59 protein-coding genes, 1 pseudogene and 2 other annotated features (2 of these 62 cut by a window edge) are annotated in these 57671 nt (G+C 37.4%); of the genes and pseudogenes, 28 read left to right on the forward strand and 32 right to left on the reverse strand.

Annotation, left to right across the window (positions count from 1 at the left end):
• Window positions 1-3292, forward strand: partial view of a 5'-nucleotidase C-terminal domain-containing protein gene (locus CIL05_RS05190; protein WP_095654464.1) — the 3' portion only. The gene continues 407 nt to the left of window position 1, outside the view; the window shows 3292 of its 3699 coding nt (coding positions 408-3699); its start codon lies off the left edge, out of view; the stop codon is at window positions 3290-3292.
• A 44-nt stretch (window positions 3293-3336) separates the two neighbouring features.
• Here CIL05_RS05190 and CIL05_RS05195 read toward each other — a convergent pair whose 3' ends face one another.
• Window positions 3337-4422 (reverse strand): TDT family transporter, encoded by a 1086-nt coding sequence (locus CIL05_RS05195; protein ID WP_095654465.1) that lies wholly within the window; start codon window positions 4420-4422, stop codon window positions 3337-3339.
• Window positions 4423-4993: 571 nt separating this feature from the next.
• Here CIL05_RS05195 and CIL05_RS05200 point away from each other — a divergent pair.
• Together CIL05_RS05200 and panF are read left to right on the forward strand one after the other, a co-directional pair.
• Window positions 4994-5263, forward strand: coding sequence for a YhdT family protein (locus CIL05_RS05200; RefSeq protein ID WP_095654466.1), 270 nt, complete (start codon window positions 4994-4996; stop codon window positions 5261-5263).
• On the forward strand, window positions 5260-6687 hold the full coding sequence (panF, locus tag CIL05_RS05205) for a sodium/pantothenate symporter (protein ID WP_095654467.1): 1428 nt from the start codon (window positions 5260-5262) through the stop codon (window positions 6685-6687). The genes CIL05_RS05200 and panF overlap by 4 nt, the downstream gene beginning before the upstream one ends.
• A 39-nt stretch (window positions 6688-6726) precedes the next feature.
• On the opposite strand, the gene CIL05_RS05210 is transcribed toward panF, so the two are convergent.
• Window positions 6727-8718, reverse strand: coding sequence for an acetoacetate--CoA ligase (locus CIL05_RS05210; protein WP_095654468.1), 1992 nt, complete (start codon window positions 8716-8718; stop codon window positions 6727-6729).
• 160 nt (window positions 8719-8878) lie between these two features.
• On the opposite strand from CIL05_RS05210, the gene CIL05_RS22065 reads away from it, so the two are divergent.
• Window positions 8879-9028, forward strand: a complete 150-nt coding sequence (locus CIL05_RS22065; protein ID WP_165769045.1) for a hypothetical protein — start codon at window positions 8879-8881, stop codon at window positions 9026-9028.
• A 54-nt stretch (window positions 9029-9082) separates the two neighbouring features.
• Here CIL05_RS22065 and CIL05_RS05215 read toward each other — a convergent pair whose 3' ends face one another.
• From CIL05_RS05215 to CIL05_RS05255, 9 genes are all read right to left on the reverse strand, one after another.
• Window positions 9083-9607 (reverse strand): type 1 glutamine amidotransferase domain-containing protein, encoded by a 525-nt coding sequence (locus tag CIL05_RS05215; protein ID WP_095654469.1) that lies wholly within the window; start codon window positions 9605-9607, stop codon window positions 9083-9085.
• 271 nt (window positions 9608-9878) lie between these two features.
• Window positions 9879-10289 carry a DUF3021 domain-containing protein gene (locus CIL05_RS05220; protein ID WP_095654470.1) on the reverse strand — a complete coding sequence of 137 codons (411 nt, stop codon included), beginning with the start codon at window positions 10287-10289 and terminating at the stop codon, window positions 9879-9881.
• A 1-nt stretch (window position 10290) separates the two neighbouring features.
• Window positions 10291-10740, reverse strand: coding sequence for a LytTR family DNA-binding domain-containing protein (locus CIL05_RS05225; protein WP_095654471.1), 450 nt, complete (start codon window positions 10738-10740; stop codon window positions 10291-10293).
• A gap of 35 nt (window positions 10741-10775) precedes the next feature.
• Entirely contained in the window at window positions 10776-11522 is a 747-nt protein-coding gene (locus CIL05_RS05230) for an ABC transporter permease (protein ID WP_095654472.1), read from the reverse strand.
• A gap of 13 nt (window positions 11523-11535) precedes the next feature.
• Window positions 11536-12444: an ABC transporter ATP-binding protein gene (locus CIL05_RS05235; protein ID WP_338066923.1), complete on the reverse strand. Its 909-nt coding sequence runs from the start codon at window positions 12442-12444 to the stop codon at window positions 11536-11538.
• A 164-nt stretch (window positions 12445-12608) separates the two neighbouring features.
• Window positions 12609-12857, reverse strand: coding sequence for a DNA alkylation repair protein (locus CIL05_RS05240; protein WP_095654474.1), 249 nt, complete (start codon window positions 12855-12857; stop codon window positions 12609-12611).
• A gap of 132 nt (window positions 12858-12989) precedes the next feature.
• Window positions 12990-13430 (reverse strand): YueI family protein, encoded by a 441-nt coding sequence (locus tag CIL05_RS05245; RefSeq protein WP_095654475.1) that lies wholly within the window; start codon window positions 13428-13430, stop codon window positions 12990-12992.
• A gap of 147 nt (window positions 13431-13577) precedes the next feature.
• Window positions 13578-13754, reverse strand: a complete 177-nt coding sequence (locus tag CIL05_RS05250; RefSeq protein ID WP_095654476.1) for a YfhD family protein — start codon at window positions 13752-13754, stop codon at window positions 13578-13580.
• Between the two features lie 76 nt (window positions 13755-13830).
• Entirely contained in the window at window positions 13831-14628 is a 798-nt protein-coding gene (locus CIL05_RS05255; RefSeq protein WP_095654477.1) for a TIGR00266 family protein, read from the reverse strand.
• A 131-nt stretch (window positions 14629-14759) separates the two neighbouring features.
• On the opposite strand from CIL05_RS05255, the gene CIL05_RS05260 reads away from it, so the two are divergent.
• Together CIL05_RS05260 and CIL05_RS22070 are read left to right on the forward strand one after the other, a co-directional pair.
• Window positions 14760-16712, forward strand: coding sequence for an aconitate hydratase (locus CIL05_RS05260; RefSeq protein ID WP_095654478.1), 1953 nt, complete (start codon window positions 14760-14762; stop codon window positions 16710-16712).
• A 19-nt stretch (window positions 16713-16731) separates the two neighbouring features.
• Window positions 16732-16908 (forward strand): hypothetical protein, encoded by a 177-nt coding sequence (locus CIL05_RS22070; protein WP_165769046.1) that lies wholly within the window; start codon window positions 16732-16734, stop codon window positions 16906-16908.
• A 348-nt stretch (window positions 16909-17256) separates the two neighbouring features.
• Here the strand turns inward: CIL05_RS22070 and CIL05_RS05265 are convergent, their stop codons facing one another.
• Entirely contained in the window at window positions 17257-17868 is a 612-nt protein-coding gene (locus CIL05_RS05265; protein ID WP_240510124.1) for a spore coat protein, read from the reverse strand.
• Between the two features lie 180 nt (window positions 17869-18048).
• Here CIL05_RS05265 and CIL05_RS05270 point away from each other — a divergent pair, with 180 nt between their 5' ends.
• The 4 genes from CIL05_RS05270 (at window position 18049) to CIL05_RS05285 (ending at window position 22292) form a co-directional block, all read left to right on the forward strand.
• A complete protein-coding gene (locus tag CIL05_RS05270) occupies window positions 18049-18321 on the forward strand; it encodes a hypothetical protein (RefSeq protein WP_095654479.1) in 273 nt (90 codons plus the stop codon).
• A gap of 3 nt (window positions 18322-18324) precedes the next feature.
• The gene (locus CIL05_RS05275; RefSeq protein WP_095654480.1) at window positions 18325-19677 is read left to right on the forward strand and encodes a tripartite tricarboxylate transporter permease; all 1353 of its coding nucleotides are present in this window, start codon (window positions 18325-18327) and stop codon (window positions 19675-19677) included.
• Between the two features lie 184 nt (window positions 19678-19861).
• On the forward strand, window positions 19862-21154 hold the full coding sequence (locus CIL05_RS05280; RefSeq protein ID WP_240510125.1) for an alpha/beta hydrolase family protein: 1293 nt from the start codon (window positions 19862-19864) through the stop codon (window positions 21152-21154).
• A gap of 190 nt (window positions 21155-21344) precedes the next feature.
• Window positions 21345-22292, forward strand: coding sequence for an MBL fold metallo-hydrolase (locus CIL05_RS05285; protein WP_095654481.1), 948 nt, complete (start codon window positions 21345-21347; stop codon window positions 22290-22292).
• A gap of 716 nt (window positions 22293-23008) precedes the next feature.
• On the opposite strand, the gene CIL05_RS05295 is transcribed toward CIL05_RS05285, so the two are convergent.
• Together CIL05_RS05295 and CIL05_RS05300 are read right to left on the reverse strand one after the other, a co-directional pair.
• Window positions 23009-23296, reverse strand: coding sequence for a hypothetical protein (locus CIL05_RS05295; RefSeq protein WP_206207748.1), 288 nt, complete (start codon window positions 23294-23296; stop codon window positions 23009-23011).
• 61 nt (window positions 23297-23357) lie between these two features.
• On the reverse strand, window positions 23358-23669 hold the full coding sequence (locus CIL05_RS05300) for a hypothetical protein (RefSeq protein ID WP_095654483.1): 312 nt from the start codon (window positions 23667-23669) through the stop codon (window positions 23358-23360).
• A gap of 482 nt (window positions 23670-24151) precedes the next feature.
• Between CIL05_RS05300 and CIL05_RS05305 the strand changes: the two genes are divergently transcribed.
• Entirely contained in the window at window positions 24152-25489 is a 1338-nt protein-coding gene (locus CIL05_RS05305) for an N-acetylmuramoyl-L-alanine amidase (RefSeq protein WP_095654484.1), read from the forward strand.
• Window positions 25490-25589: 100 nt separating this feature from the next.
• Window positions 25590-26891 (forward strand): S8 family peptidase, encoded by a 1302-nt coding sequence (locus tag CIL05_RS05310; protein WP_095654485.1) that lies wholly within the window; start codon window positions 25590-25592, stop codon window positions 26889-26891.
• 366 nt (window positions 26892-27257) lie between these two features.
• On the opposite strand, the gene CIL05_RS05315 is transcribed toward CIL05_RS05310, so the two are convergent.
• Window positions 27258-27656 carry a VOC family protein gene (locus CIL05_RS05315; RefSeq protein ID WP_095654486.1) on the reverse strand — a complete coding sequence of 133 codons (399 nt, stop codon included), beginning with the start codon at window positions 27654-27656 and terminating at the stop codon, window positions 27258-27260.
• Between the two features lie 131 nt (window positions 27657-27787).
• On the opposite strand from CIL05_RS05315, the gene nagZ reads away from it, so the two are divergent.
• A complete protein-coding gene (nagZ, locus tag CIL05_RS05320) occupies window positions 27788-29011 on the forward strand; it encodes a beta-N-acetylhexosaminidase (RefSeq protein WP_095654487.1) in 1224 nt (407 codons plus the stop codon).
• Window positions 29012-29051: 40 nt separating this feature from the next.
• Here nagZ and CIL05_RS05325 read toward each other — a convergent pair whose 3' ends face one another.
• Together CIL05_RS05325 and CIL05_RS05330 are read right to left on the reverse strand one after the other, a co-directional pair.
• A complete protein-coding gene (locus CIL05_RS05325) occupies window positions 29052-29444 on the reverse strand; it encodes a hypothetical protein (RefSeq protein ID WP_206207749.1) in 393 nt (130 codons plus the stop codon).
• A 71-nt stretch (window positions 29445-29515) separates the two neighbouring features.
• Window positions 29516-30286: an exodeoxyribonuclease III gene (locus tag CIL05_RS05330; protein ID WP_095654489.1), complete on the reverse strand. Its 771-nt coding sequence runs from the start codon at window positions 30284-30286 to the stop codon at window positions 29516-29518.
• A 307-nt stretch (window positions 30287-30593) separates the two neighbouring features.
• On the opposite strand from CIL05_RS05330, the gene CIL05_RS05335 reads away from it, so the two are divergent.
• The 4 genes from CIL05_RS05335 to CIL05_RS05350 are packed head-to-tail and all read left to right on the forward strand — an operon-like array spanning window position 30594 to window position 33735.
• On the forward strand, window positions 30594-30968 hold the full coding sequence (locus CIL05_RS05335) for a GntR family transcriptional regulator (RefSeq protein ID WP_095654490.1): 375 nt from the start codon (window positions 30594-30596) through the stop codon (window positions 30966-30968).
• 11 nt (window positions 30969-30979) lie between these two features.
• Entirely contained in the window at window positions 30980-31669 is a 690-nt protein-coding gene (locus tag CIL05_RS05340; protein ID WP_095654491.1) for an ABC transporter ATP-binding protein, read from the forward strand.
• The gene (locus tag CIL05_RS05345) at window positions 31666-32499 is read left to right on the forward strand and encodes a hypothetical protein (RefSeq protein ID WP_095654492.1); all 834 of its coding nucleotides are present in this window, start codon (window positions 31666-31668) and stop codon (window positions 32497-32499) included. The genes CIL05_RS05340 and CIL05_RS05345 overlap by 4 nt, the downstream gene beginning before the upstream one ends.
• Before the next feature lie 15 nt (window positions 32500-32514).
• On the forward strand, window positions 32515-33735 hold the full coding sequence (locus tag CIL05_RS05350) for a hypothetical protein (protein WP_095654493.1): 1221 nt from the start codon (window positions 32515-32517) through the stop codon (window positions 33733-33735).
• A gap of 49 nt (window positions 33736-33784) precedes the next feature.
• Here CIL05_RS05350 and CIL05_RS05355 read toward each other — a convergent pair whose 3' ends face one another.
• Window positions 33785-34330 carry a nucleotidyltransferase family protein gene (locus CIL05_RS05355; protein WP_095654494.1) on the reverse strand — a complete coding sequence of 182 codons (546 nt, stop codon included), beginning with the start codon at window positions 34328-34330 and terminating at the stop codon, window positions 33785-33787.
• Between the two features lie 19 nt (window positions 34331-34349).
• Window positions 34350-34685, reverse strand: coding sequence for a thioredoxin family protein (locus tag CIL05_RS05360; protein WP_095654495.1), 336 nt, complete (start codon window positions 34683-34685; stop codon window positions 34350-34352).
• Between the two features lie 249 nt (window positions 34686-34934).
• Between CIL05_RS05360 and CIL05_RS05365 the strand changes: the two genes are divergently transcribed.
• Both CIL05_RS05365 and CIL05_RS05370 read left to right on the forward strand, forming a co-directional pair.
• Window positions 34935-35177 carry a hypothetical protein gene (locus CIL05_RS05365; RefSeq protein ID WP_095654496.1) on the forward strand — a complete coding sequence of 81 codons (243 nt, stop codon included), beginning with the start codon at window positions 34935-34937 and terminating at the stop codon, window positions 35175-35177.
• A 351-nt stretch (window positions 35178-35528) separates the two neighbouring features.
• A complete protein-coding gene (locus CIL05_RS05370) occupies window positions 35529-36200 on the forward strand; it encodes a CsxC family protein (RefSeq protein WP_095654497.1) in 672 nt (223 codons plus the stop codon).
• A 229-nt stretch (window positions 36201-36429) separates the two neighbouring features.
• On the opposite strand, the gene CIL05_RS05375 is transcribed toward CIL05_RS05370, so the two are convergent.
• From CIL05_RS05375 to CIL05_RS05385, 3 genes are all read right to left on the reverse strand, one after another.
• Entirely contained in the window at window positions 36430-37953 is a 1524-nt protein-coding gene (locus CIL05_RS05375; RefSeq protein ID WP_095654498.1) for a hypothetical protein, read from the reverse strand.
• Window positions 37954-38038: 85 nt separating this feature from the next.
• The gene (locus CIL05_RS05380; protein WP_095654499.1) at window positions 38039-38854 is read right to left on the reverse strand and encodes a CsxC family protein; all 816 of its coding nucleotides are present in this window, start codon (window positions 38852-38854) and stop codon (window positions 38039-38041) included.
• 236 nt (window positions 38855-39090) lie between these two features.
• Window positions 39091-39849, reverse strand: a complete 759-nt coding sequence (locus CIL05_RS05385; protein ID WP_095654500.1) for a CsxC family protein — start codon at window positions 39847-39849, stop codon at window positions 39091-39093.
• Window positions 39850-40038: 189 nt separating this feature from the next.
• Here CIL05_RS05385 and CIL05_RS05390 point away from each other — a divergent pair, with 189 nt between their 5' ends.
• Window positions 40039-41223: a ParM/StbA family protein gene (locus CIL05_RS05390; protein WP_095654697.1), complete on the forward strand. Its 1185-nt coding sequence runs from the start codon at window positions 40039-40041 to the stop codon at window positions 41221-41223.
• Window positions 41224-41240: 17 nt separating this feature from the next.
• On the forward strand, window positions 41241-41615 hold the full coding sequence (locus CIL05_RS05395) for a hypothetical protein (protein WP_095654501.1): 375 nt from the start codon (window positions 41241-41243) through the stop codon (window positions 41613-41615).
• 59 nt (window positions 41616-41674) lie between these two features.
• On the opposite strand, the gene CIL05_RS05400 is transcribed toward CIL05_RS05395, so the two are convergent.
• The gene (locus CIL05_RS05400; RefSeq protein WP_095654502.1) at window positions 41675-42283 is read right to left on the reverse strand and encodes a CotY/CotZ family spore coat protein; all 609 of its coding nucleotides are present in this window, start codon (window positions 42281-42283) and stop codon (window positions 41675-41677) included.
• Between the two features lie 376 nt (window positions 42284-42659).
• On the opposite strand from CIL05_RS05400, the gene CIL05_RS05405 reads away from it, so the two are divergent.
• Entirely contained in the window at window positions 42660-43118 is a 459-nt protein-coding gene (locus CIL05_RS05405) for a hypothetical protein (protein ID WP_095654503.1), read from the forward strand.
• Window positions 43119-43204: 86 nt separating this feature from the next.
• Here the strand turns inward: CIL05_RS05405 and CIL05_RS05410 are convergent, their stop codons facing one another.
• The 3 genes and pseudogenes from CIL05_RS05410 to CIL05_RS05420 form a co-directional block, all read right to left on the reverse strand.
• Window positions 43205-43402 (reverse strand): four-helix bundle copper-binding protein, encoded by a 198-nt coding sequence (locus tag CIL05_RS05410; protein ID WP_095654504.1) that lies wholly within the window; start codon window positions 43400-43402, stop codon window positions 43205-43207.
• A gap of 248 nt (window positions 43403-43650) precedes the next feature.
• Window positions 43651-44346: pseudogene (locus CIL05_RS05415) on the reverse strand (DUF421 domain-containing protein).
• A 402-nt stretch (window positions 44347-44748) separates the two neighbouring features.
• On the reverse strand, window positions 44749-45078 hold the full coding sequence (locus tag CIL05_RS05420) for a four-helix bundle copper-binding protein (RefSeq protein ID WP_095654505.1): 330 nt from the start codon (window positions 45076-45078) through the stop codon (window positions 44749-44751).
• A 155-nt stretch (window positions 45079-45233) separates the two neighbouring features.
• Here CIL05_RS05420 and CIL05_RS05425 point away from each other — a divergent pair, with 155 nt between their 5' ends.
• The 4 genes from CIL05_RS05425 (at window position 45234) to CIL05_RS22075 (ending at window position 48478) form a co-directional block, all read left to right on the forward strand.
• Window positions 45234-45455: a heavy-metal-associated domain-containing protein gene (locus CIL05_RS05425; RefSeq protein ID WP_095654506.1), complete on the forward strand. Its 222-nt coding sequence runs from the start codon at window positions 45234-45236 to the stop codon at window positions 45453-45455.
• Window positions 45456-45518: 63 nt separating this feature from the next.
• A complete protein-coding gene (locus CIL05_RS05430) occupies window positions 45519-47411 on the forward strand; it encodes a heavy metal translocating P-type ATPase (RefSeq protein WP_095654507.1) in 1893 nt (630 codons plus the stop codon).
• A 215-nt stretch (window positions 47412-47626) separates the two neighbouring features.
• Window positions 47627-48229: a TetR/AcrR family transcriptional regulator gene (locus CIL05_RS05435; RefSeq protein ID WP_095654508.1), complete on the forward strand. Its 603-nt coding sequence runs from the start codon at window positions 47627-47629 to the stop codon at window positions 48227-48229.
• Window positions 48230-48322: 93 nt separating this feature from the next.
• Window positions 48323-48478 carry a hypothetical protein gene (locus CIL05_RS22075; RefSeq protein ID WP_165769048.1) on the forward strand — a complete coding sequence of 52 codons (156 nt, stop codon included), beginning with the start codon at window positions 48323-48325 and terminating at the stop codon, window positions 48476-48478.
• Window positions 48479-48527: 49 nt separating this feature from the next.
• On the opposite strand, the gene trpA is transcribed toward CIL05_RS22075, so the two are convergent.
• The 6 genes from trpA to trpE form a co-directional block, all read right to left on the reverse strand.
• Window positions 48528-49322 carry a tryptophan synthase subunit alpha gene (gene trpA, locus CIL05_RS05440; protein WP_095654509.1) on the reverse strand — a complete coding sequence of 265 codons (795 nt, stop codon included), beginning with the start codon at window positions 49320-49322 and terminating at the stop codon, window positions 48528-48530.
• A gap of 1 nt (window position 49323) precedes the next feature.
• Window positions 49324-50520, reverse strand: a complete 1197-nt coding sequence (gene trpB / locus CIL05_RS05445) for a tryptophan synthase subunit beta (protein WP_095654510.1) — start codon at window positions 50518-50520, stop codon at window positions 49324-49326.
• Window positions 50498-51136 carry a phosphoribosylanthranilate isomerase gene (locus CIL05_RS05450; protein ID WP_095654511.1) on the reverse strand — a complete coding sequence of 213 codons (639 nt, stop codon included), beginning with the start codon at window positions 51134-51136 and terminating at the stop codon, window positions 50498-50500. Before CIL05_RS05450 ends, trpB begins: the two co-directional genes overlap by 23 nt.
• 3 nt (window positions 51137-51139) lie before the next feature.
• The gene (gene trpC / locus CIL05_RS05455; RefSeq protein WP_095654512.1) at window positions 51140-51925 is read right to left on the reverse strand and encodes an indole-3-glycerol phosphate synthase TrpC; all 786 of its coding nucleotides are present in this window, start codon (window positions 51923-51925) and stop codon (window positions 51140-51142) included.
• Window positions 51926-52951, reverse strand: coding sequence for an anthranilate phosphoribosyltransferase (trpD, locus tag CIL05_RS05460; RefSeq protein ID WP_095654513.1), 1026 nt, complete (start codon window positions 52949-52951; stop codon window positions 51926-51928).
• A gap of 74 nt (window positions 52952-53025) precedes the next feature.
• Window positions 53026-54429 (reverse strand): anthranilate synthase component I, encoded by a 1404-nt coding sequence (trpE, locus tag CIL05_RS05465; RefSeq protein WP_095654514.1) that lies wholly within the window; start codon window positions 54427-54429, stop codon window positions 53026-53028.
• Window positions 54430-54496: 67 nt separating this feature from the next.
• Window positions 54497-54934 (reverse strand) — a binding site (T-box leader).
• A 34-nt stretch (window positions 54935-54968) separates the two neighbouring features.
• Window positions 54969-55213: a binding site (T-box leader), on the reverse strand.
• A 270-nt stretch (window positions 55214-55483) separates the two neighbouring features.
• Here trpE and CIL05_RS05480 point away from each other — a divergent pair.
• Window positions 55484-56872, forward strand: a complete 1389-nt coding sequence (locus CIL05_RS05480; RefSeq protein WP_095654516.1) for a vWA domain-containing protein — start codon at window positions 55484-55486, stop codon at window positions 56870-56872.
• A gap of 44 nt (window positions 56873-56916) precedes the next feature.
• Window positions 56917-57671 carry the 5' portion of a sensor histidine kinase gene (locus CIL05_RS05485; protein ID WP_095654517.1) on the forward strand. It continues 619 nt past the right edge of the window, so 755 of the gene's 1374 nt are visible here — the first part of the coding sequence; the start codon lies at window positions 56917-56919; the stop codon falls past the right edge of the window.

Here is a 57671-nt window from a genome sequence, read left to right on the forward strand (position 1 = left end):
GAATGAGAATCAAATTGATGTGTTGGGTGTAGTCGGCGAGGATAGTGATTTTGCAAAAGATGTAACACTTGTAAGGCAGCCTTCAATTATAGAGCCAACTCCATCCTATGATGATGCCGAATGGTCTGAATATGCTAAAGATACGTTTGCATATCTTGGAAGCCATACAATGGATGGTGTTGACCCGACAGACCCTCCCGAAGAACCTGGAGATCCTGGAGATGAGTATGCAATTGGAGATGCTCGTAATTTACCAGATGGGACGGCTGTAACGGTTGAAGGAATTGTAATAGCAGACAATGCTGCAATCAGTAATGGCAACCAGTTCTCAACATACATTCAAGATGCTACTGGCGGCATTAATATTTTTGCATATGAACAAGGAGAATTACCTGATCTCAAAAAGGGAGATAGGGTAAAAGTAGCTGGGGAACTAGATTCCTATAATGGGTTAAAGGAAGTTGTTCCAGCAACAATAGAAGTAATGGAAACAGGACAGGCATTGCCTGAGGTTCAGCAAATTACACTGGAAGACCTTCAGAACCCTGAAATAGCTGAATCCTATGAGGGTGAATTAGTACAGGTAAATGGATTTATTAATAACATTCCTGGAAGTCCTGCAGGTGGTGGATATAATGTTTCATTAGTGGATGACGACTTTAATGGAGCAACACTAAGGGTTATGGAGAATGCATTGGACATCTCTCAAGTAGAATCAGATGCATGGTATGATATTACGGCGATTGTAAGTCAATACGATAGTTATCAGCTTATTCCGACAGAGCAGGCTGACATTCAGTTAGCAGATGAACAGCCAGAACCACCTTCTGCAGCGGGATACTATGAAACCACTGTTGAAAGAATTACAGATGGGGATACAATTCGAATTACAACTCCTGTATTTGGTGAAACGAGAGTTCGTTTTCTGAACATGGATACAGCTGAAACATATGCAGCACATAATGATGATCCTGCTCGGGATGAAATAAACGAAAATCAAAAGTATTACGGTGATTTAGCAACAGATCGTATTAGTCAACTAATTCAGCCAGGTGATGAAATACTGGTGAAGGTTGGAGATGAGCCTACAGATGATTATGGTAGAATACTAGCTGAAATCATCCGTAAAGATGATGGAATGAATATTAATTTGGAAATGGTAAAACAGGGTTATGCATCAACTTACTTTATCGCACCATTTAACGAAGAAGTATATCCTGAATATCAACATGCAGTAAAAGAAGCGAAGGATGCAGGACTGGGAATCTGGAATCCTGAAAATCCATTATTGGAACTTCCTTTTGCCTTTCGCGCAAATGATGATCAAAAAGGATTTCTGCGTTATGTAGGAAATTCTGACACAATGGAATATGTAGTCCCAGATGATTGGGCAGAAGTTCCGGTGGAGAAAAGAATATTCTTCTCAAATGCAGCTGAAGCTGAATCATATGGCTACACACCAGCTGGCGATGGAGAGAATCCGGATGAGAATATTTTAGAACTACAATTGTTAAGCCTGAATGACCTCCATGGAAAAATTGATCAGGAGTACATGCTTGATCCGGACGAAGATGGAACTGAGGACATGTATGGTCGCATGGACTTTACAGCTGCTGCTATGAAAGAGCGGGAAGAGGAAAATCCAAATACCTTAAAGGTGCATGCGGGAGACATGATTGGTGGAAGTTCCCCAGTTTCTGGCTTGTTACAGGATGAGCCAACAGTAGAAATAATGGAAGAAATCGGATTTGATGTTGGCACAGTTGGAAATCATGAATTTGATGAAGGTCTTGATGAATTACTACGCATGGTTGAAGGCGGGGAACATCCTGATGAACTTGGAACAGAAGATTATGATGGCATGAATTTCCCGGTATTATGTGCAAACTGTATACATGAAGATACAGGTGAAACATTCTTACCACCGTACTATGTAGAAGAAGTAGATGGTGTGGAAATTGGTTTTATTGGCGTAAATACACAAGCAACAGTGGACATGGTTATGCCTGCTTCACTTGAGGGTGTTGCGTTTACAGATGAAACAGAAGCTGTGAATAATGCGGTAGAAGAACTTACTGCCCGGGGAATTGAAGCAATAGTTGTGTTAGCACATATTCCTGCTGATCAATCCGGTGATGGAGCTACAGGTGAAGCAGCTGATCTTGCGGGAAATGTTAATGATGCTGTTGATGTGATTTTTGCAGCACATAATCACCAGGTTGTTGATGGAGTAGTTGATAATAAATTAATTGTCCAGGCGAATGAATATGGAAAAGCCTTTGCAGACGTTGATTTAGAAATAGATCGTACGACAGGTGATATTGTAAGCAAAGAGGCAGAAGTAGTTTTTGTGAAACAAAGTGACTACACTGCTGATGCCAATGTAACAGCTATCCTGGAAAAGTATGAAAGTCAAATTGCCCCGATTATAAATGAGGTAATTGGTTTTAATGCGAATGATTTAACAGGTGATTACACAAATGATGGTGATCATGGTTTAGGTAACCTGATTGCTGACGGTATGAACTGGGCAATGGATAGTGATTTTGCAATGATGAATGGTGGTGGAATCAGGGATGACCTCACTAAGGGTGAAGTAACCTGGGGTGATCTTTATAACATCCAGCCATTCGGAAATACACTAATGACAGTTGAGGTTACAGGTGCCGATCTTTATCCAATTATTAATGAGCAACTATCACCAATTTATGGACCGGACTACAGTATTAGTGGATTACATTACACATGGAATTCGGAACTAAGTGAAGTTGTAGATATTACCTTTCCTGATGGTACACCAATTGACTTGGATGAAGTATATACCTTAACAGTAAATAATTATATGGGAACATCTGAAGGGCCGATTAAGGAATTAGGACAAAATCCGGAAATGGGTCCTGCAGATATCGATGCAACAGTTGATTTCGTGGAAAGCTTGAATAGTTCAGAAGAGAATCCGATAGTTTATGGATCTGAAGGAAGAATTACTGAAACCACAGAAGAACCAGGTGACCCGGGTGATGAACAGCCAGAGGTAGAAGTGGAGCCGAAGAAAAATAATGGTACAGCTACTGTTCATACGAAGGATTTACAGGCACTTGATGATGGCGTTCGTCTCATCATTAATATCTACAATGAGAAAAAGCCGAGAAGGTTATTGCTTAATAAGAAGCAAGTGGATATTTTGAAAGAAAAAGAAGTAACTTTAGTCGTAACAAATGGTACAGTATCGCGAGTCTTTGAAATGATCGACGTTAAAGATAAAGTGTTGAAGGTTAGCTTAGAAGATTAATAGTTTAAAAAAGGATTCAGTCATTAGTTTGACTGAATCCCTTTTTATACGTTATTTTGAATTGCGATTTCAGTATTTCTCTGAGAATTCCATAATGCATGAATTAATAAGCCAATTTCAATGATCAAAAGCATTGCAATTACCCATTTGCCATAGGCAAGAATTGCTTGTTGACCGGAAGCAACCCAAGCAGATGAAATATCATAGTTGATATTAATTTTGAGTGTAAATGTATAAAACATACAAAATGTAAAAATCCTTGACCATTGAGAGTGATCGTACACACAAAGTCCCTCTATAAAACCATATTGTCTTACTCGCAGTAGCCCTCGCACTATTTCAATTATCTCATGAACAATAAAAATGACCAGTACTACAGACCAAAAAATCAGTACATTACTCAGACTGAATACTTCTGTAATAACTATGGTAGAACCAATGATTGACAAAGCCCCGTGAAACATGCAATTTGGCGCGCCCCAGTCGTCTATTAGCTTCCAATTATATTTAATATAACGTTTCATTATCATAAAGATACATAAGAAATAAAACAAAAAACCTATAGCAATCAAGATCTCATTTATATAGAGATTGAAGTTCGCCCATACATTGTTATACATAAGTAAAAGTGACTGTGTACTAACAGTTGTCAAAAATAAAATACCATTAACGTTTTTACCCAATTTATTGATGAAAATTTTTATCATAGCTCTAATGGATATTGCTAAAAAGAATAGCCATAATAACGTATTTATCATTACTAATGGTATGATGACTCGATCGAATAAGGGGAAGTATTTACTAATAATAATTACAGTTACAGATGTACTTGCTACCCATGTGCCGATTCGAAAACGACCTATCAGATGCTGATAATGTAACGCTTTAAATCTTTTCGTAATGAATGAAATAACATAGGACACCATAAAGAATGACCAAATCGATATGGCTATTAATGCTAAAACCTTAAACCATATGACGTCTACATTGAAATTAGGTCCAACATTTAAGCTAAACACACCGATCGCCATGACAATTGCAGCTGATACTGTTTCGACTAATATAACTCTTTTACTAAATAAATAGTAAAGAAGGAAGAATATAAGAATAAATCCAATTATAAATAACAAGGTAAATCCACCTCTGAAAGATAGTTAAAATAAAAAGAATAACTTATAAAGTATACTAGGTATCCTTTGGTGATTAAAGGTAAATACAGATTGATTTTAAAATTAATTATTTTTGATATTTTATGACGTTTGACGTCCAAAGGGTTTAGGCGTAACATAACTTTATTCTGAAAAGTAATTTACCAGTTTATTCAGAAGAAGCATGAGGAGAGTCATTAACCGCCCGCGGAAAGCAAGTGTATTCCATTTGCGGTCATGCAAAAACTTGACTACTCCACACTTTTTTCTAAAAGTCTAATTTTATAGGTTTATAGTATCCGGCAAGTACCAGGCATTTGTCGGATTTTTCTGTTTACAATCCTTGAGTTATTGCGATATATTGTTTATAGGGGATGTTCAAAAAGTCCGGTAAAAATGACACATCGAATTTCTTCGTTGGCTTGCTATTCCGCTCCTCACGTATTAATTGCATACGTTCCGGTGCTCATAGCTGCGCCGCCTCGAACTACTCGGTCCTTTATATCCTCTTTTTTGAACACGCACTTATAGGTAAGTTGAAGGGGGTTCCGAAGTGAAAAATGATGAGTATCATTTTAAGATTGCAAATCGGGAAGCATTGATCGGTGTCGGATTAGTAATTTTTAATTTCATCTGGTGGTATGCATTCGCATATGGAATGGGGAGCAAGGATCCTTCAGAGTACACATTTGTTTTTGGGTTGCCTGCATGGTTTTTTTATAGTTGTGTCGTTGGTTTTATCGTAATGGCGGTATTGGTAACAGTCATTGTAAAAAAGTTTTTTGTAGATATTCCGTTTGATGAAGAAGGGGAAAACAAATGAATTTGCAGGCAATTATTCCGTTATTTGTATTTTTAGTGATTATATTTGCAGTGGGATTATGGGCTGGCAGAAGTCTTAAAACATCAAATTCATTTTTACATGATTACTTTTTAGGCGGCCGGAGTCTTGGTGGGTTTGTTTTAGCGATGACAATGACAGCAACTTATGGAAGCGCAAGCAGTTTCATCGGTGGTCCTGGTGTTGCGTATAACGAAGGTTTAGGCTGGGTGCTGCTAGCGATGTCACAGGTTGCTACAGGTTATTTTGTGCTCATGATTTTGGGGAAAAAGTTTGCAATCGTAACAAGAAGATATAAAGCAGTTACAATGGTAGATTTTTTAAAGGAAAGATATAAATCCAAGTGGGTTGTCCTGTTTTCAGCTATTAGTATTATTGTGTTTTTATTTTCGGCAATGGCAGCACAGTGGATTGGTGGAGCGAGGTTAATCGAGTCACTGACTGGTTTATCGTACACAACGGCCTTATTTATATTTGCATTATCTGTATTGATTTATGTAACAATTGGTGGTTTTCGTGCAGTAGCTTTAACAGATGCGATTCAGGGTAGTGTGATGTTTATTGGTACACTTGTTTTACTGATTGCAACGATCATTGCCGGTGGTGGAATATCTGAAATTATGGCAGATCTTACGGCTGAAAATCCAAATTTAATTACACCATATGGTGCGGATGGCAGTCTTACACCTGCATACGTTTCATCTTTTTGGATATTGGTAGGGGTTGGGGTTGTTGCATTGCCGCAAATAGCTGTTCGGGCAATGTCCTATAAAGATTCCAGATCAATGCATCGGGCATTAATTATTGGTACGATCGTTGTTGGATTTATCATGTTAAATATGCATTTGATTGGTGTGTTTGCACGTCCGATTTTACCAGGGATTGAGGTTGGTGATAAAGTAATGCCATTGATTGCACTTGAGGTAATGCCACCGTGGCTTGCAGGGATTGTGTTAACTGCTCCGATGGCAGCAATCATGTCGAGTGTGGATTCATTATTGTTATTAGTAAGTTCTTCCATTGTAAAAGATGTATATCTGAATTATATACAACCGAAAGCCTCCTATACTCGCGTGAAGCGGTTAAGTATTGGTATTACAGCGATTTTGGGTATTATTGTATTTCTAATGTCCCTGAATCCGCCTGATTTGATCATTTGGTTAAATTTATTTGCGTTTGGTGGTTTAGAGGCAGCATTTATTTGGCCAATAATTATGGGTCTTTATTGGAGCAAAGGAAATAAATATGGAGCGTTTGCTTCCATGATCGTTGGTGTAGGGTTATATGTTTTATCAGATACATTTTTCCCACAGCCTTTTGGTCTGCATTCTGTTGTTCTACCGGTAGTAGTTTCGTTTGTGGCATATGTGTTGGTAAGTCTAGGTACACAGAAGAGAATGGCATGAAACAGAAAAAGTGTTCCCCAAAGCGAGAACACTTTTTCATTATTTTGCTATTTTGTTTAGTTTTTTAGCGAATTCAATAAAAAAATCCAAGGCCTTTTCATTTCCCAGTGATCCTTTGTTTACAACTTTATCGACAGGTTTACCCATCAATATTTTCTTAACAGGGATCTCTAACTTTTTTCCGTTTAATGTTTTAGGAAGATAAGAAACCTCGTAAAATCCTGTTGGTACATGTCGTGGTGAACATTGTGTGCGGATTTGTTTTTTAATCGCTTGTTTAATCTCTTCAGTTAAAGTATGCCCTTCCTTCATTACCAGAAATAATGGGGTAAAGGATTCGCCATCATCTGTTGGAATATCGACAATTAAGCTGTCAGAAACTTCCTTTACCTGATCGACTGCACGATATATTTCACTTGTACCAATCCGAATTCCGCCACGATTTATCGTTGCATCCGATCGACCATAAATAACACATGTATGCCGATCAGTGATTTTTAAGTAATCTCCATGACACCAGATCCCTGGAAACACATCAAAATAGCTTTCATGCAGTCGACCACCACTTTCATCATTCCAAAAATAAATTGGCATCGAAGGGAAGGGCTCTGTAAGTACTAACTCCCCAATTTCCTCTATTTTCGGTTCACCATTATCCTGAAAGCTTTCAATTTTTGCCCCAAGTCCACGACATTGCAATTCACCTGCATAAACCGGTAAAATTGGTGCTCCAAGAATAAATGCCGTACACACATCCGTTCCTCCACTGACAGATGCAATCCATAAATCCTGTTTCACATTTTCGTAGCACCAGTTGAAGCCCTCCGGTGGTAGTGGAGATCCTGTAGAGCTGATATTTTTTAAATGACTCAAATCAAATTCATCTGAAGGCTTAATCTCATCCTTCATACATGCTGTAAGATAGCTTGCACTAGTTCCGAACACTGTCATCTTTGTTTCCTCTGCAAATTTCCAGAGCATTTTTTTATCGGGATAGGCAGGGTTTCCGTCATATAAAATAATAGTACTGCCTGTAAGCAGACCGCCAACGAGAAAATTCCACATCATCCATCCAGTAGTAGTAAACCAGAAGAAGCGGTCGTCTTCTCCTAAATCTACATGAAAAGTCAATGCCTTCAGATGCTCAAGTAAAATCCCGCCCTGGCTTTGTACAATTGGTTTTGGCTTTCCTGTTGTTCCTGAGGAAAATAATACCCAAAGCGGATCATTGAATTCGACATATTCGTAAATAAGAGCGCGTTGCTCATTTGAGTGGATGGCATCATTCCAGAGAATTACATTTTTCAGATTGCTGAAATCTGGATTTTCATGAAGGTAAGGAATAGCGATTGTAGCTTTTAATGTTGGAAGCGCTGATTGGATTTTTTCTACAACTTCTGTACGATCAAAGCTTTTTCCGCTATAGCAATAGCCATCGACTGTAATCATTACTTTTGGTTCGATTTGCCGAAACCGATCAATGACACTTTGTGTTCCGAAATCAGGTGAAGCACTTGACCAAACTGCCCCAAGACTTGCTGTAGCAAGAAAAGCAACGATAGATTCATAGATATTAGCCACATATGCAACAACACGGTCACCTTTTTGTACACCAAGGTCCTTTAAGGTTTGCTGTAGTGCTGCTGTGTTTTCGTAGAGCTGCTTCCATGTTACTTCTGCTGTACTTCGAGATTCTGATTTATAAATAACAGCTGGTTTATCCATTTGTCTATTTCTGAAGATATGCTCGGTATAATTGATGGTTGCTCCGGGAAACCATTTGGCACCAGGCATTTGATGTGATGTTAAAATTGTCTTATAAGGGTGATCCGATTGAATGTCAAAATACTCCCATTGGGATTCCCAAAACGATTCAATATCATTAACCGACCACTCCCAAAGGGAATGATAATCTTCTAATTCCTTATTTTTATGTACTTTCAACCAGTTCATATAGTCATAAATATTTGACTGCTGTTTCCAGCTTTCGTTAGGCTCCCATAATAAAGTGCCTTCTTTAATTTGACTCATTATATCCCTCCCGAAAATTTACTGTTGTTATCACCATTATATGAAACCGCTTACTAAGTGTAAAGCTAAGTAGTTATCGAATTATTTTTTCAAAAAAGGACAACATAATTTCGAAAGTGGAATTCAGTTGATTTTTCTAATTAAAAAGGAGGTTTGAGTCATGTCACATCAAAATAAAAATCGTAATAAAGATAAAGGGAAGCAAAACAATGATAATAAACATAATAAGCAAAGGGGAGATGTTGAATTTTCGAGTGAAAGTGAGTTTCTTAATTTAGACAACAAGAAAAACAAAAGAAAACTCAGGTGATGGATAATAATGTAGAAGTTGTATCAAAGTTTCTCTTTGATACAACTTCTTTCTCTATTTGTCTGCCAGTTTATCAGCAAATGCCTTCACATATGGTGGAAGATCCGGTGGACGGCGACTTGATATAATATGTCCGTCAACAACTACAGCTTCGTCACTCCATGTTGCACCTGCATTAGTCATGTCATCTTTGATTCCAGGTGTACTTGTTACTTTTTTATCCTGTAAAATATCTGCTGAAATAAGCACCCATCCAGCATGACAGATTTGTCCGATCGGTTTTTCCGCTTTATTCATGTCACGAACAAAATCAAGTACTTCCGAATAGCGTCTTAATTTATCCGGCGCCCAGCCACCAGGTACCAGGATGGCATCATAATCATCTGCATTAATATCAGTAAATGCATATGCCGATTCAGCAGGAACACCATATTTTCCGATATATTTCGTTTTAGCTTCCTTACCAACCAGATCTACCTGTGCACCTTCTTCCTGAAGTCGCAATACCGGATACCAAAGCTCCAGATCCTCAAAATCATGTTCGACAAGTGCAATAACTTTTTTATCTTTTAATCGCATGAAAATCCCTCCATATTTATATATCCAGTGTAACAGAGGTATTAATTATTTTCGATATCTTACGCTTTTATCGGCTCATAACTGGCAAGAAGATACTTGAAGTTGAGAGATATTTGCTCAGAGTTGAGAGACCTACGTCCAAAGTTGAGACATAAGGCTGGAAAATATAATTATCTCTCAACTTTAATTAAGTTACTCTCAACTAAATACATTTATCTCTCAACTTAAAGGGGATTTCTCTCAACTTTGCAAATCTACACAAGAATCCACTCTATTTTTTATTCTGTAAATGTTCGTTTAATGAAGCTTCCACTTTCTTATAATACAAATAATATCCAGCCCAATTCAACATGTACATGAGTATGAATATTAGGGTGCTAATAATAATGGATACAATTGTAAATGGTATCCAACCTACACTTAATGCAATAATATACCAAACTGTAAGAGAAGCAATTAAATGAATAACTGTTTTTTGTAACATATTGCTATCATCATTTCCAAAGATAAGTGAAGATATGCCAAAGTAGATGCCGATTAAAAAGCTTGCTCCCATGTGCATCCAAATTTCGGAGACTGTTGACTCAAAACCATTGAATTTCATAATAGTTAGGGCAATGAAGGTAAATATACCGCCAATAGCTATTCCTATCATACTGCGTTTTATTATTTCAAGGATCATGTTATTGCCCTCCCTTGATCAGTTCATCTTTTATTGGCGTCACATATTTTTTAGTAATGTATTCTTTATTACCCGATTGAAAGTAAACACAAAGGTTCCCGTTAAATGATAATTCGAACCGTTCAATGCGATTGAGATTACCAATAACCGATTTTGAGAAACGCATGAATCCGTGGTGAATTAAGAATTCTTCTACTTCATAAAGCTTCATTTTTATTTCAAAATGGCGATCTTTTAGGGTAGCAAATATTTTCCTCTTTTCCGCATAAATAAAATCAATTTCATGAGGATCAAGAAGTACTGTTTGATCGGAATCAATGCCAAATAGACGCTGTTGCTTCCTTTTCTTAATTACTTTAACAATCTCCTCAAGATCCTCGGTCCATTCTTTAGCTTGTATCGTTACAGAAGTCTCCTCATATTTATTATCAATATCAATGTTTACTTTCATTAACTTCCCCCTAAAGTTTTCGGCAAGTGTTCCCTCTAATTTACGGAACGTTTTAGAAAATGTGGGTACCGAAGAATTGCTATAACAAAACCAGCTACCCCAATACCAAATAATATAAGCAGTGTCTGCAGGAGCTCAGTGAATACAGTATTACCTGCCATAGCGTCCTGAAAAGCTTGATGTGCCCAGTACTGTGGCAGAAAACGACTGATCGTTTGCATGAAATCAGGCATCATTTCCAGTGGTACCCATAGTCCGCTTAACATTGCACCACCTAGTGCGACGATTTGTGTTAAGGCTATTCCCATGTTTTCTGTCCTTACAATGACAGACATCGCCAAGCCAATTCCAGTAACTGTAAATGTTAGACATATGGAAAGAATCAGCAGAACGAAAGGTTGCCCTAATGGAACATCATAAACAAGCCTTCCAAATAAAAATAACACAATAATCTGAACCAGGACAATATACATGAACGGAATCCATTTTCCAAGCAGATAAAAATAAGGGGGGATTGGTGTGCTTGCAAGTCTGGAAGTCATTCCTTTATCTCTGTCCTTAATAAATACTTGAACCATGGAAATCATAATGAAAAATACAAACATAACTACATACCCTGGAACAATGGACAGGATGACCTGTTGTTTAGTTGCCGCGTCCACATTTGCTGTAAACATGGCGATAAATAATACAGTAAAAATAATCGGCAAAATCAGCATCCAAAAGAGTAATCCTTTATCCTGTATATGTTTCTTTAATTCAATGATCATGATAGCATTCATCTATACTCCTCCTTTAGTCTCTAAGTTTACTGCCGGTCAACGTGAAAAACACATCCTCAAGTCGTGGCTGCACGAGCTCCAATCGCTCTAGCTCAATATTATTCTCACGACAATATAAAATAATATTTTCCATTACTTGTAAGGGTTCATTTGTTTGCAGCAAGTACCCGCCTTTTTTAGTTGAGGCAGTCCCATATTTTTCAACCACTTCCAGGGTGATATTAGATCCTTTGATATAAATGGATGGAATGGCGTATTTCTGCAGCAGTTCGGCTACAGAACCATTTTCTACAATTTCCCCTTTGTCGATGAATGCAACATGATCACATAATTCTTCAACTTCTTCCATATAATGACTGGCGTAAATAATAGTACAACCTGCATTTTTAAAATCTTCTATCATTTGAAAAATGTATCTTCGTGATTGAGGATCGATCCCAACTGTTGGTTCATCCATTATGATAAGATCAGGCTGATGCATAAGGGCACAGCCAATATTTAACCTGCGCTTCATCCCACCGGAAAACGTGTTTACTTTATCTTTACTTCGTTCACTCAGTCCAACGAGCCGCAACACCTCTTGCGTGCGCTTGAGCAATTGTTTTCCTTTTATTCCGTACAGCTTTCCAAAAAAGTGCAAGTTACCGATTGCTGAGATATCCTCCTCTAAACAAATATCCTGTGGAATATAACCGATTTTTTCTTTCAAATCATGATTAAGGAGAATTTCATTAATAAGAGCTTCCCCTTTATAGTCATGAATAATGGATGCGAGAATTTTTATTAATGTTGATTTCCCGGCACCATTTGGTCCGACTAAACCGTAGCAGCTCCCACTCGGAATGGTAAGAGAAACTTCTTTTAATGCCGCAATCTTACCATAATGTTTTTCCATATTAGTTATTGTCAGCAATACATTCACCTTCCTTTTATTTTTCTTTCATTATGGCAAAGAAACGATGCCTCTTTACGATAAATGGAATAACATACCGTATTTTATGTTTGAAAGGAAGAAAATCATGTATAAAAAAACATCATTCGATTTGAATGATGTTTAGATGGTTCTATTATTCTGAGATTTACTGATTACTTTTGCTTGTATTCGGCAAACTTAACAAAAGAATGCTCGTTTTCAATCAGACCACAAACCCCACACTGGATTTTGTATTGCGGACCATTGTATGCAACATGAAATGCCTCCGGATTTGAATTCGTATAGTCCTCCATTACTTCACCCGTGTCAGAATCTAATTTAACCGGTTTTGCTACTTGTTCGATCCTATTAAATCGCGAACTATTTGTTTTGCAATTGGGACATCTGTATGGTTGATTCACTTTTGCAAACACCTCCAACCTTATTATCCCAATACTTACGTTCATTATGTTAAAAAATTGCAAGGGCAGAACACGGACCGCGGAAAAAATAATTAAAACGGAAGCGTACAATTTTTGTATTCGTCCGTTTTCTTAGGTGAACCACCTTTTAAGTTTTGAAAGAAATGAGTCTGAATTTGCCTGCTCTTCATTTTTTGTTTCTGTTTCTTGCTTCATAAAAATTTCTTCTTTGTCAATAGCGTAGTCATAGGTTAAAACTGCTCCTATGTCTGTTTCATTTTCGTTATCAGTAATTGTTGTATAAGAAATATTATATTTATTGGCCAGATCCTTTTCTTCTTTTAAAAATTTAGATGAGACACTGCCGTTAATGAGCAGCTTGGCATCTTTATTATCTTTCATAGCTTCTCCCAATGCTTTAAGTCCTTTATCAGACATTACCTGTCCTTTTGTTAAGACAAGTACAATTCGTTCCCTAAGGGTGCCCAGGAATTGTTCTCTTTCTGCTTCCTTTGGCCTTCTGGTACCATATATTCCTTCTGTTACATAATCATCAACGTTTTTATTACTCATGTTAATTCCTCACTTTTTATTACCAGTATAGATAAATTGTACAAATTTGTTTGATAGGAAGCAAATAAGAGGACTTAGTGGTGATCAGATTAAGAACAAAACACCGGAAGCGATTCATCGTTATAATGAATCGCTTCCGGTTATAATCTAATTACTGCGTCGTTTAGCCCGCTTATCTGCTGCGCGACTTCTTGCTTGTGCTTCTTTATCATCATGATCGGCGAATTCTTCTGCAAATTCTACATCAATGCCATCGGTTAGCTGATTCTTAGGAGTTTGTGCCAGAAAGCTGTTTTTTGATTTTCTGTGTTCATCTCTTCCCATGTCATCCCACCTCATTTAAAGTAGATTGCAGAATTAGTATGTGTCTAAATGATCTGTTTACTATTTGAAAAAAATGTTATTTCCGGTCTCCACCTAAGATATCAAACAACCCTCCGGCAATACTTCCTTCTCCTTTGGAACCGCCTCTTTCAGGTGCTGCTGCAAATACTCTACTTGCAAGTCTGCTGAATGGCAGTGATTGGATCCAAACTGTTCCAGGACCACGCAAAGTTGCAAAGAATAGACCTTCTCCGCCAAATAATGCTGTTTTCACTCCACCAACATATTCGATATTATAGTCTATCTCGCCAGTCATTGCGACAAGACACCCTGTATCAACACGTAATGTTTCTCCTGCTTCGAGCACTTTTTTATGAATCGTTCCACCAGCATGAACAAAAGCCATGCCATCACCTTCAAGCTTTTGCATGATAAAGCCTTCACCACCAAAGAACCCTGTTTTAATTTTACGTTGGAATTCTATTCCGACAGAAACGCCTTTAGCTGCTGCAAGGAATGCGTCTTTTTGACAAATTAACTTTCCATTAATTTCACTTAAATCCATTGGAATAATTTTCCCTGGATAGGGAGAAGCGAAGGAAACATGTTTTTTTACCGCACCCTCATTCGTAAAAGTTGTCATAAATAGACTTTCCCCAGTAATTACACGTTTACCGGCCCCAAGAAGTTTTCCCATAATTCCGCTACCCTGTTTTTCTGAACCATCTCCAAAAATCGTTTCCATCTGAATTTGATCATCCATCATCATTAAGCTTCCTGCCTCGGCAATTACTGTTTCTTGTGGGTCGAGCTCCACTTCAACAAATTGCATGTCATCCCCATGAAGTTTGTAATCGATCTCATGATTATTCATCTTCCCAGCTCCCTTTGATTTATTCTTCTTAATTATACGTTAATTCAATCAATATAGGTTCGCTTTTTAAAATATTTATTTTCAAATAATTATAGTACATTTTCATATACTAACAAAAAGGAGGTTATGTTATGTCGTTAAATATAACACAAAAATTAATTAAAGATCACCTTGTCTCAGGTGAGATGAAACCCGGTACAGAAATCGGTCTGAAAATTGATCAGACACTGACCCAGGATGCAACAGGTACGTTAGTCATGCTGGAATTGGAGGCAATGGAATTAGACCAGGCAAAAACAGAAGCATCAGCCCAGTATGTAGATCATAATTTAATTCAGGTGGATAATAAAAATCCAGATGATCATTTATTTTTACATAGTGCCACAAGGAGGTTTGGATTGTACCATAGTCGCCCGGGTAATGGTGTGAGTCATCCTGTCCATATGCAGCGATTAGCAAAACCGGGGAAAACTCTCCTTGGCTCAGATAGCCATACCTGTGCCAATGGTTGTATGGGAATGCTTGCAATGGGGGCAGGTGGAATTGATGTAGCATTAGCCATTGCGGGGGAGCCTTTTTATGTGAAAATGCCTGAAGTATGGGGAATCAAATTAACAGGGGAGCTCCCTGATTGGGTAAGTGCAAAAGATATGATTCTGGAGCTTCTTCGCAGGCATGATGTCAAAGGTGGAGTAGGAAGGGTCATTGAATACTATGGTCCTGGATTGAAACACCTGAGCGCAATGGATCGTCATGTTATCGCAAATATGGGGGCAGAGCTTGGAGCGACAGGTACCGTATTTCCTTCAGATAAGGAAATAAAGCGGTATTTAAAAGAGCAGGACAGGGAAGATGATTGGATTGAACTACTTGCAGACAAGAATGCCACATACGATATTAATGATGAATTGAATCTTGCTGAGATTGAACCACTCATTGCCAAACCATCCAGTCCTGGTAATGTAGTTCCTGTTACAGAGGTTGCAGGAACGCCAATATATCAATCCTATATAGGCTCTTCAGCTAACCCGGGGTTTCGTGATTTTGCGATAGCTGCCGAGATTGTAAAGGATTCACATGTAGCAGATGGTGTCTCCTTCGATATTAACCCGACTTCCAAGCAGATGCTAACAGATTTAGTTATGGAAAGCCATGTTGCGAGTCTTCTTCAGGCAGGTGGGCGTTTGCACCAGGCCGGATGTAACGGATGTATCGGTATGGGGCAGGCTCCTGCATCCGGGAGGAATAGTTTACGAACAACGCCCAGGAATTTTCCAGGAAGGTCCGGGACGAAGGAAGATAGTGTCTATCTATGCAGTCCGGAAACTGCAGCAGTATCGGCATTAACTGGTGTGATCACTGATCCTAGAACAGTAGATGGAAATTTTCCAAAGGTAAAAGATCCAAAGAACCCAACAGTTGACGTGAATTTATTGGATAAACCATTGCCATATGAAGAGGCAAAAAAGGTTCAATTACACAAAGGACCAAATATCGCTTCCATTCCAAAGATGGATGAAATGTCTGATCAGATAGAAATTCCTATTTTATTAAAGATGGGGGATAACATTTCTACAGATGAGATACTTGCTGGAGGAGCAAGAGTGCTGCCATTTCGAAGTAATCTTCCGGAAATAAGTAAATTTACATTTGAGATTATTGATGAAACATATTATAAACGAGGAAAAGAAACTGTAGAGAAAGGTGGTCATGCTGTAGTTGGCGGTTTCAACTATGGGCAGGGTTCAAGTCGGGAGCATGCTGCACTTGCGCCAAGATATCTCGGACTGCGGGTAGCCTTAGTGAAAGATTTCGCTCGTATCCATTGGCAAAACCTGGTTAACTTTGGCGTGCTTCCACTAACTTTTGTCAATGAAGAGGATTATGACTTGCTAGAACAAGGTGACATTCTTGAAGCTTCCGGCTTAAGGTCAAAAGTTGTTGCAGGAAATGAATTTACTTTAAGTGTAAAAGGTAAAAATCAGCTAATAAAAGTAAGACACGCTTTGTCTGAACGGCAAATAGAAATTATGTTAAAAGGCGGAATTATTAACTGGGTGAAAGATCGAAAGGTAAAACCATAATAGAAAGGAGAAGATATTCATGGTGAGTAGAGAGAATACGTGCAAGGCCTGTGAAGGAACGGGAATGCTGTCAGATGATGAAGGCTGGCAGTATAAATGCAGTGTTTGCAATGGAGACGGGATCTATGCACAGTCTGATGCTGCGAGACCGGCAAGAGTAATGTCAGTAGATGAGAATAATCGCTTGTTGGACTAGTCTTCAGTTGGGGTTAAAGAGTGGAAAGTTGAGAGAAAAGTGCTGATAGTTGAGAGAAACCAATGAAAAGTTGTGAGAAAACATAAGAAAGTTGAGAGATAAAAAGAATATAAACATTTATCTCTCAACTTTGCCGGAATTTCTCTCAACAAGATTCAGTTTTCTCTCAACTTTGTCCGTTCGTCTCTCAACAATATCCAGTTTTGCCCGGTTACTCTTGATTTCGGGCGGTATGGGCACATAGATTTTAGCACCAGAAAGCAAAGTATCACCCCAGAGAACATATTAACGAAAAAAAATAGCATACCATTTTCAATTGGTATGCTATTTCTTGTTAATTCCATTATATTAATGTGGCATTGTACCTTGCACTGGTGCATAACTATTTATATAATTTTGCATATCCTCTTGTTTCAGCTGTGGCACCTGATAATACTGATTTTTATTCTGGTATAAAAATACTTCATAGGCCATTTCGATTAAATTGGGAATACTATCGGCAAAGACCCTTCTTAATACTGGATTTGTTGCTTCTAATGCAGTCATAGTAAAGGATGAAGCTGAAGCTTTTAAATTCCCCATCATAAAACTGGAGATGCACTCATCGTTCAATTCATTAACAGATTGTGCAGGAGTTTTCGGTTGAGATGGCTGCATTCCGTATACTACATTATTTCCCTGAGCCATGTTATAGGTTTGTGTTTTAACAGCAGGCTCCTGTCCGGTTTTTAATGTCTCTACGATCGTATTGTACGTTTGCGTTAAAAATGTTTTATGCTGCTGTGACATCGTTTTTAATTCGGGATCCTGAATATGCTGTTCATATAGCAAGCATTGTTCCATTCCGCCAACCAACCCACCTATTGCTTCATGTGCATCAAATAATTCATGTCCCCCATGACTTTGCTGTGCAGGCATTTGTGAGGAGCCTTGTAAATTTTGATTTTGTTGATTTTGCAATAAAATTACCTCCTTCATATTATCAATGTTATTTTGAGCATTACCTGTGAACTTATTCATTGGAATTATTTATTATTTACTAATTAAAGTTATGCCCTATAAGTATTTTAACTTTGAACTTCATTTCACAAATAAAAAGTTGTATAATTTAGTTTTGAAGAAAAAGAGAGGACGACTTTTATGACGAAAAAACAACCACCTGTTCATCAATCAAATGATAAAGATAATAATGGGGAAAATATCGAGGTTTGGGAAGATATTGTAAACATTAAGGATTTAATATTAAGTATCGCAATTTGTACGATAACTACATTGGGGGGCTATCTCATTGCACCGGATGACTCATCAAAACAACTAATGTTTGGCTTAATTGGAGTCGTTGTTGGTTTTGCAATTTGCAGCATTATCATCAAACCAAAGCGTACGATCACTTATGTGGATGAGGAGAACTAAAGGATGGATTTAACAATAATTATAGAAATGATTGCTGCATCCGTTTTTGGTGCAGTATTATATACGATCATAGGGATAGCTCCAGGTACAGATGAAACCGCAGTTTTAGCTCCGGTAACATTGGTATTAGTTCTAACTGGTATGGAACCGATTGTCATCTTGGCATTTTTTATCTCGGCAATAGTTGCGAAAAAACTAACGGACTCTATTCCTGTAGCAATCGCAGGCATTCCGGGAGGCGTTATGTCTGCCCCCATGGTTGAGCATGCAATGGTGCTGAAAAAACATGGTATGCCTGACGTCAGTATTCGGAAAATGGCTTCAGGCTCTGTGATCGGTACGATTATTTCCGTGCCACTAAGTCTAATTTTGGCAAATATGCTTATACCACTAGGGGACGTCATTGCAGAATACTCCAGCCAAATATTTTTTGGTGGTGCAGTGTTCCTGGCATTAATGACCAAGAATCGTTGGCTTGCATTAATCTCCATTGTGCCCTTTGCTTTGCTGATTCAAGGCTTAAGACACCTATATTGGGGGATCGGTGCAGTACCGGAAGATACAACGGTTTTCACTTCCTTTTTTCTTGGAATCACAATAGGCCCTATTATTTTACGATTATTTGAATTGTTGAATAAGGACATTCGTAACAGCTTACCACGCAGAAAAACAAATGATATTGTATTAAGGAAACAAAAGCCGATAAAGGGATTTCCAAATCCATTTAAGCTATTGGATAAACAAGAGGTGGGATCGTCTGCTATAGCTTCGGTTTTTGGGGTTGGAACTTTCTTTATGAGTCCTGTCGGGATGACCATCTTTTTAGGAGAATTATTCTCCAGTCGTATAAAGGAGCCGATAAAAAAAGCCTCAAGGGCTATTTCGAGTATGGACGGGGTTACAAACGCTGGATATATTGCAGGAACACTAATACCTTTAATTGCGATAGGACTACCTTTGTCACCTACAGCAATTGGACCGGGTATTGCTCTGTTTGAGGCACCACCGGTTTTTACAGAAGATCATAACTTACATCATATTTTGTCAATGAGTGATTTTGTAATTGCCACTGTAATAGGTGCTGTAATCGCAATAAGTCTGACATTTTTCGTTACGATAAAATATTCCCAGCAAATTTGTGCTTTCGTGTTTAAATATATTCCGCATGAAGCTTTACTAGGGGTGTTTTTTGGACTTGTTATCATGCTTGCATATAGGGATGCCGGACTAATTAATATTGGTGGTGTACTTTTAATCGGACTGGTAGCAGGTATTTTACACCGCTGGGGCGTTAACTATGGTGTGCAATTTATGATTTTGTATTCAGCCCCGTGGATTGTTATGCAGTTATTATAGGAAAATGGCGGAACATATCGATATTAGAACTATAAAAGGATTAAATTTGCTAAAATATAAGTGGATAGCGAGGAGGAAATAAATGAAGCATTTACACATTTTGTGTAGATGCTTTTTCCTGATTGAAACCTTTAATGGACATCAATCGTATCATAATTAAGGTTTTTATCAAGGAGGCTAATTTGTGAAAAAAGGTCTAATGTCAATATTGATAGTATTCATTATTTTAACGGGATGCAATAATGATAATAAAGAAGATGAATCTTCTAAAGGAGATGATTCAATAATGGAAAGCTTAACAGGCTTCTGGTCTGGTGCAATAGAAATACCTAACCAGCCGCTTGACATTCAAGTGGATTTTGAAAACAAGGATGAGTTGACTGGTGAACTCAGTATTCCAATACAAGGAGTCCAAAATTATCCACTGTCCACAATTAAAATGGAGGATATGAATATTGTTTTTACCATGGAAATTCAGGGTCAATATATTACATTTGATGGCAATTTGGAAGATGAAAAAATTACAGGTACGTTTAAACAAAATGGACAGTCATTCCCGTTTGAGTTGGCAAAAGGAGAAGCTGTGGTGGGTAATGATGAAGAAGATGGTGAATTTCTCCAGATAGAAACAGATCATGGAACACTTCATGGTGAGCTGGAAACTCCTGACGGCGAGGGTTCATTCACTGTTATGATCATTATTCCTGGTTCTGGACCAACAGACCGTAATGGGAATTCACCAGGCATCCAAAATAATAGTTTAAAATTATTGGCTGAACAGCTTGCTGAACAAGGGATAGCCACTGTTCGTTACGATAAACGAGGTGCCGGGAAAAATATACAATCAGCAATACCCGAGCAGGAAATGACTTTTGATCAAATGGTTAATGATGCTACTTCCTGGGTGGAGCTTTTGGAAAAAGATGAGAACTATTCGCAGGTCGGTATTATCGGCCATAGCCAAGGTTCTTTAGTAGGTATGCTTGCGGCACGGGAAAGTAATGTTTCTTCCTTTATATCTTTAGCGGGAGCAGGTCAGCCCATAGACAAAGTGCTGGAAAATCAACTAAGTGAGCAATTATCAGATGAATTGTTGAAAGAAAGCAAGGAAATATTGCAACAGCTAAAAGAAGGTAAACATGTAGAAAATATTAGTCAGGAATTACAAAGTGTATTTCGTCCATCCGTTCAATCCTTCCTATCATCATGGATGCAATATGATCCTGCGGAAGAAATTCAGAAACTGGAAGTTCCCACGCTCATTGTTAATGGAGAAAATGACTTACAGGTTCCCGTCAGTGAGGCAAAATTACTTCATGAAGCAAAAAGTGATGCCGAATTAATGTTAATTGAAAAAATGAATCATGTTTTGAAAGAAGCTCCTGCAGATCGTGAAGGAAATATGCAGACATATTCAAATCCGGATCTTCCATTGGCAGACGGCTTGATAAATGGAATTGTCGAATTTTTAGAGTAAAACAACTAATTTTGAATTTCTTATGAGAAGTGAAGAGAGGAAATTGTATTTTCCTCTGGACATTTTTCAATTTTGACAGTAATAGTACGATGAAAATCTGAATTTCAGGTATTAGATAAATATAATGAACAGTTGTATAATACCATTAGAGGAAAAACTGCAAAACTAAATAAAGAATGGAGGTTTTGACATGCATCAAAAAAATCCAATTCAATTAGATCACAGGATCCATTTAATCGATGGATTTGATCTGGATGTACCGGAACGTACGGGTACATATGTTATTGATGAGGAAGAATTAACAATTGTTGAAACAGGACCAAGCCCATCTGTTAAGTATATTAAAAAGGGCTTAGAGTCATTAGGTTTTTCACTTGATCAGGTAAGATATATTATTGTTACACATATTCACCTTGATCACGCTGGTGGGGCGGGTCTATTGTTAAAGGAATGTCCAAACGCTGAAGTTGTAGTTCACGCTAGAGGTTCAAGACATCTGGTAAATCCAAAAAAACTGGCAGCTGGGGCAAGAGCAATTTATGGAGAAAGCTTTTCTGAACTGTTTGATCCTATTATTCCTGTGCCTGAAGAACTTCTGCTTATAAAAGGAGAAGGCGATACACTCAAGATTGGCCCAGAATGTACACTTCAATTTTTAGATACACCAGGACATGCCAAACATCACTTTAGTATATATGATCCTGTTAGCAATGGCATGTTTACAGGAGATACGGTGGGAATTCGTTATGAACAACTGATTCCTGATGGCATTAATTTATTTTTACCTACAACCTCTCCAAACCATTTTGACCCTGAAGCGATGCAGGTATCTATTAACCGCATGCTCGATATGAAATTGGATCGAATATATTATGGGCATTTTGGAATGACGGAAAATACGGATGAAGCACTTCGTGAAGTAGCAGCTTGGCTTGATGTTTTTGTGGAAGAAGGGGAGCAGGTTGTTGCAGAGAGTAAAGGATATGATGAACTTGCAAGTCGATTATTGGCAAGAGTAAAGCATCATCTTCAGGAACTTGGAATTGGCGATGATCATGAGGTATTTATTTTGATTAATCTGGACATGCAGGTAAGTTCATTAGGTATCATTGATTATTTTAAGACGCTCAAACAATAAAAATAGTAAGAGGGACATAAGTGAAAAAATGATAGGCTTTAATTCTATATACAAAAGTAAAACCGCATGATCAAGAATTCTGAAATTGACTTCATGCGGTTTATCCATCTTAATAATCCCATACTTAACCTGTACCTGTTGCACTCGAAATTGCAACACATCTTCTAAATCATCCCAATAAATATCTAAATAGTCATTTGTAATTGCACTCCTAGAATCTTCACAGACATATGTTTCATTCATTTTTTGGAATAGGTATTTTGTTCCAAATGAGGTAGGGGGCATGCAATTTTACGTTCTTCTTTAACAACTGTTCTAGAAGCTGTTATACCATTGCTAGTTGATTATAGGAATTCAAGCTGTAGGCTTGAAGGAGGGTGTCTTTGGCATCTTTTTCACAGTTCTTCTTCAAAAAAATAATGATGGTTATTTCATTTTGATTGATTTCATTGGGGTAGTCTTTTCGGTGATCCTTAATTGTTTCACTAATTTTTGATTCAGTATTTTACCAGCATCTTCAAACCAAATTCTGTTACTCATTCACAATCTTCCCTATAAGCCAACTGAAAATCAAAGCAGGATTTCCCTATATTAACCAGGTTGGCCTGCTTTTTCCTATAAAGAATTCCCTATATTGGTAAACAACATGTACTCCATTTTCTTTGCCTTTTTTCACTAGGTTGGTGATTGTATAGTTTCTCTCATTTTTCTTAGCGTCATCTTAACCGTTTTTTATTTAGTTTCACTTGGGATAAATCATTCATCTCTCTAATTGTCGGGTTTTTTCCTTTATTAGTTAAATCTTCTAATCTACGGACAGCTGTCTTAAATTCAAAGTCAGAAATTTGTTTTGTAGCTAAAAGTGTACATAACATAGCATATGCAATCGGAGTGGTATCAACGGTAACTTCTATATCGATATCAGAATTCCCGCTATAATCAATGGTAGATCGCGTATCATTTTTAAAATCGATTGGACGGACATTGCCTCTTGCGTTTTCCAAGTAATATCTCTCCTTTCATAGAAAAATAGTGGGATAACAAAGCTATCCCACTAACGATTTGTTAACGACACTTCTTTTTTTTCTTGGAACTGTGATTATTGTCATCCACGCCACCAACGTCGTCATCGTTTTCATCAGCATCTTCTTCTTCATGGGATTTGATGTTTACATATGAGTTGCCGCTTTTGACGACTTTTGCAAAGTTTAGATTACGGTTTTTGTTTTTCAAGTCATTATCATTTTCATTCTCGTTTTCGTTATCTACATAGATATCACTATCGAAATCAACATCTGCTTCTGCATGAGCTTTACTGTTAGAGAAATAATACTCTTGGTTTCCATCTTGATCATATTGCCTTTTGTGTTTTGACATATCATTTTTCCCTCCTTTTTATCGTTCTAATATACTGTATACATAATTAACTTTTATGAGTTGACGTTTATCTTGGATAAATCGTTTGTTTTTCATCTGTTGAGAAAATGGACAACATGTTATCTTTGAAAAAAAGATTGTCATACAATTAAAAATTGGTCCTTATATTTCTAGAATACATCTTATATAGACTTTTCCCTTCGAAAACATACAAAATTTATTTCCTTATTACTACTTAGTAATCTATGGCAAAATTTAAACAGTGTATGGATGAATAGCACACTAAATTAATATCTAGATGTGTTCGTTTATTATTTTCACTAAACTTGGCTTACTTCTATAATCTAACCCTTAATACTAGTATATCTTTTCACGCCTCCATCATTTTCACCAATTTGTTAGATAATGAACAATTTATCCAATTACTTTTCCTTATTCTACGTACTATAGTATTACAAATTTAGAAAGAGAGGTTATTTTGAATGAAATTATATTTAGACCCAGGTCATGGTGGTTCAGATCCAGGAGCAAGAGGCAATGGGATAAATGAAAAGGATATTAATTTAGATATTGCTCTTCGAATTCGTAACATTTTAACAAATGATTATGAAAATGTTGATGTACAAAAGAGTCGTACAGGTGATAGTAGTAAAAGTCTAGATCAGCGAACAAACGAGGCGAATTCTTGGGGAGCAGATTATTACTTATCTATTCATTGCAATGCCTTTAATGGCTCTGCTCAAGGCTATGAAGACTATATTCACAGTAGCTTATCTGACACTTCACAGACTGCAGAATATCAAGATATTCTGCATGTTGAGATAAGTAGCGTAAACGAACTAACGAATCGTGGACAGAAAAAAGCAAATTTCCATGTTCTACGTGAACCATCAATGCCAGCACTCTTAACAGAAAATGGTTTTATTGATAACACACATGATGCAAATCTAATGAAACAATCATCATGGCGCGAGAATGTTGCACAAGGTCATGTGAATGGTTTAGAAAAAGCGTTTAATCTTCAGAGGAAAGATAATGATTCTGGAACGATGTATAAAGTAAGAGCTGGCTCTTTCCAATCAAGGGAAAATGCAGATAATAGAGCAGCTTATTTGGATTCGCAAGGTATCGAATCATTTGTTACTGCAATTACCATTTCTGGTGAACAATGGTACCGTGTTCAAGCTGGTGCTTTTTCAATCCGGGAAAACGCGGAGAGACGTTTGAATGAAGTCAAAAATGCAGGAATTGAAGATGCTTTCATTATTACGGAAAATGGAAGCCAGGAAGATACTTCTGGGTATTCTATTTTAGGTACGACCTTTCTGTCACCAGAATTGATGAATCAGTATGTTAAAGAGATAAACGCGGATGCTATTAAGTTAGGAAACTATTATTTAACCTTTGGAACCTATTATGGAATCAGGGGAGATATCGCCTTTGCTCAGGCAATGCATGAAACAAATTTTTTACGATTTACTGGTGTAGTACAGCCTGAACAAAACAACTTTTGCGGATTAGGTGCAACCGGACCGGATAATCCCGGCGCAAGTTTTGCTACACTAAGAGAAGGTGTACTCGCACATATACAGCATTTATTTGCATATGCATCCACAGATTCATTACCAGATGAATATCCGCTTGTTGACCCCCGTTTTGACCTGGTAACGAGAGGGTCTGGTGAAAGTTGGGTTGCCTTAAACGGAAAATGGGCGGTACCGGGAGATTATTATGGACAAAATATTTTAAATTTATATGAGAGAATGGTTCGGTCTGCAATCCAAAAACTAGAAGAAATACTACAAGATATACAAATATAAAATAGATTTATACCTCTTTTTATATTTTCTATACTATTCAACTACTCTCCTTTCTGACAAGTTACGTACAATAACGTAAATATAAGAAAGGAGAAACATTATGTTAAATTTTTCAATGATTGAATTGGTCAGAAGTAATGGAAAGAAATTTGACAAAAAAATACGGCAGGAAATGGTTAACCTGTATCGACCATTTCGTTACATTCCGTGTTTTCTGCAAAGTCCAGTAGAGCGAGTAAGGAAGAAGGTGAAGAAGTATCCTGTTGTAATAAGGTTTGAACCAGATTCCTTTGCATTTGGTTTAAATGATGTAAAGAAAACGAAATGCAAATCTCTTCGCGAATATCCTTCTATCTCATGTTGTTCAGCTAAATTATCTGCAGAAAGTATTGAGCATTTAGTCAAAAGCTGTAGCCACATCAAGAAAGTCTATTATGACAGAAAGGTGACAGCTTTACTTGATACTGCACCTCCAGCAATAAACTCAGATGTGTTAAAAGATAATGGATTAACAGGAGAAGGTGTCACTATTGCAGTAATCGATACAGGTATTCACCCGCATAAGGATTTAGAAGGTCGAATCATTGGTTTTGCTGATTTCGTTAAAGGTAAAAGTGATCCTTATGATGATAATGGTCATGGTACCCATTGTGCCGGAGATACTGCAGGTAATGGTTCATTATCTGATGGTCAATACCAAGGGCCAGCTCCTGATGCTAATTTAGTTGGCGTTAAAGTTCTAAATAAAATGGGTTCCGGTTCCTTATCAACTGTTATTGAAGGTATTGAGTGGTGTATCCAAAATCAGTCCGAATATAATATTAATATCCTTTCCCTGTCACTTGGTTCAGAAGCTGTGGAACCTGCAGAAGATGATCCTGTAGTAAATGCTGTTGAGGTGGCGTGGAATAACGGAATAGTTGTTTGTGTGGCTGCCGGTAACTCAGGGTCTGAAGAACAAACCATTGCAAGCCCTGGTATAAGTCCAAAAGTCATTACGGTCGGTGCAGCTGACGATAATAATACAGTCGGCCGTACTGATGATGCAGCAGCTGACTTTTCAAGTAGAGGTCCAACGATTGATGGTCTAACGAAGCCTGATTTGTTAACGCCAGGTGTAAATATTATTTCTTTGCGAGCACCAAACTCTTTCCTCGATAAAACAAATAAAGCAGCACGTGTCGATGAAAACTATGTTTCCTTATCTGGAACTTCCATGGCCACACCAATATGTGCAGGAGTTGCAGCACAGTTACTTCAACGCTCTTCTAATCTAACCCCAGACCAAGTAAAAGAGCAGCTTATGAATGCATGTGAAGATTTGGGACAATCCCCTAACGTCCAAGGGGCAGGCTATTTAAATGCTGCTAATTTAGTTGCAAGTAAAAAAGCAAAAGTATAAAGTAAGCTTGTCATGGGCTGAGGTGCAGGAGATTCATTCCAGTATTCACTTAACTTACGCCTTTACGGGTGAGATAAGTTAGTTAGTGTTAAATAAAACCCATCTAGAAATCTAGGTGGGTTTTTGAGTGTGCTTTAGATTTATTTGGACGGCATTCTTCTATAATTTTTGGCGACCATGGAAGTAGTTTAGACAAATTGCTTTATCTGCCATATCCGTATTAGGAAGTTTTTCAACCAAATAGCTAAGGTGAGGGAATGGATTTAATCCGTTCTTGAGTGGTTTATAGCCCATATTATAAACTTAATAACTGTAACATCGGGCTTCTTAATTAAAAAAGGCTAGGCAATTGCCTTTATAGCAAAGTTATTCTTTCGTATAATTAAGCTCCCAGGAAACACCATTTCTATCCTTAACAATTGCGTGTTTCGCACCCCAGAAAGTATCCTGTAATTCCATTTGAATTTCCCCGTCTTCAGCTAGCTTATAATATATTCGAGTAATTTCTTCTTCACTGTCGAGCTCCGGACCAAGTAAAATATTGCTGCCGTTAATAAACTTATTGACTAAAGTATCCGCAAAAAATATAGTACATTGCTCATTAATATGTAATTCAGCATGAATATACTTTCCTTCTTGTCCTTTAAACATTTCAATCCCGTCTGCTAGTTGTGTATGTTTGATCTCTCCGCCAAATACCTTTTGATAAAAATCCAGTTCTTCCTTACAGTTTTCGATACGAATATGTGGAATCAGTTTTTTCATTATTGAACAACCTCCTTGTTTAATTATTAGTTTACATTATTGTATTACAATAAGAAAATAATGGGTAAAATGAAACTAAAAGTGGTATATCATCGACAAATCTCTAAAGGACTTTATGTTAGGGGGTTACTATGATTAAGAAAGCAGGATATATCGTTATACTTATTATTTTCATTTTTATTGGGTTTCAATTTTTAACTAGCGAATCTGAAAACACCTCTGATTTAAACGAGTCTACAGATCAAGAAGAAAGCAGTTCGGAAAAGAATCAAAAAACGAATGAAATCATTCAACAGATGAGTTTAGATGAAAAAATTGGACAAATGATTTTTAGTGGAATTTCCAGCGCCAAATTTACAAAGAAAACGAGGGAGTTAATCACTGATTATAAAGTTGGCGGATTCATATTATACGCTGATAATATGGAAGAACCTGAAAAAACGGTTGAACTTTTAAATCAAATTAAACAAGTGAACAACCAAAATCATTTACCTGTATTACTTGGGGTTGACCAAGAAGGAGGGAAAGTTTCCAGACTTCCAGGCAACTTGGTTTCGATTCCCTCAAGTGGAGAAATTGGGGACAAAAATGATAAGCGATTTGCCTATGACATCGGAACACTATTAGGCAAGCAATTACAAGCGTTTGGTTTTAATCTCAATTTTGCACCTGTAATGGATGTGAACAGTAATCCAGATAATCCGATAATTGGTGATCGTTCATTCGGGAATAATTCTGAAATTGTAAGCAGCCTAGGAATCGAAACAATGAAAGGGATTCAATCTGAGAATATTATATCTGTCATTAAACATTTCCCCGGGCATGGTGACACTTCGGTTGATTCCCATTTGCAGCTGCCAACCGTTAATAAAAGTATGAAGGAATTGCAGGAGCTTGAGCTGATTCCTTTTGAACATGCAATCGAAGGTGGTGCAGATGTTGTAATGATCGCACATATCCTAATGCCTGAAATTGATCCTGAATTCCCATCATCCATGTCCGAAAAAGTCATAACAGAGATGTTGAGGAAGGATCTTAAATTTAATGGAGTCGTAATTACAGATGATATGACAATGAAGGCAATCACGAATAACTTTGATATTGGGAGTGCAGCTGTCCAATCAGTAAAATCCAGCAGTGATATTATATTAGTAGCACATGATTATAAAAATGTTGTGAACGTATTTGAAGCGTTAAAAGAGGCAGTGAATAAGGGCGAAATAACAAAAGAAAGAATTGATGAAAGTGCCAGACGGATTATAGAGCTGAAAAATAAATATAATTTGGAAAACGAAGAGGTGAAAGGTATCGATTTGCAAAAACTAAATCAAAGGCTAAAAGAAGTGCTTAAATAACGAAGCTGTCATCTTTCACGGGATGACAGCTCCATTTTTTCTATTTCTCATCTTCCGTTTTCAAAAACGTTAAAATCAGGAAGAATGCAAAGCTTAATAATAAAATCGTTCCACCAACAATGAAAAGCACTGTTGTCAGCGTATCTCCCAGATTGAATGGACGAAGATAATATATCCACATACCGCCAGTTAAGCCAATGGCACCGATGATTGCCGTCCAAACATGCAGTGCTGCGAGAATTTTATTCGAAGGTGTGAAAACTTTATAGTATACAGCCCAGGCGAATAGTGTCAGCCAGCCAACAACTAATATATGTGCATGAACTGTACGGAATTCGTATCCGCCAGCACCTGCCATGTGAGAACCTAGAAAGGCTCCTATAAGTGCGAAAATCGCTGAAAACCGAAGTAGTACTTTGCTATAATTATTCAAAAAATCCTCTCCTTTTATCATTCTATAGGCTTAGTATAATTTATCTTTATGAATGGAAGATGAACGGCTGGTTACACAAGCTGACTTGGTTTATCGATTTCCAGCATAATTGGACAATGGTCACTTCCCATTACCTGTGAATGAACCTGAGAATCCTGCAGATAATCTTTTAATCTACTGGATACGATGAAATAATCAATTCTCCATCCAACATTTCTTTCACGTATTGTTTTCATATAAGACCACCACGAGTAGATCCCTTCAGTATCGGGATGAAAATGCCGAAGCGTATCAATAAATCCCGATTCTAATAGCCGTGTCATTTTGCCCCTTTCCTCTGTAGTGAATCCGGAATTCCCGTGATTAGTTTTATGATTTTTCAGATCGATTTCCTGATGCGCAACATTTAGATCGCCGCAATAGATGAATGGCTTTTGGGCATCGAGTTCTTTTAAATAGCTGTATAACTCGTCTTCCCATTCCAGCCGGTATTCCAATCTTGTTAGATCCCTCTTGGAATTAGGCGTGTAAACATTAACTAAATAAAATTCTTCAAATTCCAATGTTATGATTCGGCCTTCCTCTTGTGTGTCTGCCTCACCTAACCCGTATTTAACATTTAATGGTTTTTCCCTTGTGAAAACCGCTGTACCTGAATATCCTTTTCTGAGTGCATAATTCCAATATTGATGATAGCCTTCCAGCTCCAAATTTATTTGGCCTTCCTGTAATTTTATTTCCTGAAGACAGAAGATATCTGCATCCACTTCATGAAAATAATCCAGAAAACCTTTTCTTACACATGCACGTATTCCATTTACATTCCATGATACTAATTTCATACTTACAATATTCCCCTTTTGCACCTATTTGTATGTTCATTTTAGCATAAATTCTGTTTGAATTTTTCCTTTCTCAGTTAATAACGAGGATAATATAGAAATTTGTCATAAAATATTTCCCGGGAAATTAAATTGTAGATACTACGCAATATTTGTCGATTAATATTTAGTGTTGACTTTTAAAGTGTATTAATCATATAATACAGACTAAGGTGTATTACTCGATTGATACATATTTTTGTCCACAGTGTATTAAGATGTTAATACACTGTAGAATGTTCATCTATGAAAAATAGGAGCTGTGCTTATGAAAGTGAATTTTAATAACAGGGATCCCGTATATGTGCAGGTTGTCCGACATTTCAAGGAGCAAATTGCTACAGGGACGCTGGAACCGGGACAGGAAATCCCGTCACGCAGGGAGTTGGCGAATAAGCTGAAGATAAATCCGAATACTGCACAACGAGCTTACAAAGAGATGGAGGAAGCGGGCTTGATCCATACGGAAAGGAATTTACCAAGTAAAATCACAAGGGATGAAAAAGTTTTGGGGGCAGTACGAGAGGAACTGATTGAACAAGCTGTTGATTCGTTTGTTACATCAATACGTTCAATAAATGTTCCCCTTGATGAGATTGTCGGTTTGCTACAGGATAAATACCAAAAGGAAAGCAAGGAATAGGGGGGCTATGAATGATAGAAGTAAAAAACATTTCAAAGAAATACGGACGAAAGAAAGTGTTGAATGGGGTCTCTTTTACAGCAAATAAAGGAGAAATCACCAGCCTGATCGGGATCAATGGTGTTGGGAAGACAACCATACTAAACGCTATTATGGCACTCACTCCTGTAAATAGTGGTGAAATATTGATAAACAATGAAAAAATAAATAAAGCAAGCTATGAAAAAATAACATTTATTCCTGATGCAATTACGATGCTGCCACAAATGACAATCGCTGAAGCAATGCAATTCATGCAGGATTTTTATGAGAGCTGGAATCAGGAGAGAGCAACGGAATTGCTGGGATTTTTTAAACTAAAGGAAAGTAACAAAATTTCCAGCCTGTCAAAAGGAAATACGGCAAAAGTGAATCTCTTGCTTGGCCTTGCACTAGATGTGGATTTTTTATTAATGGATGAACCATTTTCAGGGATTGATATTTTCAGCAGAGAACAAATTGCAGAGGTATTTACATCCCACTTAATTGAGGATCGCGGGGTTATTATTACAACGCATGAAATCAATGATATCGAGCATTTAATTGATAAGGTTATATTGTTGGATGAAGGGACTGTCATAAAAGAATTCAATACAGAAGAGGTTCGTGAAAATGAAGGGAAGTCTGTAATTGACGTAATGAGGGAGGTTTATCGTACATGAATCGTTTTCTGAAATTGGTTAATTTTGAACTGGGACGTTTTATGAAAATTTATCTTGCTTTAATTGGAATAACCATTATATCGCAGATTGCTGGTGTAATTATTAAATCGAACAGCTATGTCGAAAGAGCAAATGAGGCAATCTACGAAGACTTAATTCCTAAAGAAGACTTTTTTGCAACAGAAGGCTTGATGAGTATGCTTCATGTGCTAAGAAGCGTATGGTTTATGGGGCCGATTGCATTATGTATTGCAGCATTGATTTTTTATGTTTTCTTTATTTGGTACCGTGACTGGTTTGGAAAAAATACATTTATTTACCGTCTGCTGATGCTGCCGACAGCACGCATACAGATATTCCTTTCCAAGGCTGTATCAATTCTGCTAATGGTTTTCGGCCTTGTAGCAATTCAGCTGATTTTATTACCGATTGAGAGCGTGATTTTAAAATGGATTGTGCCACTGGATTATCGAATCGATATGACTGTTGGAGAAATCATTCAGAACTTCCGCGAGTTACAAATGCTGATTCCAAGTACTTTTATCGAATTTGTACTTTATTACGGTGCGGGCATGATGGCAGTATTTATAATTTTTACCGCGATCCTCTTTGAAAGAAGCTTTCGTTTAAAAGGGATTTTATTCGGTGCCATTTTTGTTGGGCTGGCAGTTTTAGTCTTTTTCTCACCAATTCTGATTATGGAAATTATGCAGACGTATTATCTATATCCAATTGAAATATTTATTCTTGAAATTATCTTAGGATTGGTAGTTATCGGAGCTTCCATCTGGACGAGCCATTTTCTATTAAAGAAAAAAATAACGGTTTAAGGGGAGGGACAGAAAATGATGCGATACTGGAAAATAATTTCGATCACAATCATTAGTATTTTTGCTATCGGGGCATTTTATATTCAATCGGCTTTAGCGGAAAAAAATAGTTTTCCTGATTACACTATTACAACTAAAAGCGGTGATGAAGAAGCAGTTAAACGTCTTATGCTACAAGGTACTTACTATGGTGAAGGGGAGCAAGGTCAGGGTGTAACAATTCAGAAGAATGAAGTGGCTTATTCAAATAACAATTCCCTTCTGGAGCTAATCAATCCTAATTACATCGATCCAAAAATAAAAAGGTTGCAAAAGGAATACCGCAGTTTTATGCGTGGGAAGGAAAATAACATTGCTCCGTTTTATGAAAATGAAAAACTATTGGTATATGCCGATGTCGATTTGGGATCGATGATCAATGATTCTGACTTCACTTTTGACATTGAAGTTTTAGAAAAAGAGTCTGATGAAACGGAAGCATTTGAGCTTGATGTACCGGAAAAAAATAAATACGCCTATATTTACGTGGAAGCTGTGCAAATGGCGGAAGGAGAATTAAAAGTTATAACCCGTCAAAGCGTAAAGCGACTTAACCAGAACGAATTTCACGTGTATCGTTTTGATGTTTCCACGCAAAAGTTGATTAGTGATGATTTAATTGCTTCGTATCAGGAGGAAAATGATATTGGCTGGTCTTACACTGACTTGATATCCAGCAGCAACACATCCGGAGAAGAAAATAAATATATTGCTTTTGTAAAAACAATATTGGAAGACGTGCAAGGCGAGGATGGGGAAGTTTATTCAGAAGAGGTGGCAAAAGAATTAGTTACCTACAATCTTGAATCAAAGCAAATGAAAAGTACTGAACTTCCTGATGAAATAAATGGGGAAAGTCATAATGCAGTATTGATTGGTACAATGATTTATTTTGGCCAGGAATCTGAAGCTGGCGGTGAGCTCATTGCTTATAATATAGAAAGCGAAGAAATAGATTCCAGCCAAACCATCGATCAGTTATTAAAAGGGGAAAATAATGGATTGCTGATGAAAGTCCACGAAGGAAAAATGTATGTAGCAAATTATTTTAGTGACAGAAAGACTCCTGGAGGAATTGCGATAATTGAGTTGGATACAGGTGAAAAATTGTACGAAGGGTTCGTTAATGTAGAAAATCCGAAGACTGTACCACCTGGTTATGAATTAATTTTGAATGAGATAATGGTTCAGGAATAAATGTAATTTAGCCATATGTAAGAAGGACAGAGAGAAATCTAATCTTAGGTCAGCATTGCAATCGCTCCAGGTTATTCACTACATAGCCTGGCAAAGGCTTTTGCAGTGCTCTTTTTAATAGGTTTGGATGTTGAATGCTGTTTGCTTTCCAATAGTCTTCAATCAAATCCGCTTTATATTGCTTTCCCGGAATTAATGAATAAAGAATATACCAATCTTCAAGTGAAGAAAATGGAACCCGGATATTGTCAATGACTATAATAGCGGTTATGGATGCTTGATCAAAACCCAATGTGTATAGTCCTTGTTCATGATAGATTTGAAACCCACCCATTATATCAATGGAGGTATCTTCATAGTTATATTTTTGAAAGTGTTTGGTTGCAAATGGCTCTTTCCTTATTGCTTCTTCCTTCTTAGAAATTGCAGAAATAATAGACTCCACTTCTTCAGCATGTTGTTCGTCTATTAAGATATCAATGTCATTAACTACATCTGTTATCTGATAATGGTATAGCATTGCGGAACCGCCTAATCCCCAAAGGATGTTATGATTATTTAGTTCACTGGCAAGTTTTTGTAGAGTAGATTTCATTGTTTGCTCCTTTTGATATTTATTCAACCAAATTTACATATATTTTAATAACCTTCTCATTGAAAAGATCCATGTGGACAATTCGTGCTTCCCGAAGATATTCTTTTTCTTCAACAAACAATAATAGAACAGGAACTGTGAAAATGGAAAAGCGACCTGCAACTTCCTCGACATCTTCAGCGTTAATATGTCCAAGTTTTATTTTCGGATATTTCATCATCAATTCCTGAACCTGTGGCAGTAAGGCGTGACAGACACTGCAATCTGTACGTGATATATAAAGAAATGCCAGATGGTTTTCTTGGATGAAGCTTTCAACCGTATTCATATCCTTTAGCTCTTCAAATTTTCGCATACAAATACCTCCAAATAGAACTTTCTTTAATTTCTATAATAGCAAAGAAATAAAAGAAAATGAAAGATTCATCAGAGAGTGAAAAGAAATATAGGAAAGATCAATGAATATTCCCCCACTTAATTTTCTAACAAGAATTTTAAGTGAGGGCTTTCTACTTACATTCTCTACTTGATGAATTAGCTGATAGACTACTATACAAGCACTTACTCCTTTCTTTCATAAGATATATGGAAAGGAGGGATTGACATGTATCGAGCTTTTCTGTTTCATGCAGCAGCTATGGCTGGGTTGGCGATTTTTCTTGTAGCAGTATTAGGAGGATTCACTTTCCTGGGAGGAACAATATCGACAATATTGTTTTATGTTGGTGCAATCGCAGTACTTGTATTTGGTGTGATCCTTATTATCCTTGGAATTAGAGTACTCCTAGGATATGGACAATGTAATGGTCATTGCAATAAACCGTGTAAATACTGCAATAACTCTTGATAGCTCTAGTGTGCAAATAAGCAATTAGAGAGGCAAATTAGTCCCCTCACAGCAGGTAGAAGTTTAGATAGTTGCCTGTTGTGGAGGGGATTTTTCTGTTAGGAAGTCAAAAATAAATAATGCAGCAGCCGATCTTTTAAAAAACTTGTACAAGGCAGTAAAGCTTCAAAGGTTTTAATCATCGTGTTGCAGATAATCGTTCATAAGAGTAATGGACAATAAATATGTGAAAACCCAGCGACACCAGTCCACAATTAATTTGTCCCCCATACATAGATTATAGAGAAGTCAAAAGAAACTTGTTTTAAGATCATGTACTTTTGACAAACAATTAACGAAGGAGTGAAATGTATGAAGAAAAATACTGGATGTGGAAATGGTCATAACAGTTGTCCACCAATGCCTGTATCTGATGTAGCGAAATCAAGAAGTATTGGCTGTGAAATTAATGACCGGCCACTTTCTGGATACGAGCGAACAGTCATACTGGATGAACTTAGGCTGTCTATTCCTACCGAAGCAGAGATCAAGCTGCCATCATATGCCAGAGAAATTAAGGAAATAAGGAAAAATGTTCATTTAACACAATGCAAAGTTGTACAGGAAATCGAGGATGCAAATGATGTTACCTTATTTGTAGAAGGATATGTCCATAAAAACATCCAATATGCAGAAAGTAGCAATGGTTGGGTAAGAGATTATAGTGTAAATGTTCCGTTTAGATGTTACGAACCATTAAACTTAAGGCGTTCTGCTACAACCCCATTAGGTAGCAGTAAGAATAGTTCTACAAATGAACTCAGGGAGTTGGCTTCAAATGGAATGGAAGCTGATCGATGTAATTTCGGCTCGCAAACTTTTGAGAACTACAATGAGCCGATTCATTGTAAATTAATCTCTTCACGTGTTGATCAATGGGATATTACGAACAACTTTGATAACTGGGGAAGATTTAATGAAATAACGGAAAAAATGAAAGTTAGACTTGATATAACACTAACACAAAAGCAGCAGCAACCGTAAGTTGAAGAAGATGCAATCCAAGTAGAATTCCACTCTGAAACAGTAATGGAAAGGTTCGCAAGACTGATGGTAAGTGCGAACTATAATAGCAGGAGGAGAGCTCTAACTCTCCTCCGAATTTATTTTTCATGAATATATCCATTCCAACATACCACTACCAATAAAATCAATACTTATTGTTTCACCCTGAATTACTTAGACTACTATATCATCTTGTGGATTTAAGTCCCTATCTACGCTCCTTATCTATTTTAGTGAAGACATTCACATATAGTTTCTGCAATAAATTGATAGATAGATTAGCTGTACCTTGGACGGAGACTTTGGAAGAAAAAGACTTAGAATCCAGTTCATTATGCCAGATAAAATGAATACTTTGCAAATCATCTTCAATTGGTTCGGTGAATGTTTTTGAAAATTCAAGATGTGTGCTGAAATCTTGATCAGATGAACCAAATGTATATTCACTCAGCAATTCTTTACTTTGTTCAGGAGAATTTATCCAGTCAACCTGAACCACCTTATCCCAGTAGATGGGAATTTTAAGAGTATGGATTGTTTGTTCACTTACATATTCAATATCGGCTACCAGTATACCTTTAAGAAAAACGGTATTTGCAGAAGGAAGTACATGTGTAATTAATGATTCGATAGACCAATCAATGTTTGTAATACTTTCTATTGGACATGCTGAATCGATGGTCTGAATAATATCGACATCAAAGTTAATGTTGGCTAATAAAACAGGCAGCTTCACAAGTTTATTTACCGTATTAATCTTTTCATGGTCATTATTGTGTTTTTTGATTGTTCCATGCAATCCATCAAATTGCTTTTGCAAAGAATGATCCTTGTCTTTACTTATGGTTTTTTCTAATTCAGATGTTTGCTCATCAATTTTGGGAGGGGCCTCATCCGCTAATGAAGCAGCTTTTCCCGCAACATGGGACAAGGGTGCTTCTTCATTATATTCAAGTAAATTTTGAGAAGGCTCATCTTCATGATGTGAAGTCTCATCTTTTGATTGAATAGTTTCCGCGAAATCATTTGGACTATCTAATGATTCTTCTAGCACTAATGAGAATTCCTCAAATAAAGCCTCTTTTAGGCTGCGATTTTCTTCTGATTCATTTATATACGATTCCTTATCATTATCTTTTTCCTCGTTCTCAGGGGAAATACTTTCATTAATTATTGTTTCTGTAGAGGTTTGTGCCAAGTCTTCATCTTCAAGTGATGGAAATTTATTCTCCTCATCCGTTAAATGTAAATCCCCGTTTTCAAAAACTTCCTTGTTTCTTGAAGATTCCTTTGGTTGCTTATTTTGTACACCATTACTAGATGATTTATCCCTAGTTAAAGAATCTATTTCAGCCTCTGATCCACTCTTTTGGTTTGCTGCTTTATCTGCGAAAGATAAAGATTCATCCATTAACTTTTCAGTCTGAGCCGAACTAGATAGACGATTTGTTTCATGATGCTGTGCGTCCCCACCATATTTATAATATAAATCATTCAGTGATTTAAATCCTCGTTTCTTTCTCTTTTTTAATTTTGATGTCTTCCTCTCCTTTGTTTTGTTTTCTGGTGGGCTTTGATTATGAGTGATAGCTTCAGTTTTTTTAACTTCCTGATCATTTATTTTTGGGGGTGGAAAGATCACAGGGCTTGGTATATCTCTATTATTTATAATTGGTGAATAAATTCTCTTCTTTTCCTGTTTTCTATTTTTAGAGGTATTAAATTTAGTCATTTTACTTTGAAAAGTGCTTTATATTGAGCACCTCTCCAATCCCCTCCTTATATAAGTTAAAGATCTATATAATGGCTATTGATCACTATTCTGAATCGGTATCAATATCCAGTTTGTAGTCTGACTCAGGATTAGACTCACAAGGGTCGCATGGTTCATCATTTGATGTTGATGTCACTCTTATTTGTTGATTCTGTAACACCTTCAAACAAATATCCAACACCATTTTTTCTTCGACAGTAGTAAAATACCCTTCATGAAAAGGAGCAGTATCTGGAAGTGGAACTCTGTCTACTGCTTCATCCCATTCAATTATCTTGCTGGAGAGTAATTCACAGTAAGGGAGTTCATTATAAAACTGTTTACTTTCTTGATGAAACTGTGAGAGATCACTCGTTAGTAACTCGTCTTTTTCTGGATAGCCTGGTGGTAACGCTTTTGATACGCCGAAATCAAATTCATCACGTTTATTTATTTTGGGCATTGCCGGCATGGAAAGAAAATCACTGATTTCTGTTACACATTCAAATGGAATATCAACAGTAAAAGAATGCAGGTCTGATGCTACTGATTTTGTAGTGCTTTCCTCAATATCTTTTGTTGGGCTGGCATATTGAATGTTTTTGCGAACGAAACCTTTGATAAATAATTTTGAGGTAGGCAATAATAATCTGCACTGCGTTAAATTGACTCGTTTTTTTATGTCCTTTATTTCTAATACCGGTTCGGGAAAGGTTATTCTTGCATCTAAATTCATTTGTAATGTAAGTTCTGCCAAGACGACAGGCAATTTGGTGTATATTCTTCCAATGCTCACATGGGGTGTTATGGGTTGATTATGGCATTCACTTATATTTGAAGATACTTTACATTCAACTTTGTTAACATTTGTTTCTGACATTTGGGTTCCTCCTAAACAAAATATAATTTATCGTATGTGAGATAAATAACTATGTATGGGCTAATATCATGAGAAGAATAATTTTGTTAGACATTTACCCATAAATCCAGTAACTAGGATAATAAGGGCATAAAAAAATCCATGCTTCCTCTGAGGAAGCATGGAGAGTACCTATTTTGGATACGTAAAAACAAATCGTTTATAGACTTTAAATACATCAGGTGGTAATAGAAAATCTAGCCGGTTACCTGCAGATTTTGGACTTGAAGCACTCTAATAGTAAAGTTAAGCGTCATTTTCTCAACAATGTTTTGGAAAAATCCTTCACCTACAGGGCCGTCTTCGAAGGTTTCCCGATCGGTTGCTTCATCCCATTCAATGATATTATTTCTTACTAATTCACAGAATGGAAGGTCATTATATGCCTGTTCACTCTGTTGGTGGAATTGCGAAATGTCACTGGAATGAAAATGATCCTTTTCAGGGTAGCCAGCACCTAAATCTTTCGTTATGGCAAAGTCAAATTCAGCTCTTTCATTAAGTTCAGGTAATCGCGCCGGAACATCGAGCGTGACTGTTGTCATACACTCAAAGGGTACCCTGGTTGTGAATGACTTCATTTCAGATGAGACGCATTCTCCGGATGAATTGAAACAAGGGGATGCGTATTGGATGTTTTTACGAACAAACCCTCTGATAAATAATGGGAATGGTCCAGTGCTTGCACCAGTTATAGCAGTAGTAGCATTTGTCATAAGACGACATTGAACAATCTCTACCCGTTTTTTGACATCTTTAATTTCTAAAACTGGATCGGGGAAAGTAATATTTGCAGATAGATGGCTAGTTACTACAAACTCTCCTAAATTAACAGGAACCCTTATTCTTCGAGTACCGGTAAAGAATGGAAGATCTGTTGGTGCATTTGTACACTGTTCAAGGGACGCTGATTGGTTTACGTTTACACAGTTATTCTGATTTTCATTTTTGCTCACTTTTTTTCCTCCTTTTTTTTAACCTCACTGTATTCTATGCAGTCTGTTCTATTAAGGATGGTTGCTTGTATCAGTATAAACGTGGATTTTAAAGACAGATTACAAGTTCAAGTGGAAAAAATAAAAAAAGTAGGTACTGGCACAGCCCATCTTGTATTGCATATGATTACAGAAGAGGAGGCAGATATGATGGTGAGAAATAATATTCTGGCTGTTGATATAGGGAACAGCTGGTATAAAGCTCTTGTATCAGACGGTGGCGAAATGTTTGAGTATCAGATGCCAAATGCAATCGCATTGTTTGATGAAGAATTATATGAAAAGCCGTACGATGATGAAGATATTGAGCTAGAGGAAAATTTAATTGTTGAAATTAAAAGTTCTTCATTCGTTGATAAACGAGAGATATTTTATATTGGTAAGGCAGCAGCTAAGCAAAGAAATGTGAGTTTTACTTCTTATAATAATCAGAAGACAGATGAAGTAAGGACTTATATACTATTATTTGCAATGGCAGCCTATCATACTTTACTGTCTAATCCATTTGATACGGAACTTGAGTATAAGGTTGATCAATTAGGTGTTTCATTGCCTACGACGCAATATAAGGAAAATAAAGAACAATTTAAGGAACGTCTTATTGGTACACATACAGTAATCTTTCATAAGGTTCCAGGAATTAAGGAACCGAAAGAATCTGTAGTGAAACTAACTATTGAAGATGTAATAGTCGGAGCAGAAGGGGCTTGTGCATACTTAGGCTTGACACGTGATCAGGATACACTAGCCATTACGAATGAGACACTGGTAGAAGATTCATTAAAGGGAATTATTATTGGAGACTTAGGTGGTGACTCTGTTGATTTTATAGGAATTAAAAATAATAAACCAGTTGCTTCTGTTGAAGGGGAAGCATTTGGAATCAATCCATTTCTTGATGTAATCATGCAAAAGGTTAGTAAAAATGAGTTGTATCAATTCAATTCGAGATCAGAACTTGAAGAGAAATTAGCAAAAGGACAGTCGGAGTGGTATGTAGAACCTTTTGCAGGAGTGAAACGGGATATAAGTAAATATATCATACCCCAGTTAAGGTCTCTGGCAATGAAGTATCTTGAACATTTTGATCGTGTACGCAGTAGGTCTAGTGAAATTAAGGGTGCAGCAAGATATATAGCTGTTGGTGGAGCAGTAGATATTGCACAAAGGCAAATTGAAGAAGCCGCAATTAAATGGAAAGAAAGAGGACGCCCGATCGACCTATATTACCCTGAGGATATGGCAAACCTCAATGTTCTTGGACTAATGATACTGGCTAAAATGAACCAATTCAGGAATGAGAATATAGATGAATTCGCTTATACAAAAATCTAAAGAATGGGGTGATGGAAATGTCAAGAATATATACGGATTATCTCAACGAAACAGTATTAACTATTCCTGACAAATTCATCGATGTCAAAACCGGGGAATCCCAATTAATCTCACAGGGGGTACAGGAACAATTAGAGTACCACGCAGAGAATAATACACTTATTCATCTCCTATTATCTGCACTTGATGAATACCTCCATCCCCAAACCGTCCAAAGCGCTGGATCAAAAGAAATAATGATTGAATTACTTGAAATAAAAAAGATGATGCAACGTGGAAATCTTATAAAAAATGAGCCGAGAATTGATTTTTTGGTCAATAATAAAACACCCAACTCAAGTGAATTAGACTTGAAAGACATTGAAGAATTACTAGAAGCGTTTGGGGGATAGAAAATGTATGTAAAAGGTGAACCTTTATAAGGTTTACCTTTATCTCTCAACGTTTAAGTTTATAAATATACAGCTGGTAAGCATGTCACGGCACTAAAACATGAGAGGTCTACATGAATACAAATTCCTGTTCTGATGAGGTCATCTACGCATTTACCATCAATTTGACAACAAGGGCTACATGGATTGTGACTGCAATCTCCCTTGGAATCTGCTGAATATCTTAAATTAGATTTAAATGCTAGCAACTCAAGAACGGCGCAATTTCCATCAAGTTCTTTGATTTTAAAAATAAATGAGTCGATACATCTAAATCTTTTGTCCTTTTTTGAGCAACTGGAATATGTTACTACACCAGTACCCTTAAAAGGTTCGCATCCACAGTAAAGAATGAATGGAATCGTATTTTTAGTTACCTTTTTTTTCTTTCCAAGCAAATCGTTTATGGAATCCTCACATGAAGTTTTGCAATGTCTATCATTTTTAGCCTTCTTCTGTGCTTTTAGTATTGCTTCTAATACATCCTCAACACAATTTTTATGATGTTTACCACAAGCTTTGTCATGGCGGCTGCAGCGGCTGCAGCAATCATTATCCTTTTTATGATTTTGCTTTCTGCATTTAGATTTGTGGAAGTCATAGTTGTCTTTTTTATAAACCTGATTCATATCTTTCACACCCCCTAATATTATATTTTTCCTCAATGTATCATACGTAGTTTAGTTGAATACTGCTTGATAATCCTGCCTAAAATATTAAATATAGTGTTATTGTCTTAGTTTAAGAAATGAATATTTCCAGTCACATTCTACCTACTTAATCCTAAAAATGAGACGTATTGCACTATAGATAACAATAACTAATCTCCCATTCAAAATGAATAGGAGATTAATTATTTCTATGGAAAAATAACTGCATATAGAAATCTCGGAATACAATGCTTTTGTACTAGAGTCAAGCGTACATTTTCCCTTAACTACACGAATGGACAGTTCAAAACATACATCGTAAGCATTTACTGAGAGTAAAGGAGGTGAGAAGTTAATGGTGAAGCAATTGCCAAATAGGTATTTTGATAGAAATGAATGTGAGGAGGGAATGAATAATATGGGTTATAATCAACAAAGATGTGGTTGCAGAAAATGCAATAATGATAAAGAATCATGCGTTTCGGGTATGAGTGACGCTTTAAGATACTTCGAAAATCGTAAGGTTCTTTTATTTGAAGATAGTGGAAATATAGTGTTAGGAAGGGTTAATGAGGTTAGAGATGGAGTAATTAGACTAGAAAATAGTGTTAAGTTTCTTGTGAATCCGATTATTGGAGGTGAAGATGGAATCCTTTACTTTGAACGACTATATATTTCTATTTGCAAAATTGAGGAATTTGCTCCTGAGTCAGCTATGGCCGTACCTGAATCCCAATCAGGTGGCATGATAGAAAGGTTAATAAAACAAGTTGAAGAATCGGGCGTGTGTTCTGGAGAACCATGGAACAAGTAATAGCAAAGTTATCAATGGCAGAAAGACGGCAGAAAAACGCCTATAAAATAGGCGTTTTTAAGTTGAACTTTTTTATCAAAGGTTAATTAAGCAGCAAGTTTCCTACATGTCTCCGCACAATCAAAACATGCCTGAGCACATCTCTGACAATGGTCATGATCATGCTTTTTACATTCATTTCCATAAGCCTCGCATATTTCTGCACATGCTTTTGCTAATGGTGCTGCAAATGGTGTGCCACGCACTAAGGCCTGTTCCAGAAAAACTTTAAATATGTCTAACATACATTCCCTTTTCCATAAAGAAGGTGATGCCTTTTTCAAAATTTACAGGCTAAGGCACTTTTCTTAAGCAGGAAAATTGTCCTTTACATAAAGGAATAGCGCAATCCTTACCCCGAATATGCGCCCTTTAACTGTAGAAACAATTAAACGTTTACCTAATCCTTTCCATTTTATGAATAAAACTAATAGTTCGTGCATGTTTCCTTCCAAAAAACTCTTTTCAAATAAGTACTTAATCAAGTTGCTCGCTAGTAGTCACCTGATACCTGTTTGATTGTCTGCACAAAAAGTCCTTCCCTTTCCAGCCATTCAGCCAGAAAAACATCGCGGAAATTATCAACGCCCTGATTTTTCAGTTCATTTTTCAACCAGTCTGAGCTCTTCTGAATTTATACTAGTTCATCATACAGCAATTCCCCATCACGAATTAGCGTTACAGGAACGTACACCGTTTTCGGGGATAGCTGTATATCCTCCTGCTGCAACTTCTGCTTCGATGTTTTTTTCAGGATACTGATTGATCCGTTTGCCTCAAGATAGCAATACGCAACTTCGCGGATTGAGAAAGTTTCGGATTGGCGCAGGAGGCTCTGAAGCTGGTTAATATTCATGCGATTCTTTTTAAGCTGATCGCGATTGATAATGCCATTGTGAATCAACACCGATGGCTTACCCTCAGAAACTTTTCGGAACAGTAGGGACTTCTGGCTAAGAACTTCCACGGAAAAAATCATGATTGCCCACAGTGTCATGGAAAATATAATATATTCGACTCCGACTTTCTTATCATACAGCGCATTTCCCAGCAGCTCACTCAGAACAATCGCTGCGATGAAGGTAAACGGTGTAATCTGATCGATGATTTTTTTGCCAAGTACTTTAATTAAAATAAATAGGACGACAAATCCGGTAATCAGTTCTACTGTCAATGCTATAATATTCATATGGGTCCACTCCAATCCAATAACCTTTTATCATGATTGCCAATTGGGCGAAAATTCAACCGAAGTGGGCATGCGAAAACCCGCTCCAGCATGAAACGGGTTTACAATGTATTGGAATGTTCCAGTTTATCAAGATGTTCCCTTTGGATATACTCATTAAATTTGAGAAAATTTTTTTATGGGTATAGAGATTTAATAGTTTTTTATTTCATACTTATTCAATAAAGAAACATAAATCTGTATCAAAATTCAGAGTTCTGCTGACATCCTAAATATATTGAAAATCACGGAAAAACCACCTAGGGTTATAACTAACTCAGATGGATTTTCCCATAGATAATTTTTCAAAAAAATTGTTGTTATGAATTGAAAAAGAAGCAGCATCTTTAAAAAATCCTAAAACTAAGCAGCTAGCTTCTTACATGCCTCGGCACAATCAAAACATGCCTGAGCACATTTCTGACAATGTTCATGATCATGTTTTTTACATTCATTTCCGCAAGTCTCGCAAATTTCTGCACATGCTTTTGCTAATGGCGCTGCAAAAGGTGTATCACGTACTAGAGCTTGTTCCAGAAAGCCACACATATCCGCACATTCCCTATCCAAACGAATGCAATCTCGCATCATATCAATATCAGTTTCCTTCAAACAAGCGTCATAGCAATGGTTACATGCTTCCATATATTCATGCAATGTTTGGATTAGCGAGCCGTATTTTTCATGAGCCATTTTTATTACCTCCAGTTTTTATAGAATAACTCTCCTAAATTAATCTTCCTCAAAAAAAGAATTTAAAACGTTTTATAAATCTTGACCCACGTCAAGGAATCATTCCAAAAACCAGCTTATACTTAAGACATAGAAAACAAAGGAGAGAGTAAAAAATGACAACAATCAAATTTCAATTAGAACCGTTAACTTGTCCATCTTGTATTAAAAAAATCGAAGGTAAATTAGGAAAGATGAATGGAGTAGAGGAAGCGAAAGTGATGTTTAACTCCAGCAAAGTAAAAGCAACCTTTAATACAGAACAGGTAACAGCAGAGGAATTACAGGAAATAATTGAAAAGTTAGGATATCCGGTATTATCAAGCAAGACAGCTTAAGTTTACAGAGCTGCCCTTGCAAGAGGAGCAGCTCGATTCATTTTTCGAAAGGGGTAAATTAAAATGGGTAAAATCAAAAAGATTCATGTCGTTATTGTTTCGGGAATATTATTAGCTTTAGCACTTATGTTTCATTTTTTGGATATGGAAATTTGGAAAAACACTGCACTAATCGCCGGAACGTTTGTAGCAGGTTATTCTATTGCGAAAAAAGCAATCCAGTCTGTCATGATGAAGGCATTTAGTATTGAACTGCTCGTAACAATCGCAGTAATTGGTGCATTGATTATTGGAGAATATGTTGAGTCAGCAGCAGTAACATTTCTATTCTTGTTCGGGGCATATTTAGAAGCAAGAACATTGGAGAAAACACGCTCATCACTTAGAACATTAATGGATATGGCACCACTTGAAGCAACTGTACTTAAAAATGGTGAACGCGTTATCATGCCTGTTGGCGATATTGAAGAAGGGGATCGCATTCTGATTCAATCAGGTGAAAAGGTTGCCATTGATGGCAGAATCGTATCTGGTCAGGCATTTATTAATGAAGCGGCAATTACAGGAGAATCTGTTCCTGCAAGTAAAAAATTAAAAGATCAGGTTTTTAGTGGAACGATTATTGATAATGGATATGTCGAAGTTGAAGCAGAAAAAGTTGGAGATGATACAACGTTTGCAAAAATCATTGAATTGGTTGAAGAAGCACAGGAAGCGAAAGCAAAAACACAGAAATTCCTTGAGCGTTTTGCAAATGTATATACACCAGCAATCCTTGTATTATCTGTCTTAGTTTTTGTATTCACACAAAATGTTGAATTAGCTATTACTTTCTTAGTAATTGCATGTCCTGGGGCACTCGTTATTTCTGCACCGGTATCACTTGTCGCCGGTATTGGTAATGGAGCCAAGAATGGTACATTACTAAAAGGTGGCGAGGTTATGGAAAACCTCGCAAAGATCGACGTTATTGTTTTTGATAAAACTGGTACGCTTACTAAAGGAAAGCCTGCAGTAACTGGAATGAAGGCTTTTGGAATGAAAGAAGAGGAACTTTTAAAAATAACTGCAGAAGCTGAAATTATTTCCGAGCATCATTTAGGAAGAACAATCGTAAATGAGGCGGAACATCGTGGACTTACATTAACAAATGAACCAGAAGACTTCACCGTTGAGAAAGGACATGGATTATACGCAACCGTTGCTGGGAAATCAGTGGTTATTGGAAATCGTAAGCTATTGAGTAAAAATGGAATACAGCTTCCAGGAAACATTGAAAGTTACGCAATTCAGGAAGAAAAGAATGGTAACACAGCAATATTCGTGGGAATTGATAATAAGTTAGCAGGCGTCATTTCCATCGCTGACCAAATTCGTGCGAAAGCGGCTGACGCAATTAGACAATTAAAAGCTGCAGGTGTAAAACATACGGTAATGCTTACAGGGGATAATACACATACAGCTGAAAAAGTGGCGAGACAGCTTGGAATTGACCAGGTTTTCGCAGAAATGCTGCCAGAAGATAAAGTGAACCATATAAAACGATTAAAAGCTGAAGGTTATCGTGTGGCAATGGTTGGAGATGGAATTAATGATGCTCCTGCAATCGCCTTGGCAGATGTCGGGATGGCAATGGGTGCAGCGGGTACAGATGCAGCGATGGAAACTGCAGATGTTGTATTAATGGCTGATAAACTAAGTAAAATTCCGTACGCTTATTCTTTAGCAAAAGCAACAGTTCGTAACATGAAGCAAAATATGTTCTTTGCAGTTGGAACAGTAGCCTTGTTACTGGTCGGAGTTTTGCTAGGGAAAATATTCCTGGCTTCTGGAATGCTGATTCATGAACTCAGTGTATTGATTGTAATTTTAAATGCGATTCGCCTGGTGAGATATAAACAGCGTGAACAAGGTGAAGTGAAAGAAATGCGTGCAGCAATACCTGAAACGAAGTGAATAAAGCAAAGGATTTTACCTAACTCCCTTTTGAACACAGGCAAGCTTGTAATATTTGCCTGTGTTTTTATATGTTAAGAAAACAACTACCTAAACAGACAAAAATTAGTCACAAATACTTTGAGCATAGCACTTGTAAATTGTGTCAAAATGAGATACAATTTATATAAACTATCCAGTCAGTTTTGAAATGAAGAAAAAAGCAGGTGTGGAAAATGGCTCCAAGAATTTCAGATGAAGCAAAAGAAGAGAGAAGATTAACATTACTTGATGCTGCATTGGAGTGCTTTTCTGTAAAAGGCTATTATGCATCTACTGTAGATGATATTGTAAGCTATTCAAAATTGAGTAAAGGGTCTTTCTATAATTACTTTGAAAGTAAAGAGGATATTTTTATTAATCTACTACAGCTTAATAAAGAAGAAACTTTGCAAATGCTCCAGACTAATTTAGATAAACTGAATAGCCCAATTGAAAAACTGAAATATTGGATTAACTCAGATATTCCATACGACTTAAAGAAAAAGAAAATGATGCGTACCCATATTGAGTTTTGGCTTTACTCCACAGACTCACCGGATGTGCAGCATATACTGAAAGATCGGTTTGATGTCATGTTTGCAATGACTAAAGAAATTATTGCACAAGGACAACAAGCGGGTGAGTTTAAACAGGATATTGATCCCGAAAAAGCATCAGCTATGTTTTGGGCATTACATGATGGTATTTGGCTGCATGTAACAATCGGTTATGATGAGGAAAAAGTAGAAGAACGCATCAAAGAGATGGAAGCAGCAATGCTTGCATACTTAACTTAGACAAACAGGTAATGAATACGAGAAGAAATGAAAGAAAACAATAACATTAAGTAAACTGACTAGTCATTTTAAAGAAAGCAGGTGAAAAATTTTATGAAACTGAAAAAGTTAAACATTAAGAAGAATCAAGCAAAATTAATGCTAAATACAGAAAAAAATAGAGAATATTATTACCAAAAGAATGAAGAACAACTACAAAGAGAAAAAATTGCATTAGATTATGATGTCATTCGTTCATTTGCAAGATAAGGACAAAATAAAACAGTCACTGACCAGCATTTAATCAGTGACTGTTTTTTTATCCTAAAATATATTCATTACTTATACTTCCTTTGATTAGACTTTTTACTTCTTCAGTTTTTCCATTATAAAACAATTCAACAATTTTACTTCCAACAATGACCCCATCACAATAAGTGCCTAAATCCTGTGCCTGTTGAACGCTTGAAACTCCAAAACCTGCTAAAACCGGCACAGAACTATTTTCTTTCAGCAATTGTAAATAGGCTTTCACATTTTCTTCGTGGACGGTACGTGCTCCTGTCGTTCCTGTAACAGCGACAGCATAGAGAAAGCCTTCCGTTCTATTTGCTAACTCCACTAGTCGTTCTATTGGACTGGTCATTGCAGCAAGTCGAATAAAAGCAATAGAATGAGCTTTTAAGGATTCGGCAATAAACGCTTCTTCTTCCATAGGCAAATCAGGGATAATTATTCCATCAACCCCTGCTTCCCTGCAATCGGATGCAAACTTTTCCACACCATATACGTAAATTGGATTTAAATAGGTCATTAAAATAATTGGAACAGTGCGTTTTTCCTGGAAAGAATTAAGTTTTTCCAATACAGCAGTTAATGTTGTACCATTTTCTAAAGCTCTAATGCCAGCTTCTTGTATAGTTGGGCCGTCAGCGACAGGATCAGAAAATGGGATGCCGAGCTCAATTGCAGCTGCACCACATTTTTTTAAGAATTCAATGCGCTTCTCCAAGATCTCTAAACCGCCATCACCGGCCATAATGTATGGAACAAACAAATTTTCATTGGCTGATTGTTTTTCCAGAAATGCATTCTCTATTCGTTCTTTTCCCATATTATTTCCCCTCCAATAAGCTTTTTACTTGTTCAACATCCTTATCACCACGGCCGGAGAGACAAATGACCAGTGTTTCACCTTGTTTCATTTCTTTAGCAAGCTTTAAGGCATATGCAACTGCATGTGCGCTTTCAAGTGCGGGAATAATTCCTTCTGACTTTGATAAAAATTGAAAGGCTTCCAATGCCTCATCATCGGTGATGGATGTATACGTAACCCGATTTGAATCATGCAGGTGGCTGTGCTCCGGACCTACACCAGGATAATCCAGCCCTGCAGAAATGGAAAATGCTTCTTCAATTTGTCCATGATTATCCTGTAATAAATGTGTTAATGTACCATGTAATACACCAATATTTCCACTTGATAATGTTGCCGCATGCTTATTTGTTTCAAGACCTGCGCCCCCGGCTTCAACTCCAAATAATTTTACATCTTTATCCTCAATAAATGGATAAAACATTCCCATTGCATTGCTTCCCCCGCCAACACAAGCAACAACAGCATCCGGCAATTCTCCAGTCTGCTCAACGATTTGTTGTTTTGTTTCCTTGCCAATTACAGCCTGCAGATCACGGACAATTTTAGGGAAGGGGTGTGGGCCTACAACAGAACCAAGGATATAATGGGTATCATTTACATGGCTAACCCAGTAGCGCAATGCCTCATTCACTGCATCCTTTAATGTTCCGCTACCCTGGGAAACACTGCAGACCTCTGCTCCCAATAATTCCATACGAAAAACATTCAGCTTTTGACGGCGGATGTCTTCTTCACCCATAAATACCACACACTCAAGACCCAGCAAGGCACAGACAGTTGCTGTTGCTACACCATGCTGGCCAGCACCTGTTTCAGCTACGATTTTTTTCTTTCCCATTCTACGCGTTAAAAGCGCCTGACCTATGGTGTTATTGATTTTGTGGGCACCTGTATGATTTAAATCCTCCCGTTTGAGGAAAATATCTGGGCCACCAATTTTTTTCGAGATTCCTTCTGCATAATAAAGTGGAGTTTCTCTGCCGACATATTGCTTTAAATAATAATTCAGTTCCTCTATAAATTTAGGATCGTTTATTGCTTCTTCGTATGCTTTTTCTAGTTCAATAACGGCAGGCATTAATAATTCCGGTACAAATCGGCCGCCAAAATTACCGTATCTACCTGTTTCATTAGGCATTGTATATGTTGTCAATGGTCTCATCCTTTCCAGTGCTTCTAACAGTTTCAGTAAATCTTTTAATCTTCGTCAGATCCTTTACCCCATTTGTTTCCACACCGCTGGATACATCAACACCAGCCGGCATTACAAGTTTTATAGCCTCAGTTACGTTTTCCTGTGACAATCCACCAGCTAATAGAATTTTTGATGGGTCAAGTGACAGCTTTTCGGTAAGGTTCCAATCAAATGTTGTCCCATTTCCTCCACGATTCTTGCCAAAAGGACTGTCAAGCAGATAATAGTCACATGGGTAGCCTTGAATATCCTTAAGACGTTCAGGATGTACCGGAAATGCTTTAATAATTTTATATGGAAGGCTTTCTGCAACCTCGTGCGGCTCATCACCGTGAAGCTGAATAAAATCCAACCCGACTAGTTCAGCAATCTCCTGCATTTTTTCCGGTGTTTCATTTACAAACACGCCAACCTTTTGAACAGAAGAGGGGAGAGTCTCAGCGATTTCTGCAGCATCTTCTGGTGTAATCTGACGTTTTCCTCCTGCAAAGACAAAACCAATCAAGTCTGCCCCAGCCTTAGCTGCAGTGCTTGCCGCCTCTTTGTTTTTTATGCCGCAAATTTTAACAATCATTCTCTAATTCACTCCTTTTGTATATACTGGTATTTGTAAATCCTGAAAAGTTTTTGCCAAATCAGTTGATTGCATCAATGTTTCCCCAACTAATATGGCATCCGCTCCGGCCTCACTCACCTGTAGAACGTCACCTTGTGTTTTTATTCCACTTTCACTAATTAGTATGGTTTCTTTGTTTTTTACCATGGCGGCTAATCTTTTGGTTGTTTCCAGATTGACATCAAATGTTTTTAAATTTCGATTGTTAATGCCGATGATGTCAGGATTAAGTTCAAGTACACGCAACATCTCCTCTTCATTATGAACTTCACATAGGACCTCCAGATCACGGTTCCTTGCATATTCATAAAGTCCCTTCAATTCGGTATCGGATAAAGCTGCAGCAATAAGCAGAATAATATTGGCACCGGCTGCCTTAGCCTGATCAATCTGAATGGTATCGATAATGAAATCTTTGCATAAAATTGGCAAATCAACTGCCTTTCTCACCGCTTTTAAATCTTCCATGGAGCCATTGAAAAAGGTTTGGTCTGTTAAAACTGAAATAGCGCCGGCACCGAATGCTTCATATTTTTTCGCTTGAGTCACCGGATCAACCTTCATATCAATTGCTCCCTTGGAAGGGGAAGACCGTTTAATTTCGGAAATAACAGTTATGTTTGGGGAAGCTTTAACCTTTTCCTTAAATGTAATTCCTTTTTTATGAACAGATTGATCAAACGTTTGATTAACTAATTGTGCGACTTCTTTTTCTTTTTGTGTCAGGATTTTTTCCAGAATTGACATTTATAACACCCCACTTGGAATTTTTTTGCTGAACTCTACCAGTCGCTGCAATCTTTCCATTGCTGCTCCGGAATCAATACTTTCCCTTGCCAGATTGATGCCCGCTTTAATTGTTTTAGCTGCACCGTTGGCAAATAAGCCAAGTCCTGCATTTAAAAGTACAGTGTCATAATAAGCACCTTTTTTTCCGTTCAAAACGTTTCTCAATATAGCTGCATTGTCTTTGGCGTTGCCCCCACGGATTGCTTCATTTTGATAGGTTGGTAAATCCACTTCTTCTGGTCTTAATGTAAATGGTGTCAATTTCCCCTCATCAAGAATGACAAGATGATTGATACCTGCAAGTGATGCTTCATCCATGAAACCCGCTCCATTTACAACGACTGCCCGTCTGCGGCCTAATTTGTTCAATGCTTCACCAAGCATTTGCACCATGTCGCGACGGTAAACACCAAGTAACTGTGAATCCAATGGGACAGGATTTGTTAATGGTCCAATCGCATTAAAAATGGTAGGTAATCCAAGATCCTTCCTTACTTTTGAAAAAGGTTTTAATGCTTTATGAACATTGGGAGCATATAAAAAGGCAATTTTATTTTCATGAAGCATTTCTTCGACATGATCATTGGTAAAAGTAAGGGAAACACCTAAATGCTCTAAAACATCAGCACTTCCAGTTTTACTTGAAATACTGCGGTTTCCATGTTTGGCAACAGTAACACCGGCGCCTGCGATGACAAATGCTGATGTTGTACTGATATTAAAGCTGTAGGATCTATCTCCACCTGTCCCGCAATTATCCATTGCGTTTTTTATATTGGTTGTCTTAAACGTTGATTGGGATCGGATAACATCAACCATTCCAGCAATTTCGTCTGCCGTTTCTCCTTTGGATTGTAAAGCAGTTAGGAAAGCGGCAATTTCAGAATCTGTAACACCATCTGTAAAGCAGTATTTTGTTGCGTCCTTCATTTCATCTACTGACAAATTTTCTTGTTTGATTAATTTCTCAAGATAGTTTTTCATTTTGGTAATCTCCTTTTTTGAATCTCGTCTAAAAAGTTCCGTGTCATTTATAGCCCTGTTTTCATGTAATACCTTCAATTAACAGGGTCAGCTTGATATACCTCCATAAGCGACTTTGCTTTTTGCAGTGTTTCCAGATATTCCTTCTCCGGTACTGAATCATAGACTATTCCGGCCCCCGCCTGAAGATATGCGCGGGTACCTTTAATAACAAGTGACCTAATGGCAAGTGCTATATTTAAATCATGGTTGAAATTGATAAAACCGATTCCACCAGCATAAACGCCACGTTTCTTTTCCTCTAATTCATTAATAATTTGCATTGCCCGGACTTTTGGTTCTCCCGAAACAGTTCCTGCAGGCAGGCATGCAATCAATGCATCGAGTCCTGAGAGGTTTTTGTTTAATCTGCCTTTCACTTCAGAGACGATATGCATGACATGCTGGTATTTCTCTATTTTCATATAGGTTGGGATCGTAATACTGTCACTCTCGCACACTTTTCCAAGATCATTCTTGCTTAAATCTACCAGCATTCGATGTTCGGAAAGCTCCTTTTCATCTGAGAGTAGATCCTTTATGAGCACCTCATCTTCATGGGGTGTTTTCCCACGGGCACGTGTTCCGGCAATCGGATTTGTTACAACATCTCTTCCTGTTGTCTGTATCAAACTTTCAGGCGATGCTCCCAAAACGAGATAGTCTTCAAAATTGATATAGAACATATATGGTGAAGGGTTTGCCCGCCTAAGCCTTCGGTAAAAGGAAAACGGATCTCCATTCATTTTTGCTTTCATCTTTTGTGATAAGACAACCTGTAAAACCTCCCCCTGGTGAATCTTTTCCTGGGCTATCCTGACCTTTTCAATAAACTGCTGCTCTGTTAGTTCCGGTTCAAAGTCAATGCTGGATAGATCCCCTTCACTTACATCTGCTTTTGTAGTTAGGGTATTTCGTAACGATTCGAGCCTTTTATCAAGTAAGGCTTCCGGCTCTAGTCCCGGATTCATAGCAACCGCATAAACAGTTTCATTTGAATGATCAAAAATGATGACATCTTTATAAACCATGAAATGAATATCCGGCATATTCAGATCGTCCGTCAGTGAGGGACCGATATCTTCATACTGACGAATAAAGTCATAGCCGATGTAACCGACAGCCCCACCATAGAAAGGGAGGGGAAGATCAATTTCAATCTTTGGCAAATGGCATTTCATATAGTCGAGTGCATTCTGATTGTGATAATTTACATGTTCATTCTCAAGATCGTTTACAGTTGTTTTGTTTCCTCTGCCGATAATTTCCTGATAAGGTTCTGATCCTATAAATGAAAATTTTCCTTTTTCCTCATGCTGGAAGGTGCTTTCCAGCAGAAATTTTTTCTTTCCGGATAAGCTTTGGAAGATACCAATTGGCGTTAGCGTATCTGCGTTCAATTTAATTAATTTAAAGGAAGCGGTCTGAGTGTCTTTCATTTTTTTCCCCTTTCACTTTTTAGAAATAAAAAAAGCCCTCTATAAACACAAGTTTTACCCTGTGTTTATAGAGGACGAATATACCGCGGTGCCACCTCTGTTGAAAAGAATGGATGTAAATTCTTCTCATCTTATTCAGATACGGAGTTCTTTAGAGTACAGTATTGTTACTGCCTATCTAAATTCTCGATATCCTATCCGTGTAACGGCGGAAATCCGTGTTTCCCTACTCTGAAAGCGAAGTAGTTGCCTTCGCTTTTGATCGTCCAGCTACGGCTCCTAGAAGCTGCCGTCATAAGCAATTGGCACTTCAAGCAATCAAACCCAATTGCTTTTCGCCCCCTTGCTTATGAGTCCGCTTATAAACAGTCGCCTTCACTTTTAAATGTTTCAGGAAACCTCTCGTAAGTCCATTCAACATTGCTCCACGTACTGGAATCTCACCAACACCAGCTCTCTTTAACGCTTCACTTAATGCCTACTTCTCTTACTTAAACGATTTTTATTAAATTGTAAAAAAACAAAAAGGCCCCACATCCGAAAAGGACGAGGAACCGTGGTACCACCTTTATTAGCTTAATTATAAGCTCACTTTAGCAAAATATCAGGCATGCCTAATATTCGTCTCGTATAACGATGAGACTTGTTCGCCAAAGCCTACTACAGTTACGGTTCGGTTTGGAAGCTCAGAAGCCCATTCATCTACCTGGTCACACTGGTTCACACCAACCACCAGCTCTCTAAAGTGTTCAAATAGACTACTCTTCTTCATCAACGCTTAAATTATTTAAGTTATTGGAGTTAATGATAGAAGAGTCAGAAATAAAAGTCAAGTGTTTTTTGTCTTTTTATTAAATTTTCCGCTTTTTGATATCTGAGTGCTGTTTTAGGTGGGACGAGTAATCGAAGTCCCGAAGGTATAGACAACCTTCGTTAATGTTCTCCATAAAAAGATATTCCTTTTTTGCAGCTCATTTTGGATAATCCGTTGATATAACATAATCTAATAGTCTATTATTAAAGTAATAACAAGTACGCGCAAGGAGGCATACATATGAAACGTGCAATCATTTTATTACTAAGCATGCTTGTATTTGCTGCCGGTTGTGGTGAAGAGGAAGCTGCAGAAACAAGTAAGGAAGAACCGGTTGAAAAAGAGGAAGTACAGGAAAAAGATGAAAAACAGGAAAAAACAGAGACTGATTGGTGGAAGAAAGAAGTAGAATCCTATCAGCTGGCTAACTTGCCTCGTGAATTAGTAGATTTGGAAAAAGAGTTAGTAATTAAAGAAGGAATGTACAGTGGAAATAGCTATGACGTATCAGCCGCAAAGGATAAGCTTAATGAAATGCCTACTGATGCGGAGGAGGCAGAACTTGAATCAGCAATATTACAATTAATCCGTGAAGACTATCATCAGGAAGTAGAAACTTTTGTAACATTTGATCCAACCGTACAAATAAATCAGGATAGTCCAAATGAAGAAGTGGATAAGCCAACTACCGAGACTGCGATGTCAACAACACATTTTGCTATTTTACTTGATGCCAGTGGAAGCATGAATGCAATAAGTGATGGAACGTCCAGAATGGAACTTGCAAAAGAAGCAATCGGTGATTTTATTAAAATATTACCGGAAAACAGTACGGTTTCTTTGCGGGTTTATGGACACGAAGGTACAGGAACAGATGAGGATAAAGAGAAATCATGTAAGTCAACAGAGACGTTATACAATGGAGAAATGAATCAGGGTAAAATCTCCAAAGCGCTTGACGGGGTTTCTCCAGCTGGGTGGACACCTATCGCCAATGCGCTGAAAGAATCGGAAAAGGATATCCCTGAAAATGCGTCCAATGCAATTGTGTATGTTGTAAGTGACGGAATAGAAACATGTGATGGAGATCCAGTAGCTGAAGCTGAAAAGTTAAACAAGCAAGGGGTCCAGCCAATTATTAATATTATTGGATTTCAAGTGGATGATGAAGCACAAAAACTCTTAAAAAAGGTGGCTGAAGCAGGCCGGGGAGAATTCACCTATGCCGGAAATAAGCAGGATTTAGATGAATATTGGCAGGAGGAATATAACCGTATGCAAACAGCCTGGGAGGAATGGCAGCAGGAGGGGATGAAAAAGGCTGATGAAATCTCGGAGCAGCTAATGGAACAGGCTGAGGAAACTGGCAGGTCCATTATGGATAAGTCCGATCAGGAATTTGAGCGGGAGGAAGAGCTGATCAATTATTTGACCAATGAACGAGAAATGGAAAATGCAGATAATCTCTGGAGTAAATTCTATGAGCGCTCCACCACAATTTGGAGCTATGGCTATGATAATCAGACGAAAAATTGGGGGGAGGCCTATGAGAATGGAAATGACGCATGGCGGTATTTTTACGAAACAGGCAATGAGAAGTGGACGGAGTTTTATAATAAAATGAATTAACAAGGACTGTTCAAAAAGACGATGAATATGTGAAGAGGTTGCTTATGTTTAACAAACTATCACTGAAAACAGGATTGCTATTTTTTATATTTATTTTAATCATAGAATCTCTTCTGTTCTTTATATTATATGCAACCTTGGCGAATGACCGGGTTGATAGTGTAATGGACAATTTGCTGACACGCGGGAATTCACACAGTGCCGTATTGGAAGATTACTATGATGAGACAACCATCGAGCATGTTGCAAGAATGGAGATTGCTTCGGAATATTCTGTGGTCATCACAAATGGAAATGGCGATATTATTAATTCATCGAACCCGGTTGATCAAGAAATGAAAGACATCATGGAAAATATGAATGACGAAGCAGTGGTCCATAAAGGAGAAATTATTGAGGGACAATGGAAGCAGGAAAAGTATATTGCTTCCAATAGTCCAATAATTATTAATGAAAATACTGCTGGTCATGTATTCATGTTTGCAGATACAAACAGTGTAAAAAAACTTGTTGGACAGCTGAGTAATCAGTTTGTTTTTATCTTTATGATTACGATTGTTCTAACACTGATTACAACGTTTATCTTGTCGAGATTTATTACACTCCCATTAATCAGACTGAAGGGAGCCACCGAACAGTTAAGTAAGGGAAAAAGGGTTGAATTGTTCACTGAACGCAGGGATGAACTCGGGGAATTGGCAAAGTCCATTGCCGAGTTATCCAACGAATTGGAGTATTTAAAAACTGCTAGAAATGAATTTTTGGGAAGTATTTCACATGAACTGAGAACACCTTTAAC

The organism is Virgibacillus profundi, assembly GCF_002287375.1.
Classification (GTDB): Bacteria; Bacillota; Bacilli; order Bacillales; family Amphibacillaceae; genus Virgibacillus_K; species Virgibacillus_K profundi.

Excerpts from the sequence above, each read along its gene's own strand:
- CIL05_RS05340 (WP_095654491.1), top strand. The coding sequence starts at position 30,980 with ATGATAGAAGTAAAAAACATTTCAAAGAAATACGGACGAAAGAAAGTG.
- CIL05_RS05390 (WP_095654697.1), top strand. The coding sequence starts at position 40,039 with ATGGTGAGAAATAATATTCTGGCTGTTGATATAGGGAACAGCTGGTAT.
- CIL05_RS05310 (WP_095654485.1), top strand. The coding sequence starts at position 25,590 with ATGTTAAATTTTTCAATGATTGAATTGGTCAGAAGTAATGGAAAGAAA.
- CIL05_RS05365 (WP_095654496.1), top strand. The coding sequence starts at position 34,935 with ATGTATCGAGCTTTTCTGTTTCATGCAGCAGCTATGGCTGGGTTGGCG.
- CIL05_RS05335 (WP_095654490.1), top strand. The coding sequence starts at position 30,594 with ATGAAAGTGAATTTTAATAACAGGGATCCCGTATATGTGCAGGTTGTC.
- CIL05_RS05395 (WP_095654501.1), top strand. The coding sequence starts at position 41,241 with ATGTCAAGAATATATACGGATTATCTCAACGAAACAGTATTAACTATT.
- CIL05_RS05270 (WP_095654479.1), top strand. The coding sequence starts at position 18,049 with ATGACGAAAAAACAACCACCTGTTCATCAATCAAATGATAAAGATAAT.
- trpD (WP_095654513.1), bottom strand. The coding sequence starts at position 52,951 with ATGAAAAACTATCTTGAGAAATTAATCAAACAAGAAAATTTGTCAGTA.
- CIL05_RS05210 (WP_095654468.1), bottom strand. The coding sequence starts at position 8,718 with ATGAGTCAAATTAAAGAAGGCACTTTATTATGGGAGCCTAACGAAAGC.
- panF (WP_095654467.1), top strand. The coding sequence starts at position 5,260 with ATGAATTTGCAGGCAATTATTCCGTTATTTGTATTTTTAGTGATTATA.
- CIL05_RS05215 (WP_095654469.1), bottom strand. The coding sequence starts at position 9,607 with ATGCGATTAAAAGATAAAAAAGTTATTGCACTTGTCGAACATGATTTT.
- CIL05_RS05330 (WP_095654489.1), bottom strand. The coding sequence starts at position 30,286 with ATGAAATTAGTATCATGGAATGTAAATGGAATACGTGCATGTGTAAGA.
- CIL05_RS05375 (WP_095654498.1), bottom strand. The coding sequence starts at position 37,953 with ATGACTAAATTTAATACCTCTAAAAATAGAAAACAGGAAAAGAAGAGA.
- trpC (WP_095654512.1), bottom strand. The coding sequence starts at position 51,925 with ATGTCAATTCTGGAAAAAATCCTGACACAAAAAGAAAAAGAAGTCGCA.
- CIL05_RS05360 (WP_095654495.1), bottom strand. The coding sequence starts at position 34,685 with ATGCGAAAATTTGAAGAGCTAAAGGATATGAATACGGTTGAAAGCTTC.
- CIL05_RS05345 (WP_095654492.1), top strand. The coding sequence starts at position 31,666 with ATGAATCGTTTTCTGAAATTGGTTAATTTTGAACTGGGACGTTTTATG.
- CIL05_RS05355 (WP_095654494.1), bottom strand. The coding sequence starts at position 34,330 with ATGAAATCTACTCTACAAAAACTTGCCAGTGAACTAAATAATCATAAC.
- CIL05_RS05250 (WP_095654476.1), bottom strand. The coding sequence starts at position 13,754 with ATGGGAAGAGATGAACACAGAAAATCAAAAAACAGCTTTCTGGCACAA.
- CIL05_RS05400 (WP_095654502.1), bottom strand. The coding sequence starts at position 42,283 with ATGAATCAGGTTTATAAAAAAGACAACTATGACTTCCACAAATCTAAA.
- CIL05_RS05430 (WP_095654507.1), top strand. The coding sequence starts at position 45,519 with ATGGGTAAAATCAAAAAGATTCATGTCGTTATTGTTTCGGGAATATTA.
- CIL05_RS05225 (WP_095654471.1), bottom strand. The coding sequence starts at position 10,740 with ATGAAAGTAAACATTGATATTGATAATAAATATGAGGAGACTTCTGTA.
- CIL05_RS22075 (WP_165769048.1), top strand. The coding sequence starts at position 48,323 with ATGAAACTGAAAAAGTTAAACATTAAGAAGAATCAAGCAAAATTAATG.
- CIL05_RS05480 (WP_095654516.1), top strand. The coding sequence starts at position 55,484 with ATGAAACGTGCAATCATTTTATTACTAAGCATGCTTGTATTTGCTGCC.
- CIL05_RS05275 (WP_095654480.1), top strand. The coding sequence starts at position 18,325 with ATGGATTTAACAATAATTATAGAAATGATTGCTGCATCCGTTTTTGGT.
- CIL05_RS05260 (WP_095654478.1), top strand. The coding sequence starts at position 14,760 with ATGTCGTTAAATATAACACAAAAATTAATTAAAGATCACCTTGTCTCA.
- CIL05_RS05305 (WP_095654484.1), top strand. The coding sequence starts at position 24,152 with ATGAAATTATATTTAGACCCAGGTCATGGTGGTTCAGATCCAGGAGCA.
- trpE (WP_095654514.1), bottom strand. The coding sequence starts at position 54,429 with ATGAAAGACACTCAGACCGCTTCCTTTAAATTAATTAAATTGAACGCA.
- CIL05_RS05405 (WP_095654503.1), top strand. The coding sequence starts at position 42,660 with ATGGTGAAGCAATTGCCAAATAGGTATTTTGATAGAAATGAATGTGAG.
- nagZ (WP_095654487.1), top strand. The coding sequence starts at position 27,788 with ATGATTAAGAAAGCAGGATATATCGTTATACTTATTATTTTCATTTTT.
- CIL05_RS05220 (WP_095654470.1), bottom strand. The coding sequence starts at position 10,289 with ATGATCCTTGAAATAATAAAACGCAGTATGATAGGAATAGCTATTGGC.
- CIL05_RS22065 (WP_165769045.1), top strand. The coding sequence starts at position 8,879 with ATGTCACATCAAAATAAAAATCGTAATAAAGATAAAGGGAAGCAAAAC.
- CIL05_RS05450 (WP_095654511.1), bottom strand. The coding sequence starts at position 51,136 with ATGATTGTTAAAATTTGCGGCATAAAAAACAAAGAGGCGGCAAGCACT.
- CIL05_RS05370 (WP_095654497.1), top strand. The coding sequence starts at position 35,529 with ATGAAGAAAAATACTGGATGTGGAAATGGTCATAACAGTTGTCCACCA.
- CIL05_RS05300 (WP_095654483.1), bottom strand. The coding sequence starts at position 23,669 with ATGTCAAAACACAAAAGGCAATATGATCAAGATGGAAACCAAGAGTAT.
- CIL05_RS05380 (WP_095654499.1), bottom strand. The coding sequence starts at position 38,854 with ATGTCAGAAACAAATGTTAACAAAGTTGAATGTAAAGTATCTTCAAAT.
- CIL05_RS05255 (WP_095654477.1), bottom strand. The coding sequence starts at position 14,628 with ATGAATAATCATGAGATCGATTACAAACTTCATGGGGATGACATGCAA.
- CIL05_RS05285 (WP_095654481.1), top strand. The coding sequence starts at position 21,345 with ATGCATCAAAAAAATCCAATTCAATTAGATCACAGGATCCATTTAATC.
- CIL05_RS05410 (WP_095654504.1), bottom strand. The coding sequence starts at position 43,402 with ATGTTAGACATATTTAAAGTTTTTCTGGAACAGGCCTTAGTGCGTGGC.
- CIL05_RS05230 (WP_095654472.1), bottom strand. The coding sequence starts at position 11,522 with ATGAATGCTATCATGATCATTGAATTAAAGAAACATATACAGGATAAA.
- CIL05_RS05350 (WP_095654493.1), top strand. The coding sequence starts at position 32,515 with ATGATGCGATACTGGAAAATAATTTCGATCACAATCATTAGTATTTTT.
- CIL05_RS05245 (WP_095654475.1), bottom strand. The coding sequence starts at position 13,430 with ATGAGTAATAAAAACGTTGATGATTATGTAACAGAAGGAATATATGGT.
- CIL05_RS05315 (WP_095654486.1), bottom strand. The coding sequence starts at position 27,656 with ATGAAAAAACTGATTCCACATATTCGTATCGAAAACTGTAAGGAAGAA.
- CIL05_RS05435 (WP_095654508.1), top strand. The coding sequence starts at position 47,627 with ATGGCTCCAAGAATTTCAGATGAAGCAAAAGAAGAGAGAAGATTAACA.
- CIL05_RS05420 (WP_095654505.1), bottom strand. The coding sequence starts at position 45,078 with ATGGCTCATGAAAAATACGGCTCGCTAATCCAAACATTGCATGAATAT.
- trpA (WP_095654509.1), bottom strand. The coding sequence starts at position 49,322 with ATGGGAAAAGAACGAATAGAGAATGCATTTCTGGAAAAACAATCAGCC.
- CIL05_RS05425 (WP_095654506.1), top strand. The coding sequence starts at position 45,234 with ATGACAACAATCAAATTTCAATTAGAACCGTTAACTTGTCCATCTTGT.
- CIL05_RS22070 (WP_165769046.1), top strand. The coding sequence starts at position 16,732 with ATGGTGAGTAGAGAGAATACGTGCAAGGCCTGTGAAGGAACGGGAATG.